This is a genomic window from Bradyrhizobium sp. CCBAU 45389, from assembly GCF_028128625.1.
Taxonomy (GTDB): Bacteria; Pseudomonadota; Alphaproteobacteria; order Rhizobiales; family Xanthobacteraceae; genus Bradyrhizobium; species Bradyrhizobium liaoningense_B.
In genome coordinates this window covers 279,815-324,351 of the sequence record NZ_LBIY01000094.1, presented here as the reverse complement: position 1 = coordinate 324,351, position 44,537 = coordinate 279,815, and the positions used below count along the sequence as shown (strand labels likewise).

Sequence of the window (44,537 nt, the reverse complement as noted above, 5' to 3'; positions counted from 1 at the left end):
GCGAGGACTCATCAAGCGAAGCTTGAATCACAGGCGTCTGGCCGGATGCAGCGTGTCCGGCAAGCGCCGATGAATGTTCAAGGGGTAGCAGCGGACATCAGCCAGCCGACAATCTCCGCTGAATCCTCGAAACTGACCCAAAGGCGACGTCATTGCTCCGGTGGGCACTGCGTTGTGCAAAGACACGGCGGGCGATGGTCCCCGCCGGTGCCCAATTGGTCTGCTCGACTCACCATTGATCTGAGTCAATCTCGTCAGAGTCCTGCCGGTGAAATGATTTCGGCTGCAGCATGCAAGTAATCGGACGGCTCCGGCGCAATCCTGCCGAAACTTTCCCGCGAGGGAGGAGGCCTCCATGGCTGACCATTCCACCGTTCCAACTGAATCCTGCCTGGCGTCGCCGGGCCCGTCGACCGCGATCACTCGCCGCTCGCTGCTTGGCGGGACCGGCATTGCGGTTGGCGCCGCCGTGCTTGCGTCGCCGCCGAGCCTGCCCGGGTTCGCCCCGGCGCTGGCGCAGCCTGTGAGCGCGGACCCGCGACCGCTCGACGCAGCGTTCAAGAGTCGCGCCTTCGAGGTCCGCGGGGTCTGTGCGGGCAACAACGAGAAAATGCCCATCGCGCCCCACCCGGCGAATGGTGATGAGGCGCGCTACACAAACAAGATCGGTTCCGATTCACGGGGCCTGCCGCACGACAAACGCGGCGAAGTTGAACCAGAGGCATGGCAAACGCTTTATGCCGCTTGCCAGTCGGGCGAGCCCGCGGATTTCGAGAAAATCCGGCTCGGCGGCACTCGCAAGCTGGTCAATCCCTTGGGCACGCTGGCCGTCAGTCTCAGCGGCATAAACCCTACTCAGATTGGAATACCCCCGGCACCGGCTCTTGCAAGTGCGGAGCGCGGCGGCGAGGCGGTCGAGGTCTATTGGCAATCCCTGCTTCGTGATGTTCCGCTGACCGAGTTGCGCGACGACACCGCCAATCGGGACGTGCTTATGGCAACCGAGGAGATCAACAAGCTTGCCGATTTCCGAGGGCCGAAGTCTGGTGGGCGGGTCACGCCCGGCACACTGTTCCGCGCCAATGCGCTTTATTTCGACGCAGGCGACCCGAAGGGCCGGTCCGTCACGCCTCCAGGCGTTTTGGACGGTCCGCTGATCTCGCAGTTCCTGCTCAGGGACGCGCCCTATGCCGCGCAGTGGATCAGTGCCCAAGTTCGCACCGTGTCGCCCGCCAGCGAATTCCTGACCGACTACGAGGAGTGGCTGGCGATCCAGAACGGCGTCGCACCGAAACGCCAGTTGCAGTTCGAGGCGGCACCGCGATACATCACGACAGGGAGGGATCTCGCGGAGTATATCCATACGGGTCCTGCACTTGGGTGGGCGGCAGCATTGATCCTTGCGACACCCGGTGGCGGGGCGGACAAACGCTACTCCGGGATCTATCCACCGGCAGAGCCCGTGTCCTACCCCTCGAACCCGTATCGGAAATCGAAAACCCAGGTCCCTGCGGGTGCCACCTTCGGGTTGCAGTACGTGCAGGCTCTGCTCGCCACGGGGATCAGTAACTCCGTTCGCGCGTCCTATTGGCAGAAGTATTTCGTGCACAGGGCTGTGAGACCGGAAGCCTACGGCGCTCTGGCGCACCATCGCCTCGCCAATGGCGTGAGCGACTACCCGCTGCATGATGATTTCCTGAAATCGGAAGCCCTCGCTCGCAGCAAGGCCAAATACGGCACTTATCTGTTGTCGCAAACCTATCCGGAGGGCGCGCCCTTCCACTCCACCTATCCCGGTGGGGCCACGAGCGTTGGGGCCGTCACGGCTACGATATTGAAGGCGTTCTTCGACGAGAGCCGCGTCATCGCCAACCCGGTGCAGCCCGATCCGGCTGACCCGACAAGGCTTGTGCCCTATGACGGCCCACCGCTCACGGTCGGCGGAGAGTTGAACAAGCTCGCCGTGAATTTCGGTTTCGGACGGAATTGGGCGGGCATCCACTGGCGTTCCGACGCCTCCGCCTCGATGGCGATCGGTGAGGAAGTGGCTATCTGCATGTTGCGGGACGAGCGCGCTACCCTTCGCGAGCCGTTCGACGGCTTCTCCTTCACGCGCTTCGACGGAAGCCGCGTGACGATCTGACGGCAGACGAGCGGCGTGACCTGCCGTGAGGCTCGCGCGCGACACCGCGCAGCCGCATCGACGGCCACGCGCGCGCGATGAAGGATTCAGTCCTGCGAGCGCAGGGCCGCTTCGGCGCGCTGCATCATCCGCCGCCATCGCTCGCTTGTCGGCCCGCCCATAATCAGGAAGTAGCGGACGATCGCGATCGGCAACCAGGGCTCCATCGCCTGCCTCAGCGCCGCTACCGGCTTGCCGGACAGCCGCGCGTATTCGGATTGAGCGGCCGCATTGACCGCAGGCGGCCGCCGCGGATTGTCGGTGACGTCGAGGGCAAGCTCGGTCAGGCCGATGTGAGTGAGCCCATGATCGAGGGCCGCAGGCGCGCGGATCGCAAAGGTCCAGTCGATCAGCCGCGGACCGTCCGCCGTCATGATCACGTTGTTGGGATGGATGTCGCCATGGCACAGCCCGTCCCCCGGCTGCTGCAGGCGGTCGATCAGCGCGAGGATACCGGAGGCGATGTGCTCAGGCACGATGTCGCCGGAGCGCCTGAAGGCCCTGTCCATCCAGTCGCGCAGATGGAAGGCCTCCGGCGGTGGCGACATCCTGTGAACGCACAGGCCGAGGGACGCAAGGATCGCACCCGCCTGAGCGAACGTTACGGTGCCGTTGCGCGTTGCTTGCAGCAGTGTCGGTCCGTCCAGGCGGCCGAGCACGATGCCGAAGCGCCCGTCGAGCGTCACCTCGCCGAACACCTGCGGCGCAGGCATGCCGGCGGCAAAGACCGCCTGGGTCATCCGCGCCTCTCGCTGGCCGAGCCGCGGGGGGAAACCTTCCCTGAACAGTTTTACGACCTGACCTGGCGCCCAGGCGTGGATGTCCGCCGTGCCGCCCTGGTTGATCTTCTCCCCGAGGGCCCGCATCGCCCGTCCTCCCGCCGGCCGCAATCAAACACCGACGGCGGGCAAAAGAGAACGCTCCCGCAATCTCGGCTGCCAGCCACGATCGTGGCTTGTCCCCGGCCGCGGCGTTTGCCAGAATCGCGAAGCTATCCGCTTCCGCCGGATAGGACGCCTCACGGATCGCAATCTCGATACGAAGCGAGATGGTCGATTTCGCTGCGCGCAATACCGATATCCATTAGCTCCCTGTCACTTAGGTCGCGCAAGTTGGCCAGCAATCTCCGGCGTCTGCGCCACTCCTGAAATGCATCCCAATATATTTCGAGAGGGCTGTAGACCTGCCGCCTTGCGGTTGCCGGTCCCGGCTCGGTCGTCTCGCGGATCGTGCTCATTGGGGTGTGTCTTGTCTGGACTGTTGACTATGCAGAAGTTGCCGCAAGATGCGCGGGCGCGCTTAACTGGTGTCTTACATTTCTCTTACCGGCGGCATATTCTTGATGCGCTGGTACAGAGACGCCCCCGAGAAGGAATGGCAGCTTGCGCTATCTTTTCGAGGAATTCGCATTCGACACCGACCGGCGCGAGCTGCATCGGGGGACCGATGCGGTGTCGATCACACCGCAGGTTTTTGACCTGCTCGATTACCTGATCCGCAACAGGGAGCGGGTTGTCAACAAGGACGACCTCATCAAAGCCATTTGGAATGGGCGCAGCGTATCCGACGCGGCGCTGACAACCCGCCTGAATGCCGCCCGCGGTGCAATCGGCGATTCCGGCGAGCAACAGCGCTTCATCAAAACACTGCCGCGCAAGGGCTTCCGCTTCGTCGGACAGGTGCGGGAGGCGCGAGGAGTTGCGAGCCCAAATCCGGGCGATGCGCTGGAGAGCGCTCCTGCAGTTCCCGACAAGCCCTCCATCGCCGTGCTGCCGTTCGCGAATATGTCCGGCGATCCCGAGCAGGAGTACTTCGCGGACGGGATGGTCGAGGAGATAACGACCGCGCTTTCGCGGTTCAGATGGTTGTTCGTGATCGCTCGAAATTCGAGTTTCACCTTCAAGGGCAAAACCGTCGACATCAAGGAAGTCGGGCGCAGGCTTGGAGTCCGCTATGTCCTCGAGGGAGCCGTGCGCAAGGCGTCGGGGAAAGTTCGCATCACCTGCCAGTTGATTGAAGCGGCCACGGGCGCACACATTTGGGCGGATAGGTTCGAGCGTGACCTGACGGATATTTTCGCGTTGCAGGACGACGTCACGGTCGCGGTTGTCTCAGCTATTCAGCCAAAGCTGTTTCAAACAGAAATTGCGATGGCAACGCGGCGGCGACCGGAAGACCTCACCGCGTATGATCTTTTTCTCCGGGCTATCCAGCAAGCCGTCCGATCGACCCGCGAAAGTTTGGCAGAGGCACTCCGACTGGTCCAGCGCGCCCTGGAGCTTGATCCTGGGTTTGCTGCTGCGGCAGCTTTGGCAGGCGACTGTCATATGGAGAACGTGTTTAGGAGCTATGCGATCGACCCACAATTCGAACGCAGGGAAGCCGTTCGGCTTATGCGCCTGGCATTGAGCCTCGACCGTCATGATCCAGACACGTTAGCAACTGCTGCATCAATCTCGGCCTTGTTGGTCGGCGATTGTGAGGCTGAGATTGAGATGGCCGATCGGGCGGTCGCGCTCAACCCAAATTCATATCACATATGGAACCGCAGAGGCTGGGTCTGTAAGATCGCGGGGCAGCCGGACGAAGCGATCCGGAGTTTTGAACATGCCATGCGCATGAGTCCGGTAGACCCGCAACTATACTCAACGTTTACTGGGATGGGATTTGCCTTTATCGAGCTTCGTCGCTTTGACGAGGCCATCGTTGCGGCGAAGAAAGCCCTGCGTCAGAACCCTTCCTATCCAGGACCATACCGCTGCCTCGCGTCCGCTTTTGCCCATCTCGGACACGAGGCTGAGGCCCGTGAGGCGGCGGCTCGTGTGCTTGAGCTCGACCCCGCTTTCACGATATCGGCCTGGATCGCTCGAAGCCAGGTATCAAAGAATGCGAAGCTGATGATTGAGGGCTTTCGCAAAGCGGGGTTGCCCGAGTAGCTCTCCGATGTCCACAAGGCCTAGTCCGGGTAGGGCGTGCCGTCCTTGTGCACGAACCGGCCGTCGGAATTGGCGCTCATCATGTCGATGTCGGAGCATGTCGTGAGATCGTCAGGCGAGCGCGAGCCGACTTCGAGATAGACCGCGGTCACATCCGAGCGGTTGACCATATGATGGCCGTTGCCGCTTGCCTTCGGGAAGGCGGCGCAGTCGCCTGCGCGCAGCACGGTTTCGCCCTCGTCCTCGATAAGCACCACTTCGCCCTCGAGCACGTAGACGAACTCGTCCTCGTGCGAATGCCAGTGCCGTTGGCTCGACCAGTTGCCCGGCGGCAGGCGCATCAGATTGACGCCGAAATCGGCAAGACCGCCGGCATTGCCGAGGCGCTTGCGGATGCGCTCGGCGCACGGGGCGGCAAAGGGCGCCGGATAGCCCGAGCCCTTGCGGGCAGGGACGGTGGCGATGTCGATCTTGGGCATGGGAACGTTCCGTTCAAGATCAGCACGTTGAAGCGCACCGGGTCGGCGACCGTGCGCCATGATCGGCGAGCGTCCGAACGTGCTGCGACTATGCTGGCGGGAGGATGACATCATGCCAGTGTTTTGCCCGACGGGTCAAATCGCTTCCGGTCATCGCAAGCGACTTGCCTCGTAAGTCATTGATCCCGCTATAGCCGGCTACTGTGCATGGGGTTGTTTTCGCACTTTTTGCTGGCGGCTCACAAAAGCGTGCGGCAAAAATGACATGCCGCTGTCGGCGAGCGTGGTTCCCATTCGTCTTCCACCCAGACAGATCTGACGGGAGACCAAAAGATGCTTCGTTCCCACTATCGCTGGGTGATCGTTGCCGCCGGCGGCCTGCTGGGCTGCGTCGCGATCGGCGGCATGTTTTCGTTGCCGGTGTTCCTGCAGCCGATTGCCAAGGACACCGGCTGGTCGGTGACCGGCATCTCCAGCGCGATGACGATCGGCTTCCTGGCGATGGCCTTCACCAGCATGGCCTGGGGCACGGCGACGGACAGGTTCGGGCCGCTGCCGGTGGTGCTGACGGGATCGACCGTGCTGGCGCTGAGCCTGTTCGCCGCGAGCCATGCGACCTCGCTGATCGTGTTCCAGTTCGTGTTCGGCCTTCTGGTCGGCGCGTCCTGCGCGGCGATCTTCGCGCCGATGATGGCGACCGTCACCGGTTGGTTCGACACAAACCGCAGCCTCGCGGTGTCGCTCGTCTCGGCTGGCATGGGCATGGCGCCGATGACGATGTCGCCGCTCGCGGCCTGGCTGGTCTCAGGCCATGACTGGCGCACCTCGATGCAGATCATCGCGCTGGTGGTTGCCGCCATCATGATCCCGGTCTCTTTGCTAGTGCGCCGTCCGCCCGCGCTCGCGGAGGCCGCGGCCGCACCAATGGCGGAGGGGGCGGCGCAAAACGAGATGTCGATGGGCGAGGCGCTGCGCTCGCCGCAATTCTTCATCCTGCTTGCCACCAACTTCTTCTGCTGCGCCACCCATTCCGGCCCGATCATCCACACCGTCTCCTATGCCGTGAGCTGCGGCATCCCGCTGGTCGCGGCGGTGACGATCTACAGCATCGAGGGTTTTGCGGGCCTCGGCGGGCGCATTGCCTTCGGCCTGATGGGCGACCGCTTCGGCGCCAAGCGCGTGCTGGTCTCGGGCCTGCTGCTGCAGGCATTCGGCGCGCTGGCCTACGTCTTCGCGCAGCAGCTCGCGACCTTCTACGCGGTCGGCGCCGTGTTCGGCTTCATCTATGCCGGCACCATGCCGCTCTATGCCGTGCTGATCCGCGAGAACTTTCCGCTGCGGATGATGGGCACGGTGATCGGCGGCACGGCGATGGCCGGCAGTCTCGGCATGGCGACGGGCCCGCTCGCCGGCGGGCTGATCTATGACGCGTTCTCGAGCTACGCCTGGCTCTACATCGCCTCCTGGGCGATGGGCTTGGGCGCCTTCCTGATGGCGATGACGTTCCGGCCGTTCGCGAAGCCGCAAGGCGAGGTGGCGCCGGCGGCGGCATGAACGTGAGATCGAGGCGCGGCGTCAGAGCTGCGTCTCGATCGCTGTCTTGTCGATGATCGACCACACCTGCCGGATCCTTCCCTCGCGGAATTCGTAGAACACGTTTTCGCAGAAGGACACGCGCCGCCCGTTGACGGCAAGTCCAAGGAAGGTCCCCACCGGCGTGCAATCGAACCTCAGCCGCGCCGCGATCGCGGGTGGGGCCGACACCAGCAGTTCGACGTTGAAGTGCAGGTCCGGAATCTCGCGAAAATCCTGCTCCAGCATCGCGCGATAACCGGTGAGCCCGAGCGGCCGCGCGTTGTGCACGACGTCGTCGTGCACAAACTGTCCGAGCGCCGGCCAATCCTGCCGGTTCAGGCAGGCGATGTAGTCGTGATAAATGGCGGCAAGCTCGTCCCTGGTCACGGCGGGTTCCTTCGGCTCATGCGCGCCGCTGCACGTGCTCGATCAGCGCGCGCAGTTTCGGCGCGACGTTGCGGCGGCTCGGATAGTAGAGATAGAAGCCGGCGAAGGAGGGGCAGTAGTCCTCCAGGATCGGCAGCAGCTCGCCGCGCGCGATCGCAGGCCGGAAGCTCGCCTCCATGCCGAAAGTGATGCCGGCGCCGGCGACCGCGAGCTTGATCATCAAGGCCATGTCGTTGGTCGTGATCTCAGGGGCGACCGCGACGCTGTACTCCTTGCCGCCTTCGGCAAACTCCCAGCGATAGGGCGTGACGTTCGGAGCCGGACGCCAGCCGATGCAGCGAAAGGACGGTAGCTCGGACGGGTGCGCGGGCACACCGAAGCGATCACGAAAGGCCGGCGCGCAGACCGCGAGCTGGCGTTCGTCGCCGGCGATCGGCAGCGCGATCATGTCCTGCTCGATCACCTCGCCGAGCCGCACCCCGGCATCATAGCCGGCCGCGACGATGTCGAACTCCGCGTCGGTCACGGTGATGTCGAGCTGCACTTGCGGATTGGCTTCGGCAAAGGCGGCGAGGAACGGACCGGACAGGAAGTGCTCGGCGATCGAAGAGACCGCGAGCCGCAACAGTCCGCGCGGCCGCCCGCCCAACGCCACGGTGTTGCCGAGTGCGGCGCGCATGTCCGCGATGGCGGGGGCGATCTCCGCATGCAGCCGCTCGCCGGCTTCGGTCAGGCTGACGCTGCGCGTGGTGCGCTGGATCAGCGCGATGCCGAGCGTTTCCTCCAGGCGTCGGATGGTCTGGCTCACGGCCGAGCGGGTCACGCCGAGACGTTCGGCGGCGGCACGAAAATTCCGCTCTTCGGCGACCAGTGCAAAGACGGAGAGGGCGTTGAGGTCGGTTTCCATCGGTTAGCGCAGCTTGCCAGCGTGGTTAGATATGATCGTCTTATCACAGCAAAGGCGTCGGTCCATCTTCCCGCAATCATTCCGAACGAACGGGAAGTCTCATGGCAATCGACAAAGTCATTCTCATCACCGGCGCCTCCAGCGGCATCGGTGTAGGCATCGCGCGCGAGCTGGCCGCGGCCGGCGCCAGGGTCTTGTTAGGCGCGCGGCGCACCGACCGCCTGAAGGATCTCGCGTCCGAGCTGAACGCGGCCGGCGGAACGGCGCTCGCCCATCCGCTCGACGTCACCGACCGCGCCAGCGTCGCCGCCTTCGCCGATGCCGCGCGCGGCGTCTGGGGCCGGGTCGACGTCATCGTCAACAATGCCGGCGTGATGCCGCTGTCGCTGATGGCCTCGCTCAAGGTCGAGGAGTGGGACCGGATGGTCGACGTCAACATGAAGGGCGTGCTCTACGGCATCGCCGCGGTGCTGCCGGAGATGGCGGCGCGCGGCTCCGGCCATGTGATCAACATCGCCTCGATCGGCGCCTTGGGCGTGTCGCCGACGGCGGCTGTCTACTGCGCGACCAAATATGCGGTGCGGGCGATCTCCGACGGCCTGCGCCAGGAGCATGACAATATCCGCGTCACCTGCATCCATCCCGGGGTGGTCGAGAGCGAGCTCGCCGATACCATCACCGACCCCGTGGCCGCAGCGGCGATGAAGACCTATCGCGCCATCGCGCTCCAGCCCGACGCGATCGCGCGGGCCGTGCGCTTCGCCATCGCGCAGCCCGACGATGTCGATGTCAACGAGATCGTCGTGCGTCCGACGCGGACGCGATGACGATAGCCCGCCGCATCAGATGCGTTTCTCGAAGAACAGGTCCGGGTAGGGATCGTCATTGAAGCGCGGAATCTCGCGCCAGCCGGTGGTGCGGTAGAGCTGGGCGGCCTCGGGCAGTGCGCTGTTGGTGTCGAGCCGCAACAGCGTGATGCCGAGCTCGCGCGCTGCAGCTTCAGTCGCGTCCATCAGGCGCCGGCCGAGCCGCAGCCCGCGCGCGGCGGGGGCGACCCAGAGCCGCTTGATCTCGGCGTAGCCGTGGTCGGTTCCCTTCAAGCCCACGCACCCGATCGGCAGCGTGTCCGACATCGCGACGATGAAGCTGCCACGCGGCCGGCGCATATCCTTGGCATCGGGGTCGCGCGACAGCGAGACGTCAAAACCCTGTTTGAAGCGGCGGCCGAGCTCGGCATAGTACTCAGCGAGGCAATAGCGTGCCTGTTCGGATTGAGGATCGATCTCATCCAGCGAAACGCGCTCTCGCGTCAATGCCGAGGCGATCAAGTCCATCGCCGCCAGCAAGGCCTCGGCTTGCGAATTCTGCGCGAGGAAGCCCTCGGCCTGCGCGTTCGACAGCGCCTCATAGGCCGCGAACTCGCGCCGGCCCGAACGCGTCAACGTCGCGACGCGCCGGCGGGCGTCGTCCGCATGCGCGGTGGTCTCGACCAGTCCCTCGTCCTCGAGACTGCGGAGCAACCGGCTCATCAGCCCGGAATCGAGACCGAGATAGTCGCGGATCTCGGCGACGTCCGAACGCCCGTGCCCGATCGCGTTGAGCACGCGCGCGGCCCCCAGTGGCCGCCCGCGCCCAAGAAACGAGGTATCGAGCGCGCCGACGGCGGAGGTGACGGCGCGGTTGAAGCGGCGGACGCGGGAGACGGGGTCGAGCATGATGTCTGACTTTAGTCAGATATCATGCGCGGGTCAATCGGAACGGCCGGCCTCACTGCACCAGCGTCAAGAGCGGCTTGTCCTTGGCGACGATATAGGTCGCAAGCTCGCTCGCGGTCTCGGCGCCGACATTCGTCGCCGCATGCACCGTGCCGGCGGGGATGAACAGCACGTCGCCGGCTTTCAGCGTCACCGGCGGCTTGCCCTCGACGTCGTATTCGATGGCGCCCGTGAGCACGTAGACGATCTCTTCGCCAGGATGAGTGTGCCGGCCGAACGCCACACCGGGAGCGAGGTCGACGCGCACCTGCACTGCCTCGCGCCCCGGCGTGCTGAGATCGTGGCGCTGGAGGTCGGTGCGCGTGACGCCGGCCTGCGCCGCCGCGGCCGGCAGTGTGAACAGGTTAGCCGCGAGCAGGACCGCGCTCGACAGCACGCGCAGGGTTCGCAGATGACGATGGCTCATGGTCGGCTCCTCGTGGTCATTGGCTCGTCGGCGCCGCGCGAGCCCGGCCGATGCCGGCCGGTCCGCGCCGTGCGGTTTCAGACGAGAGTGGTGGTCACCTCGATGTTGCCGTGCACCGCCTTGGAGTAGGGGCAGATGCCGTGCGCGGCCTCGATCAGTTCCTGCGCGACCGCGCGATCGACGCCGGGGACGCTGACGTCGAGACGGGCACGCAGGAAGAAGGCGCCGCCAGCGTTGTTCAGGTCGATCGCGGTGTCGACCGACGGCTCGCTCGGCAGCTTGACCTTGCGCTGCGCAGCGGCGAGCCCGAGCGCGCCGAGATAGCAGGCGGACCATGCGGCGGCGAACAGGTTTTCGGCGGCCGGGTGCGGCTGGGCCAGCTTGACGTTCAGGAAGCCGTCGCTGGAGTGCGCAGCGCCATCGGCGCCCGAGGTGACGTGGGTCTTGCCGGTAAAGAGAACCTTTGCAGCGGAGGTCATGGTCATATCCTTCGGATTATTAATCGTATCCGATTTAATCGGATGCGCGTGGAAATAATCCCGCTGAAGGCCGCGGTCAAGCTCTTCCGATTTAATCGGATGCGATTTATATGGGACGGCAGATCACGAATTGCGGAGGTTCCCGTGGCCCGTTCCCCCAAAGCCGCCGGCAAAGGCCGGAAACTGTCGAATTTCCTCTGCTTTGCGATCTATTCGGCCAATCTCGCCTTCGGCCGGGCCTATAAGCCCCTGCTGGACAAGGTCGGCCTCACCTATACCCAGTACATCGCCCTGGTGGCGCTGTCGGACGAGGACGAACAGACCGTCAGCACGCTGGGCGAGAAGCTGTTCCTGGAATCCAACACGCTGACGCCGATCCTGAAGAAGCTCGAGCAGATGGGGCTGATCAAGCGGCACCGCGATCCCGCCGACGAGCGGCAGGTGCGCCTCAGCCTGACGCCTGCGGGGCGCAAGCTGATCGAGCAGGATCTCGGCGGGTCGCTGATCGAGGCGACAGGTCTTGGCGACGATTTTCCGGTGGTGCAGAAGACGGTGAGCAGATTGCGTGACAATCTGCTGCGTGCGACCAAGGCCGATGACTAGCGCATCGAGACATTAGATAGTGCAACAGTCGGCGGGTGCTTTCGCTCAGACATCAGCTGTGGAGCGATGACAGGAATTGCCGAAGCTCGGGAGTCCCGGGATTGGCAAAGAGCTCCTCGGGCGGCCCCATCTCGTGAACCTTGCCCTCATGCATGAAGATGAGGCGATCGGCGATCTTGCGCGCGAAGCCGATCTCATGTGTCACCATCATCAGTGTCATGCCATCCCTGGCGAGACTTTCAACGACGCGCAGCACTTCGCCGACGAGTTCCGGATCGAGCGCGCTGGTGATCTCGTCGCACAGGAGCACGGCCGGCTCCATCGCAAGCGCACGCGCGATGGCGACGCGCTGTTGCTGGCCCCCCGACAGGCGGTCGGGCATTGCGTCGAATTTCTCCTCCAGGCCGACGCGGGCGAGCAGGGCGCGCGCCTGCTCTTCGCCTTGCCGCTCCGTGCGCTTCTTGACGAGCTTCGGGGCGAGCATGATGTTGCGCCCGACATTCAAATGGGGAAACAGGTTGAAGCTCTGAAAGATCATGCCGACCTGCTGACGCAGCTCACGCATCGCAGCCGCACTGTCATGATCGATCTGCCTGTTCTTGATCAGGATCGCGCCGCTGTCGAAGCGCTCCAGCCCGTTGATGCAGCGCAGGAGGGTCGATTTGCCCGAGCCGCTCCTGCCGATGATCGCGATCACTTCTCCGGGCTCCACGTTCAGGTCAACGCCCCTGAGGACCTGTGTGTCCCCAAAGGACTTGTAGAGCGCGGCGATCTCAACGATGGGCGGCATGGAGCGTCCTTTCGAGCGCGCGGGCGGTGAGGCTGATCGGATAGCACAGGGCGAAATAGATCAGGGCGACTGCGGCATAGACCGTGAAAGGCCGGAAGGTCGCATTGGTGATCATGCCTCCGGCCTTGGTCAGCTCGACGAAGCCGATGACGGAGGCGAGCGCCGTGCCCTTGATGACCTGGACCAGGAAGCCGACGGTTGGCGGAATCGCGATGGTCAGCGCCTGAGGGAGGATGACGTGACGCAACTGCTCCCCAAACGTGAGAGCCAGGCTCCGCGCTGCCTCCCATTGACCGCGCGGAACGGAGGCGACGCAGCCGAACCAGATCTCGCTCAGAAAGGCACTCGTATAGGCGGTCAGCGCCAGCGCCGCGGCGGTCCACGCCGAGGTCTGGACGCCAAACAGCGCCAAGCCGAAATAGGCGAGAAAGAGCTGGATCAGGAGCGGCGTGCCCTGGAACAACTGGACATAGAGGGAGACGAGACGGCGGGCGCCGTTCGAAGGCGTCAGGCGGGCAATCAGGAGAGCAAAACCGACCAGGCCCCCGCCAATGAAAGCCATCAGCGACAAGCCCACCGTCCAACGCGCGGCGAGCAGTAGGTTGCGCAGAATGTCCCACAGCGTGAATTCGACCATGCCCTCAATCTCCAAACAGGAAGCGTGGGCCGAGCCAATTGAGCAGTCGCCGCAGAGCGATCGACAGAGCGAGATAGATCAGAGCGGCGACGATGAAGGCCTCGAAGGCCCGGAAGTTGCGGCTCTGGATCAGATTGGCGGCGAAGCTCAGCTCCTCGGTGGATATCTGCCCGCACACCGACGAGCCAAGCATGACGATGATGATCTGGCTGACGAGCGCAGGCCAGATCTTGCGCAGGGCCGGCGGCAGCACGACGTGAAAGAAGGTTTGCATCGGTGACAGCGCCAGGCTCAGCGCAGCCTCGACTTGGCCGCGCGGCGTCGCCTCGATGCCGGCGCGGACGATCTCGGTCGCGTAAGCGCCGAGATTGACCACCATCGCGAGGACGGACGCGGCTTCCGGCGATAACCGGAAGCCCGCCGCCGGCAGGCCGAAGAAAATGAAGAAGAGCTGCACGATGAACGGCGTGTTGCGGAACAGTTCGACATAGGCGCCCGTCACGGCCTTCAACCAGACAGGTCCGTGGATGCGGGCCCAGGCGCATCCGATGCCGAGCGCAAGCCCCAGGGTTGCGGAAACTGCGGTCAATCCAAGCGTCCATGCGACGCCCTTGGCGAGCATGCGCCAGTCAACAAGGATGGCCCCGAAATCGAGATTGACCACGGCCCGGCTTACTCCGGAAGGTCGCCGGTGGACCTGCCGAGCCATTTCCGCGAGAGCGCCTCGAGGGTGCCGTCGGCCTTGGCTGCGAGGATGATCTCGTTGAGCTTGGCGCGCAGCGCGTCCTCGCCCTTGCCGACGCCGATGAAGTTCGGGCTGTCCTTGAGCAGGAATTTGTATTCGGCGCCGAGTTGCGGGTTCTTGGTGATCATCGCCGCGGCGACCTGCGCGCTGGTGGCGACCGCCTGGGTCTGACCGGCGACGAAAGCGGAAATCGTGGCGTTGTTGTCCTCGAACCGGCGGATCTCGGCGGCGGCAGGTGCGACCTTTGTCAGCTCCGTGTCATCCACCGAGCCACGTGTCACGGCGATCGATTTCCCGGCCAGCGCGTCGGGTGCCTTCAGCTCCATCGTCTTGGAAGCGAACACGCCGATGAAGAACGGCGAGTAGGCGACGGTGAAGTCGATGACCTTCTCGCGATCGGGATTCTTGCCGAGGGTCGAGATGACGAGATCGGCCTTCTTGGTCTGAAGATAGGGAATACGGTTGGCGGTCGTGACCGGGATCAGTTCAACCGTTGCGCCAAGCTTCCCTGCGATCAGCCGCGCCATGTCGATATCGAGGCCTTGCGGCTGCATGTCGGAGCCGACGAAGCCATAGGGCGGGAAGTCCGTCGGAATGGCGATGCGGACTGCCTTGCTGCGGGTGATGCCGTCGAGCGCCGTCTGTGCCGAGGTCTCCGCGGCGGCAAATACCGAGAGAAGGATGACGAAGCCGATCGAAAGACTGCGCCTTGAAACTTGCATCACGATTTCTCCTGACTGACTGGACGAGGCCTGGCGGGGCGGCGAATGGATCGCGTTTCCTTGCTCGATCTTGTATGCAAGCTTTGTTCCACAGTGGCGATCGGCGACAGGGCCTGCCGCAACGTCGCCAGCGGATCGCTGCCGGAGGCGAGGCGGAGCTTTTCCTTCCAGGTGCGCAGATGGACGCCCATGCGCCGTTCCGCGAGCGGCATGTCCTCTGCTTCCAGGGCCGCAACGATCCCGACATGCTCCTCGAAAGATCGCCTGGCTTCGCTTTGCGTCTGGTGGTGCGTGGCGATCAGCGCGGTGCGAACGGTGAGGTCGCGCAGAGTCTGGGCAAGAAGCTCGTTTCCGAGGCAGCGAGCGAGGCAAACATGGAAATCGCCGAGGATGAAGCTTCGCAGTCCGACGTCGGTGCCCTTGATTGCCTTTGATTGACGGCGCAAATGATCCCTCAGCAAGCGAAGCTCAGCAGCACCGAGCGGGCGGGCGCCGCGCAGCAACCCGGTCTCGATCACGAGCCGCGCCTCAAACGCTTCCCGGGCCTGTCTTTCCGTCGGCTCCAGCAGGTACCATCCGCGGCGAGCGCTGACCGAGACGAGGCCTCGGGTTTCGAGCCGCACCAGTGCTTCGCGTACGATGGTGCGGCTGCAGTCGAACAATTCGGCCAGTTGCTGCTCGCCAAGACGGCTTCCAGGCTCCAGCTTCTTCGCCAGGATGGCGTCCAGCAGGCGATCGCTGATCTGCAGGGCTGAGGTCATCGCTTGTCTCGAATTGGAGCCTTATCCTTGCACGAATGCAGTATGCTTGTATACAAGATTGGCTGGATATGCTATCGCCCGTGCAGCCCCTGGAACGATAATCCCGCATGACCCATTTCTGGCATCTCGACGTTGCGCAACTGATCCAGGGCTATGCGAAGCAGGCCTTCACGCCGGTCGATGTCATTGAAGACTGTCTGGCTCGCGCACGGATTTGCGATCGATCGCTTAACGCCTTCTTGCACTTCAGTGAGGCCGACGCGCTGCAGGGGGGCGAGGCGAGCCGCAGGCGGTGGGCCGAGGCAAGGCCACTTGGCGTACTTGATGGGGTCCCGGTCTCGGTGAAGGACAACCTGCATGTGGCCGGCATGCCGACCACATGGGGCAGCCCGCTGATGCGCGGCTTCGTCGCGACTGAGGACGAGGCGCCGGTGGCGAGGATACGGGCGGCGGGCGCGGTGCTTTTCGCAAAGACCAGCCTGCCGGAGTTTGCGATGCAGGGCTATACCGCAAACGCCCTGAAAGGCACGACCTATAATCCCTTCGATGTGTCGCTGACGCCCGGCGGTTCGTCGGGCGGCGCGGCAGCCGCTGTTGCCGCGTTCTGCGGACCGCTGGCGCTGGCGACCGACGGTGGCGGTTCAATACGCCGGCCGGCCTCGCATTGTGGCCTCGTCGGCTTCAAGCCGTCCGCCGGGCTCGTGAAGCGGCACGGTGGTCTGCCCGAGATATTTCTGAGTCACGAGGTGGCGGGCGGAATTGGACGAAACGTCGCGGATGTTGCCGGCTTCACGGAGATATTGGCCGGGCAGCAGCTCGCCGCCGCTTCGAACAAGGTCAGGATCCTGTACGTGTCCAGCTTTTCGGATGCGCCCGTCGATCCCGGCATCGCCGACGCCGTCGCGCGCGCTGCGCAACGCTTCGAGACAATGGGACATATCGTCGAGACTCGGGCGTCGTTCGATCTCTCGGACGAGATCAACGGCTTGTGGCCGCAGCTCTCCGCGATCGGTCTGGCCTGGCTGTTTGAAGATGGCGCACGCTGGCCGGAACTCGGACTTCGCGGCGGGGCGCAACCAGACCCGATGATGTGCGGCGAGGCGGCCCGCGCTGCTCTGCAGGAGGGCCGCTCGGCCGCAGCGACCGTGCTGTTCGATCTTGTCGGTGCGATCGAGCGTCTCAAACGACGGTTGGATACGCTCTTCGCTTCCTATGACGCGATCCTGACGCCCGCCACCGCGGCTTTGCCCTGGCCCGCCGATCGAGCCTATCCCGAAACGATCGCCGGTCAGGCGGCCGGGCCGCGAGGGCATGCCGTCTTCACGGGCATCGCCAATGCCGCCGGCTTGCCAGCGCTTGCGCTGCCTTGCGGATGGGTGTCGAAACTGCCCACCGGATTCCAGTTGCTCGGCCCGAAGCGGGCCGACGCCGCCGTGCTGGCATTGGGTCGGGAATACGAGCAAAGCTTTCCGCTTGAGGCGCCTGTCGCCGAGGCCGGACCACACTCTGGGAGGACATCGTGAGCAATGCGAGTGAAGCGGCGGACCGGTTGATCGCAGCAAGAAGCAGCGGACAGGCGGTCGACTGGCGCGACGTTCTCCCGTCGGATCGTGCCGGCGCCTACGCGATCCAGGATGCCACGCTTGCCCGGCTCGGTCCGTCCGGCGGCTGGAAGGTCGGCGCGTCGGGCCCGGATGCCGAGCCCGTCTGCGCGCCGCTGCCGGCGTCTGGCCTGCTTGCCTCCGGTGCGCGGCTCGGTTCGGAATTCCGCCTGCGCGGTGTCGAAGTGGAAGTCGCGCTCCGGGTCGGGCGAGCGCTCGCGGCTGACGATGCCGCGTTGCCCGATCGCGAACTGGCACGTGCCTTCGACGCCGTCTACCCCGCCATCGAGGTGGTCGAGACGCGCCTCGAGGATTGGAAGAACAGCGCCGCCCTGGCCCAGCTTGCGGATTTGCAGAGCCACGGCGCGTTGGTGCTCGGAGCAGCCGCGACGGTCAGTCCTGCTTCCATCGATCTCGGGAGCGTCGAGGCGGATCTCTCCATCGGCGAAGACATCAGCCGTCGAACCAGTGGAGGCAATCCCGCAGGCGACATCTGGCGTCCGCTGCGCTGGCTCGTCCGCCATTGTGCGGACCGGGGTGCGCCTCTTTTGCCGGGCCAGATCGTCACGACCGGCTCGTGTACCGGCATGGTCTTCACGGAAGCGGGGACCAGCGCCCGTGCTCGCCTTGCGGGTTTCGGCGAGGTTGCCGTCGACTTCTGAGGCGGGAAGAATGAAGGTCAGCGTCGCCGCGAGCGCGGGGATGGTCATGCCGGCGGGGCGAGCCCCAGCGTCTTGCGGGCCTTGCGCGTCAGCTTGGCCACGATCAGCGCATGGGCCTGCACCAGATAGGCCGTGAGCTCGGCATCGGGCAGGGCGTTGTTGCTGACGAGCTGGACCCATTTGGCGCGGGCGAGATACGGCGCCGGTCGCGCCAGGCCGTGCTCGATCAGCATCCCATAGGCCATGTCCGAGACCTTGAACATGTAGCCGCCGGAGCCTGCGGCAAAGCCGCCGCCGAGCGCGAACATCTTGCCGCCGACCTTGAACACGGAGGTGCCCTCCCATTGCACTACCTTGGTGGCGGCGGGCAGGCGCAGGCAGCGTGCTTCGAAGGTTTTCGGCGTCATGGCGCGAGCGATAGCACGCCAAACGCGGCTTGCAAGGCCGCGAGCTAGCGGGCGAGCGCCGCGAAGACGGCGATGGTGCGGTCGACTGCGCCCTCGTCGATGTGGCGATGGGTGACGAGCCGGAGCTGCGAAGGACCGCTCTCCTGCACCAGGATGCCGTGCGCTTTCACGCCTTCGGCCCATGCCGCGGCCTCGCGTCCGCTTGCTGAGACATCGACGCGCAGGATGTTGGTCTGCACGTGGTCGGGATCGGCGAGCGCCGGGTCGAGCCAACTCAAGGCCGCGGCGAGCCGCTTCGCGGCCGCATGATCCTCGGAGAGGCGGTCGATCATCGTCTCCAGCGCCACGAGACCGGCGGCTGCAACGACGCCGGACTGGCGCATGGTGCCGCCGACGAGTTTTCGCAAGGCTCTTGCCCTTGTGATGACATCGTTGGAGCCGCATAGCAGGCTGCCGACCGGCGCGCTCAGTCCCTTGGAGAGGCAGACCATCACGCTGTCGGCGTGCGCGGTGATGTGCGCGGCCGGGACGCCGAGCGCGACCGACGCATTGAACAGGCGGGCGCCGTCCAGATGCACGGGAATTCTGTGGCTTTGCCCAAGCGCATGAATTCGCGTCATGTGCGCCAGGGGCAGCACGGCGCCTCCGGCGCCATTATGCGTCGTCTCCATCGCGATCAGGCCGGGGCGCTCCGACGCGCCGATCGCGTCCGCGAGCGCCGTCTCATCCATTGCGCCGCGGCGGCCCGGCATCGGTTTGGGCAGGAGTCCCGCGATCGTCGCGACGCTGCCGAGCTCGGAGTTGAGCAGATGCGCACCGCCATCTGCGAATATGTCCGCGCCGCGCTTGGCATGGGCGAGCATCGCCAGCAGATTGCCCATCGTACCGCTCGGCACGAACAGCGCGGCCTCCTTGCCGGTCAAGGCGGCGCCGTGGGCTTCGAGCGCGCGGACGGTCGGATCGCCTTCGCGGCCGTCGTCGCCGAGTGGGGCGCGCTGCATGCGCTCCAGCATCGCCGCGGTCGGCAGCGTGACGGTGTCGCTGCGCAGATCGACGATGCCGTCGCTGCCGCTCTGTTGCGTCGTCATCAGGCGTCCTGCACCTGCAGGCCAGCCGGCGCCGGCTGCGTTTCGTCGGCCGCCACGTCGCCGGCAAAGCGCTCCACCAGCTTCACCGCAACCGTGTTGCCGAACACGTTGATCGCGGTGCGGCCCATGTCGAGGAAGGCGTCGACACCGGCGATGATCGCCAGCGCCTCGATCGGCAGCCCGATCGCCGACAGCACCATGGCAATCGCAACGAGCCCGCCGGAGGGAACGTTGGCGCTGCCCTTGCTCGCGATGGTCGTGACCATCACGATGGTGAACAGCGTCGACCAGGTCAGCGTCACGCCATAGGCTTCCGCGAGGAAGGTGACGGCGAGGGCGAAATACATGATGGCGCCGTCGCGGTTGAAGGCGTAGCCGAGCGGCAGCACCACCGAGACGATGCGCTCGGAGGCGCCCATCGCCCGCAGCTTCTCCATGTGCAGCGGCAGTGTCACTTCCGAGGAACGGGTGGAGAAGGCGAGGATCATCGGCTCCATCACCGCTTTGGTGACGGCAATCGGCTTCTCGCCGATCGCAAGCAGCATCAGCCAGAAGATCAGAACCATGATGGCGAGGCCGAGATACATCACGCCGACGAGCTTGGCGAGCGCGACCACGGTGGCGAGACCTTGCGTCGCGAACAGCCAGGCCATCACCGCGAAGATGGCGATCGGGGCGAGCGAGGTGATCCATTTCGTGATCTTGAACATCGCCGCCATCACCGCTTCGAGCACGGCGACCATGGGCTCGCCGACCTTGCCGACGGAGGCGAGGGCGAGGCCGAACAGGATCGCAAAGACCAGCGTCGGCAGGATCCTCTGCTCGGCCATCGCAGCGACGATGTTGGAGGGGATCATGTCCATGAAGAACTTGATCCAGTCTACTGACACCGCAAGGTTTTGCGGCACCTTGCCCGTTGCGGCCAGCGGCGCGCCGGCACCCGGATGGAAGGCGGCGTTGAGCAGGAGGCCGATCAGGATCGAGATCAATGTGGCGAGGTAGAAATAGCCGAGGCTGATCGCGGCAACCCGGCCCAGGACTTTCAGCTCGCTGCCCATGCGGTAGAGGCCGAGCGTGACCGCCGCAAACACCACGGGAATGACGATCATCTTCACAGCCTCGACGAAGGCGGTGCCGATCGGCCGCAGGCTTGCGCCGACATCCGGCCAGAGCAGGCCGACGCATAGACCCAGCACCAGGCCGAGCAGCATCTGGACCACGAGCGGCAATCTGAGCAGCGGCCGGATCATGCGTGATGGTCTCCTTGTCCTGGATATTGCGTGCGGATGGCGCCGAGCGCGGTGAGGCGCGCTTCGAAGGCTGACGACAGATGCCGCCACATGCGTTGCTGCGCGGCGTCGGGGTCGTGCGCTTCGATGGCTGCGTAGATATCGAGGTGCTCGCTGACGGCCTGGCGCGTACGCTCGACGCTGTATCGCCGCATCTTCTGTAGGGCGAGGCCGCTCTGCGCGCGCAGATTGTCGTAGGACTGCGCCAGCCGGCCGTTGCCGGTGGCGCGAAACAGCTCGTCGTGGAATGCCCAGCCGACCTGCTGCGCTTCCTCCACATCGAGATTGTCGCGCGCCTGAATGCTGCGCAGCTCCTCGGCGCATTGGCGCAGCGGCTCCGTCGGCCCGCGCGTCGCGGCGAGATAGGCGGCCATGCCTTCGAGCGCGAGCCGCAATTCGTGGATCTCGCGGAGATCATCGAACGACATCTGGCGTACGAAGGTGCCGCGCATCGGATGGATGGTGAGAAGGCCGTCCTTGGCGAGCGCCTTCAGCGCCTCGCGGATCGGTGTGCGGCCGAGCGCCAGCCTGCTCGACAGGCTGCGCTCGGAAAGAGGTTCGTCGGGCCCGAACTCGCCTGACGTGACGAGGTCGCGGAGCAGCGAATAGGCGCGATCGCGCTCGAGGGAGGTTATGGGCATAACTGACATACCAGCGGTATGTCATCGATATGTCAAGCTTGGCGACTGATTTTGCTGGTGAAACCGAGCCGGAAACAAGATCACGGGCTTGTGCCTTGCGCCGGACATCTCAAAACATATCTTACGATATATCTAACAATGGAGATGCAAGATATGTTTCGAGACAAGCACCACAACAGGCACGGCCGAGAGGAGCACGAGTTTCGGTTCGCCTTCGCCATGGGCCGGCACGGCGGCGGACGTCATCGCTTCGGCCGCGGCGGCCACGGTTTCTTCGGGCGCGGCGGCGACGATTTCCCGGGCGCGCGGCGCCTGTCGTCGCAGGATCTCCAACTGGTGATCCTGGCGCTGCTCGCCGAAAAGCCCGCCCATGGCTATGAGCTGATCAAGATCATCGAGGAGCGTTCCGACGGTTTCTACACGCCGAGCCCCGGGGTGATCTATCCGGCGCTGACCTATCTCGAAGAGGTCGGCCACAGCAGCGTCCAGCAGGACGGCGGGCGCAAGCTCTACAGCATCACGCCGCAGGGCGAGGCGCATCTTGCCGAGAACCGTTCGACCGCCGATGCGATCCTGCAGGCATTGTCGCGGATCGGACGCCGCATGGACGAGGTGCGCGAAGCCTTCGCCGGCGTCAGCGATCTCGACGCTGGTGCCTCCGATGAGTTGCACCGGGCACGCCACAATCTCAAGCGCGCGCTGCGCTCCAAGCACGGCAGCGACTCCGCCGAGGCGCGCCGCATCGCCGCGATCCTGGAACGCGCTGCCGCGGAAATTCTCGGAAAGTGATGGAGGACGCTACGCATGAATGATCGGCCCCACAGTCCGATTCAAGATCCGCGCGTCAACGCCGTGATCGCGCGTCTGCAAGGCGCGCGGCAGCGTCCATCAGGCGGCGGGCCGCGCGGCTCCTCTGGCAGCCGCGATCCCCACGCCTATGCCGAGCAGGGATTTTCGATCCATCCCGAGCAGGGCGAATTGATCTATCTGCTCTGCCGCGGCCTGGGCGCGACGCGCGTCGCCGAGTTTGCGACCTCGGTCGGCATGTCCACGCTCTATTTCGCGGCGGCACTGCGCGACAATGGCGGCGGCACCGTGATCGGCTCGGAGATCGTGCCGGCCAAGGTCGAGACCGCCAGGCGCAACCTCGCGGAGGCGGGCCTTGCCGACTACGCCCAGATCCGCGAGGGCGATGCGCGAAAGACGTTGCGCGATCTCGACGGCCCCGTCGATTTCGTCCTGATCGACGGCTGGCCGGGCGAGGGAGGTCCTTCGCTGGCGCGGGAGGTGATCGAGATCGTCGCCCCGCAACTGCGGGTCGGCGGGTACGTCATGAACGACAATGCCGAGCCCGACTATCTCGACTTCATCCGCGATCCCCAAAACGGCTTCGTCTCGATGACGCTGCCGCTCAAGGGTGGCACCGAGCTCAGCCTGAAGCTGACGTGACGGAATCGCTGGCGCGATAAGCGTCGGGAACGATGAACACCTCGTCGGCGCGGCCGTAGCCGCCGTCGCCGACTTCCTCGATCAGCACCATCGTGTGCAGCCGCGCCGCTTCGCCGAAATAGTGGACGAACAGTGCGGTGAGGTTATGCACGATCTCCGCCTTCTGCGCCCGCGACAATGCGGCCTGGGGGATCTTGATATTGGCGAATGGCATGATGAATCTCTCCGCGTGAAATTTGTGCCGGCTATCAGACCACGCCGCCATTGGCGCGGATGATCTGGCCGTTGACCCAGCCGCCGTCGCTCCCGGTGAGGAAGGCGACGACGCCGGCGATGTCGTCGGGCTGGCCGAGGCGGCTGAACGGGTTCATGGCGGCAACGGCGCGCACCTGCTGCTCGCTCTTGCCCTCGAGGAACAGCCGCGTCTCGACCGGCCCGGGCGCGACCGCGTTGACGGCGATGCGGCGGCCGCCGAGCTCCTTGGCGAGGATGTGCGTCATGGCTTCGACCGCGGCCTTGGTCGCGGCATAGACGGCGTAGCCGGGCTGATAGAGACCAACGACGCTGGACGAGAAGCTGACGATGCGGCCGCCGTCGCGCAGGCGCCGCGCCGCTTCGCGCAGGGACCGGAACACGCTGTCGAGGTTGATCGAGATCTGCCGCGCGAACGCTTCATCGGTCACCTCCGCGAGCGGCCCGAGCTCCATCACGCCGGCATTGTTGACGAGGATGTCGACCCCGCCAAAGGCGCGCTCGGCTGCATCGAACAACCGCGCAGGGGTTGCCGGATCGGCGAGGTCGGCCTGCACGGCGATGGCACGTCCGCCGGCGGATTCGATCTCGGCAACGAGTTCGTCGGCTGCCGTCTTGCCGCTCGCATAGTTGATCGCGACCGCGATCCCGTCCTGCGCCAGCCGGCGGGCGATGGCTGCGCCGATGCCGCGGGAACCGCCGGTCACGATGGCGGCGCGCTGGGATTGATGGGTCATGGCGGGTCTCCTCGATGTTGCTAGGCCAAGAGATACCTGATCACTACGGCCGGATAATCGCCGAGGACTTGCCATCACTTGTCGGCTGTGGTGAACAATTCGCCATGGACCGCTTTGACGCCATGCGACTGTTCGTCCGCCTCGTCGAACGGCAGAGTTTTACGGCCGCGGCAGCCGATCTCGGCATTCCTCGCTCGACGGCGAGCGAGGTCTTGCGCGGTCTCGAGGCGCACCTGGGGACGCGGCTGCTCGAGCGAACGACGCGTCATGTCACCCCGACGCTCGACGGCGAGGACTATTACCGCCGCTGCGTCGCCATCCTGGCCGAGGTCGAGGAAGCGGAAACCGCGATGCGCGACGCGCGGCCGCGCGGCCTGCTTCGAATCGATGCGCATCCCTTGCTGACCCGCACCTTCATCCTGCCGCATCTGCCGGCATTCCTCGCGCGCTATCCGGAGCTCGATTTGCAGATCGGGCAAGGCGATCGCCTGGTCGATCTCGTGCGCGAGGGCATCGATTGCGTGATCCGGTCGGGCGAGCCCGAGGACAGTGGCATGATCCTGCGCCGGCTCGGCACGATTGCCGAGATCACGGTGGCGAGCCCGGCCTATCTCGCCAAGCACGGCATGCCGATGGCGCCTGATGCGCTCGACGGCCACCAGATGGTGGCCTTCGTCTCCTCGCGCACCGGCGATGTGCTGCCGCTGGAGTTCTCCGTTGCCGGCGTGCTGCGTCACGTCGTGCTGCCGAGCCGCCTGCGCGTCAACAATTCAGACGCCATGGCCGATCTCGCCCGGCTCGGTTTCGGTCTCGTGCAGGCGCCGCGCTATCGCTTCGCGGATGATCTCGCCAGCGGTGCGCTGGTCGAGGTCCTTGCCGACTATCCGCCGTCGCCGACGCCGCTCTCCGCGCTCTATCCGCAAAACCGTCAGCTCGCGCTGCGCCTGCGCGTCTTTCTCGACTGGATCTCGGGCATCTTTGCGGAAGCGAAGCTGTGAGGGGCTACGAAGCGAGTTGGTGAGAAGGGCGTTTCCACTCGCTCGCAATGACGATTTTGATGCAATTGCGCGCCTCTTTGTGAGTTGTGCCGGGGCTGCAGACCGCTACCATGCGCCCGCTTCAGCAAAATGCGGGGCCAGCACGGCGAGGGAGGCGACATGAGCGGGCAGGACCACAAGGTGAAGGGATCGGACCTCTTTGTCGCGGCGCTGGAGAATGAAGGCGTCGATCGCATTTTTGGTGTGCCCGGCGAAGAAAACCTCGATCTGGTCGAATCGCTGCGCAACTCCCGGATCGAGCTGGTGCTGACCCGCCACGAGCAGGCCGCCGCCTTCATGGCGGCGACACATGGGCGGCTGACCGGCAAGCCCGGTGTTTGTCTCTCGACGCTCGGCCCCGGTGCGCTCAATTTGTCCACGGGCGCTGCCTATGCGCATCTCGGCGCGATGCCGATGATCCTGATCACCGGGCAGAAGGCGATCATGAGCAGCCGGCAGGCGCGCTTTCAGATCGTGGACGTGGTCGCGACCATGAAGCCGCTGACAAAACTGTCGCGGCAGATCGTCAGCGCCTCCAGCATTCCCACCGTGGTGCGCGACGCCTTCCGCGTGGCGATGGAGGAGCGGCCGGGCCCGGTGCATCTCGAGCTGCCCGAGGACATCGCGGGCGATGAGGTGCCCGCCATCCCCGTGATCCCGATCCATCCGATCGAGATCCCCGTCGCCCATCGCGCCGCGCTCGACCGCGCCGCCGAGATGATTTTGGCCGCGAAGCGCCCGCTGGTGATGATGGGCGCGGCAACGAGCCGGCCGCGCTCGACGCACGGCATCGCGAGCTTCGTGCGGCGGACCGGCATTCCGTTCTTCACCACGCAGATGGGCAAGGGCACCGTGCCCGGCGGCACCAATCTCTATATGGGCACCGCCGCGCTGTCAGAGCGCGACTATGTCCACGATGCCATCGACGCCGCCGATCTGATCGTGGCGATCGGTCACGACCCGATCGAGAAGCCGCCCTTCATCATGGGGCCGTCGGGGCCGAAGGTCATCCACGTCAGCTACACCTCGGCCAGCGTCGAGCAGGTCTATTTCCCCGATGCCGAGGTCGTCGGCGATGTCGGCCCGAGCCTGGAACTGCTCGCCGATCGACTCGAAGGCAAGCTGCCGCAGGCCGCGGCGCTGTTGCCGCTGCGCGAGGAAATTCTCCGCCATATCGCTGATCGGGCCACCGAGGCGCGTTGGCCGCCGACGCCGCAGCGCATCGTGCACGACATCCGCCAGGTCATCCCGGAGAACGGCATCGTCGCGCTCGACAACGGCATGTACAAGATCTGGTTCGCGCGCAACTACCGGACCCGCGTTGCCAACACGCTGCTGCTCGACAATGCGCTGGCGACGATGGGCGCGGGCCTGCCGTCGGCGATGATGGCCGCGATGCTCTATCCCGATCGCCGCGTGCTCGCGGTCGCCGGCGACGGCGGCTTCATGATGAACAGCCAGGAGATGGAAACCGCGGTCCGCCTCAAGCTCAACCTGGTCGTGCTGGTGCTGGAGGATAACGCCTACGGCATGATCCGCTGGAAGCAGGCCGTCGATCATTTTGCCGATTACGGCATGACCTTTGGCAATCCCGATTTTGCCATGTACGCGAATTCCTACGGAGCCAAGGGGCACCGCATCGCGAGCATCGACAGCTTCGGCCCGACGCTCGAGGCGGCTTTTAGGGAGGGCGGCGTGCACCTGGTCTCGATCCCGATCGACTATTCGGAGAACGTGCGGGTGCTGGTCGACGAGCTCCGCGCGCATGAGAAGTCGAAGGCGTGATGGACAATGGTCTCGTGCCCCGGACGCAGCGCAGCGCTCCTTCAGCGGTGCGCTGCAGAGCCGGGGCCCATGCATCAGCGAGCCCTGTCGCCTCCTGGGTCCCGGCTCTGCGCAGCAACGCCAAGAGCGTTGCAGCGCGTCCGGGACACGAGAGGTGCACTTGTCTCGCGATCCCATATCATCGACACTCCCAATCATCCGATCACTCCACCAACCACAGGACTATGAAATGACTCGCGTTCGTTGTGTCACCGAGATGGGCATGGGCGTCGACGTCCACGGCAGGGACGCCACCAAGGCGGCAAAGCGGGCGGTGTCGGATGCCATCAGGCATTCGAGCCTCGGCTTCTTCCGCATGATCGGCAAGACCGCGAACGACATGTTCGTCGATGTCACGATCGGCGTGCCCAACCCCGAGGCGGTGGACAAGGAAGCCGTTGCCAAGGAGCTTCCTTACGGCACCGTGACCGTGACTGCGGTCAAGGGCGGTCTGGAGATTCCCTCGGCCACGGAAGTCGCCAACGACCCCATCCTCATCGCGAATGCGGCTGTCATCGTCAGCTTCGACAAGGACTAGGCTGGTGTCCGACAGTGATGTGGCGCTGCTGGATCGCCCGATCTGGAGCGCGTTGACGACGAGCCAGAAACACCTGGCCGAGGGTGGCCCGCAAGCGCTGCGCTATCCCGTCGACATGACGCCCTTTGCCGACATGGTCGACATGTCCGCGGCAAGCTTTGCCGCGCTCGGTGATCTCATATCGGGCTCGCAGGTCGCCGCGCTGTTCACACCGGAGCCGGTTGACGTTCCCGCCGGCTTCAAGGTGGTGCTCGCCGAGACCGGCGAGCAGATGATCGGCTCGCCTGCCGACAGTGCGCTTCGCGACGCCGAGATCGTCACGCTGGGAGCGGCCGACGTGCCCGCGATGATGGCGCTGACGGAGCTGACCAAGCCCGGGCCGTTTGCCGCGCGGACGCATCAGCTCGGCACCTTCCTCGGTATCCGGGCCGGCGGGGAACTGGTCGCGATGACGGGCGAGCGGATGAAGCCGGGAAAGTTCGTCGAGATGACGGCGGTCTGCGTGCATCCGGACTATCGTGGGCGTGGCTTTGCGCAGGCGCTGCTCGCGGCGGTCGCGCGCCGGATCGAGGCGCGCGGCGAAATTCCGTTCCTGCACGTGTTTTCGGACAACACGTCGGCGATCGCGCTGTATCAGCGGCAGGGCATGCGGATTCGCCGCCGCCTGCACGTCACTGCGCTGATGAAGCAGGGATGAGCGTTGCTCGGCGGGGCTTCATATCCGCCGAATTCGCGCTATATCGATCCCAACCATAATTGGGGGAAACAGATGGACGCCAGAACGACAGATTGTTCCGCCGTGCGGACGGCGATGCAGCGCTACGTCGATCAGGAGATCATTCCGGGCGTATCCTGGGCGGTGCTGCGCGGGCGCGAGGTCGTCGATCAGCAATGCGTGGGCTTCGCCGACCGCGAGACGAAGACGGCGCTCCGGCCCGACCACATCTTCCGTGCGTTTTCCAACACCAAGATCTTCGTCACCTGCGCGGTCATGCTGCTGATGGAAGAGGGGCGCATCGGGCTCGATGACCCCGTCGAGAGGATCCTGCCGCAGCTCGGCAATCGCAAGGTCCTGAAGCAGGGCGCGACCAGCCTTGCCGATGTCGAGCCGGCGAGGGGGCCGATGACGATCCGCCAGCTCCTGACCCACACCTCGGGCCTCAGCTACGGCATCTTCGATCCCGGCACGGTGCTGTTCAAAGGCTACAACGAGGCGCGCGTGCTCAATCCGCTGACGCCGCTCTCCGACATGATCGACAGGCTCGCCGATCTGCCGCTGTCCTATCATCCCGGCGCCGGCTGGGAGTATTCGGTGGCGACCGACGTGCTCGGCCGCATCGTGGAAGTCGTCTCGGGCAAGTCGCTCGATGCCTTCCTCAAGGCGCGCATCTTCGATTCTCTCGGCATGACCGACACCGGCTTCTACGTCCCGGAAGCGCAGCAGGGCAGGCTGGTCGCGCTCTACAATGGTGCCGACGTGCTCGATCCCATGAAGCCGGGCCTCACGCGCGCGGACAATCTGCCCTTTCCGCAGGCCTATCGGCGGCCGTTCCCGCGGCTGTCGGGCGGCGGCGGTCTGGTCTCGACCCTGCCTGATATGCTCGCGCTGGTGCGCGCGCTGCTGCCCGGCTCGGATGCGCTGCTGAAGCCGGAGACGCTGCGGCAGATGATGACGAACCAGCTGCCTGCAGGCCAGACCATCCGCTTCGCCACTCTCGGCCCGATCCCCGGCAAGGGGTTTGGTCTCGGCGGTGCCGTCACCTTCGCGCCGACGCCGTTCGATCCGCCGAACTCCACCGGCGAATTCCAGTGGGGCGGGCTTGCCGGCACCCATTGGTGGATCTGCCCGGAGGCCAATACCGCCGGCGTGCTGATGGCCCAGCGCTACATGGGCTTCTGGAATCCGTTCTTCTTCGAGTTCAAGCGCCTAGCCTATCAGGCCGTCCAAAGCTGACCTCGAAAAGAGGCTGACCGCGGAAAAATTCCCCGCGCCCGCGAATCCTTTTCGGCCGGCGCGCCCTCTTGATGGTCGAGGCATTCAGCCTCGGCTCATCTCGGAGGATGCGATGGCATTTTACAGGAAGAACATCGGCAGCCTGCACCAGGCGGTGCGGATTGCCGCGGGGGGCGCGGTCGCGGGGGCGGCATTGGTCTATCTGGCGGGCGCGACGGCGTGGCTGGTTGCGCTCGGCGGCGCCGGCTTCGCACTGACGGGCCTTGTGGGCTATTGCCCAATGTGCGCGGTGGCGGGGATCGGGCGAGGAGACGTGTCGTGAGTGCGGCTGCGATCTCGCCGAACCTGTTCGAGGCGGCACGGCTCGGCGATCCCCATGCGATCGCCTCACTGCTCGAGACGGCACAGCCGGACATCCGCCGCTATGCGCGCGCGACCTGCCGCAGTTCGGCGGATGCCGAGGATGCGACGCAGGAGGCGCTGTGGATCCTGTTCCGCCATATCGGCACGATCCGTTCGCTGCTGGCGTTTTCGGCCTGGCTGTTCAGCGTCGTCCGCCGCGAATGCCTGCGGCTCGCGCGCCGGGCCGGCCTTGTACCGGCTGTCGATGAGAGCGAGGCGGAAGCCGCACTGCTGTTGCGGCCTGAGGCCGATCTGCGGCTTGACGTGGCCGCGGCCTTCGAGGCGCTGCCGCCGCACTATCGCGATGTCGCGCTGATGCGCGACGTCAAGGAGATGACGATCGACGAGATTGCCGCCGCGCTCGGCGCGACCAGGCAGACCGTGAAGGCGCGGCTGCATCGCGCCCGCGCCTTGATGCGCGAATATCTGACGAGATGAGAGACGATCGAATATCAGAGAGGAGCATGAGAAAGTGCGGACGGGAGGCCAAGCCTCCCGTCCGTTGCTTGCGTTAGTCCTTCCACGGATCGAACTCGCCTTCGCCGGCCATGGCGACGGCGAACGGACGCAGCGTGTGCAGCACCCGTACCGTGCCGGCGTGCTGGGCGAGCACGTCGGGCAGGCGGCGATAGGCCATCGGGCTCTCGTCGAGGTCGGCACCGATCAAGGTGACGCCACGCTCGTTGAGCCAGCGGTCCATCTCCGCGCGCGAGAAGCGCCGCTTTGCTTCCCGTCGTCCGAACATGCGGCCGGCGCCGTGCACGGTCGAGTAGAGCGAAGCCTTGGCTTCCGGACTGTCGACGCCTTCGAGAATGACGGCATCGTCGCCCATCGAGCCGCCGACGAATCCCTTCTGGCCGGGAAACGCCGGGGTCGCGCCCTTGCGCACCACCCACAGATCCTTGCCGCCGTGGGTCTCACGCCAGGCATAGTTGTGGTGGTTGTGCACGCTCTCGGTCACGCTGCCGCCGATGATCTGGCGGACGCGTTCGACCACCCACTCGCGGCCGGCATAGGCATAACGCCCGGCGAGCTGCATCGCCGCGATGTAGCGGCGGCCGAGCTCGGAGTCCTCGTCGACCACGGCGGGCGGGACGTTCATGCCGTCCTTGCCGCCGGCGGCCTTGAGGTAGCGCGTCGCGGAGGTGTGCCCGAGACCGCGGCTTCCGAAGTGGACGCCGATCCAGACAAAGCCTTCCTCGTCGCGCATGAGGTCGACATAGTGGTTGCCCGAGCCGACCGTGCCGAGCTGGCTCACCGCCTTCTGGCGATAGGCCTCCATGTCGCTCTCGCGCCAGGCGTCGCCGTCGTCGAACAGTGCGTGCTCGGCCCGTTCGGCGTTGGCACGGCCGACGCCGAACGAGATCACCTTGGCGACGTCGCTGATGATCGTGGGTGCGATCTCCGCAATGTCGTCGAAGCGGGTGTCGAGCCGGGCCGCCATGTTGCCGCAGCCGATGTCGAAGCCGACGCCGGAGATGCTGATCTGCTTTTCATAGGCGATGACCCCGCCGACCGGCTGGGCATAGCCGAGATGGCCGTCGGCACAGATCACGCCGGAGACGACGTTGCCGATCGCCATGCAGTTGCGCATCTGCGCGATCGTCGCTTCCTCGTGCGGGCCGAAGACTTTCAGCGGCGCATTCTGGAAGCGGGCATCCTGCGTTCGGAACTCGGCGATCGAGCTCGCGGTCGCATTGGCCTCGCGGGCAAGATGCTCCTTGCGCGCGGCATCCCGGTACGAGCACCAGGCCGGCTGGCCGCGTCCTTCGCCGACGCGCGAGTCGGGATCGACGCCGGCGGCGAGGCAAAGCTCGCGGGCGCGTTCCATGTAGGGATCGGGTCGTCGCATTGTCGTATGTCCTGCATTGCATTCCGCACGCACCATAGCGGGGCGTGTGGATCATTTCAGATATTTCACTGGCCCCGGGCGCGCGTTTCGCGTCCGGGGCCGTTGTCGTTGCGCATCAGTTCAACGCCGTCTCTGACGCTGCGATCCACGCGACCACGGCCTCGGAGAAGCCGTTAACGCGGGTCCAGTCGCCGTGGCCGACACCGTGCTGATACGAGGCCACGTTCACCATGGTGCCGCGCGCCTTGGGCGCGGGCACGGCGTCGTGGCTCTGCTCATCGGTGAAGACGATCAGGCGATCGCCCTTGCGGTCGATCTCCGTCACAGCCTTGCCGAGATACGTCCCGCCATGGGCTTGCGAGTTGATGATCGCATCCCGCAGCGCGAAGCTGCGGCGGGGCGGGACCTTCACGACTTCATTGCTGAAGGTGAAGATCTCGACCTCGTCGCAGATCTCGCGGGCGAGAATGGCAAGGCCACACGCCGCCTCCGCGCGCGTCATTTCCGACTGCGCGGAGAGGGTTGCGAACATCGAGCCCGACACGTCGATCAGAAGCCGGGTGCGGCCCGGGAGCCGCACATGGTCCTTGACCGACTTGAGCATCGCAGCCTCGAGCTCGGGCTCGAAGTCCGGCGCATAGCGCGCCGCCGTGATGAAGCGATAGGGAAGGATACGATCCGTCCGCATCGCCTCGATCGCGCCTGCGATGGTCTCGCGCGGGACCTGTGCAGTCTGCATCAGCCGCAGATTGCGCAGGAGTGCCAGGCCGCCGAGCTTCTTCTCGGCGATCAGCCGCTCGAAGGTCTCGCGCTTGCTTTTGCCGGCCGAGAGCGAAACCTCCCAGGTGTCGGGGGAGGCGAGCTCGCCATCGACGAGCTGCTTCCACACCTTGGCCTGGTCGGTGTCCTTCGGCTTGGCGTGCACCAGGAACAGCACGTCCCTGATCCGCACCGCGCCGTCGCGGTCCCACTTGGCGAGCTGATAGGCGTCAAACTTGGTCAGCGCGCGGGCAAGGCCTTTCTTGACCTGCGCGGAGACCGGCTGACGCTTGCGCTGCTGCATCGGCCCCAGCGCATCAGCCCAGTAGATCGCGAGCAGCTCCGTCATCTCGTCGGGACGCTGGATCACCTGGTAGAGCGTGTCGGCAACGAGGGCGCGATGCTTCTCGCTCCGCGCCATCTCGCGGATGACGAGCAGCGGAGCGTGCCGCAGCTTCATCACCTCGCGCGCCTCGATCGCAAGCTGCGCCACGCGCTCCGGCGCGACCTGGGGCACGAGCGCCTTGATGCGGTCGGCGATGGAGACGCCGTCCTCGTAGAACTGGTTCTCCCACAGGAGGCAGTTCATCAGCGCGCGCTTCAGCTCCATCTCGGGCGTGAAGCGGGTTGCGCGCGCACCCTCACGCGTGAAGGCACGCGCGATCTTGTTGAGCCTGACCATGACGGCCTCCTCTTGCGTGATGGGACAAAGAAAATGGATGCCGGGGAACAGCCGAGACTGTACTGCCCCTCTCGGAGCTTCGCAGAGCGGACTCGATCTCCGGAGAGATTCGAGGCGGTGCCGCTGCGATCACGAAGTAACAGCGCTCTTCACCACCAGCGGTGGGGACGAGAAAGTCACGATCCGGGAACAGGCGATTGCTGAGATCCGGCGGGCAAAAGCCTGCCGGAAAGCACTCTGGCCACTGAGCTACCGGTGCACAATACACCGGGCGGGATTCGAACCCGCGACCTCTCGCGTGATAGGCGAAGTAACAGCGATCTTCACCACGGACCGTGATGGGGTTGGCGGGGAACGGACGATGCTGTCGCCGCCCTTTGGGCGAATTGAGCTACGGCATTGCAGCCGGCGGGATTCGAGCCCGCAACCTCCGTTCTGGAAAGCCAGGACGGTGCTCTACCGAAGTAACAGTCATCTTCACCACCGCCAGGCCGATGCTTTCACACCGGCCGTTGATGGGTACGCTGGGGAACAGTCGATGTCGGCGTCAGTGACGACAACACAGGCGCCGTTCTTGCGAACGGATCCTGCGCCGGGCCGCGTGCGGGCCCTCTCGAGGCCCGCATCCCGGTGCGTGTGTCAAGGGCGGGATTCGAACCCGCTTTACCGTGAGAAGTATCCGACATCTTCACCACCAGCGTCGGTTGAGCCGCGATCTTCGCGGCAAACCAACTTCAAGAAAATTCTATCGCGGCGCTGTCGACGCGCCGCTGTTTGCGAACCTACTGGGTTCGCTCTGCCATCGGTGTCCGGCTCATCGCCTCGTTCCCTCCGGCAGGCCCCGCGCGCTTGGGCACGCGCCTCTCCAGCGCGAGCCCCGAGATCCGGGTCTCTCGTTCCGGCGATTGCCGGGATGTTCGATGGGGCCGCGCGGAAGGCAACAAAAAACCCTCCGGAGCGGTAGGCTCGGGAGGGTCCGTGAGAAGCGGACTGTCGATCTTGCGGTCAGGCAAGATCGCTCCCATGAGCCGGGCATGCGACATCGATTGGCCGTAGGCCATTCGACAGTTGCGCAAATATTTCGTAGCGGTGCTTCATCACTGGGTTCATGGTTTTCGCAAACAGAAGTGCTCGCGAGGCGGCGGGACATACGCCTGCAACTTGCGGATGTCAAGCGAGGCGCGTGTGAAAATCGGAGAGGGAAAGGCGAGCGACGTGCCAAACTATCTCGGCCTCGATGGATTCCGCTTCGGCTGGGTTGCAGCCTGGATCGACGAGCGCGGCGATCACGGCTTCGATTATTCGCCGGGCTTGACGCGCCTGCTGGCGATCCCGCACGCACGCGCGATGATCGACATGCCGATCGGCTTGAAGGCGGGCGGCTATCGCGAATGCGATCTGCGTGCGCGCGAAATAATCGGGCCTGCCGTGTTTCTCGGTGCGCGCCGGGACCTCTGGACGTTTTCCGATATGGCGGAAGCCAATCGCTACTACTGGAAGCACGAGGGCAAGGGCAGGGGCGTGTCGGCGCAACTCTGGAACATCAGGGAGAAGATGAGAGAGGTCGACGAGATCATGACGCCAGCGCAGCAGGCGGTGATCGGCGAAGCGCACCCGGAGTTGATCTTCTGGAATCTGGCAGGGCGCGTCCGTCTCGCCAGGAAGACGTCGGCGCTCGGTCGCGAACAGCGCATCGCGTTGCTGGCGCAACGCGGCTTCAGGCGTCTGCCGAAATGGTTGACGCTGCGTCACGGCACAGGCATCGGCCGCGACGATCTCATCGATGCCTGTGCCTGCGCGGTTGCGGCGCGCGACAGTACGCAGCGTGTCGGCGGGGAGGAGGTCGATCCGCGCGGATTGCGGATGGAGATCAATTTCTGAGGCTGATCAGCCCTCCCGATTGCCTTGTCGATTACCTTGGCCTTCGAGGTAGCAACGACTATTGCGGCCCGGAGTCGAGGAGACGCTCTCGTCCAGTCTCGTTGCTCGCGCTTCATACTCGTCGGCCATCGCCCGCAACCGTTGCGCGGCTTCGCGATGAGCGAGCTCGTTCGCGACGCGGCGACAGCGTTCAGCGTGGTCGAGCAGGGCGCGCTTCTCGATGTTCATCCAGCGACAACGCGCGAAGGCGCCATTGGTCCCTGCGCGGGCCGCCGGAACAGCGCGATGGCTCCGCTGCGGAGTCTCGGGAAAAAATAGCAATATTTTCACGTCGCCTCGGAACGTGGGGCCCGAGCCGACGTTTACGCCAAGGCTGTCGAGGGACAAAATACCATGAACGACGTGTGCCAATTGGCGACTGCGATGCTTGCGATTGCGTTTACGGGCCTGCTGTTGATCACGGGTCAGCGGTTCATCGAGTATCGACTGCAGCATGAAGCCATGATCCCGATCGTGGCGATGGCAACGCTGCCGCGATAAGCGCGGGGTTCGCCGGGACGAATAGTGACTTGCGCGGTGCGGCGTCTTGCCTAGATTGAGCACGCCTCAGTCCATGCACCAAAGGTCCCGATGTCCGATCTCTCCGTCTTCCCCATTACCAAGCGTTGGCCGGCCAAGAATCCCGAACTCCTCCAGCTCTATTCGTTGCCGACGCCGAACGGCGTCAAGGTCTCGATCATGCTGGAGGAGATCGGACTTCCTTACGAAGTCCATCTCGTCGATTTCGGCAAGGACGACCAGAAGACGCCGGAATTCCTCTCGCTCAATCCGAACGGCAAGATCCCGGCGATCCTCGATCCCAACGGTCCCGGGGGCAGGCCGCTGCCGCTGTTCGAGTCCGGAGCAATCCTGCAGTATCTCGCGGAGAAGACCGGCAAGCTGCTGCCGCAGCATGCTGCGCGCCGCTACCAGACCATCCAGTGGCTGCATTTCCAGATGGGCGGCATCGGGCCGATGTTCGGCCAGGTCGGCTTCTTCCACAAATTCGCCGGCAAGGACTTTGAGGACAAGCGGCCGCGCGACCGCTACGTCGGCGAGTCCAAGCGACTGCTCGGCGTGATGGAGACGCATCTTTCCGGCCGGCAATGGTTCATGGATGACGACTACACCATCGCCGACATCTCCATGCTGGGCTGGGTGCGCAATCTCATCGGCTTCTACGGCGCGGGCGATCTCGTCGCGTTCAGCCAGTTCAAGTCGGTCGGTGCCTGGCTCGAGCGGGGACTTGCGCGTCCGGCGGTGCAGCGCGGGTTGAACATTCCGAAGCGGCCGTAAGCTCAGCTCAACGCCTTGTAGGTCATGTAGAGCGCCATCAGCGAGACGAGGGCGATCACGGCCCGGCGCAGCACCGATTTGCTGACGCCATTGGCCGCGCGCGCGCCGAGGTCGGTGCCGACCCAGAGGCCGGCCAAAATGCCTGTTATGGCCGGCCAGCCGACCACCAGCCCCTTGCTCCAGTAGATCGAGGCGGCCGGAATGCTGGTCGGGATCACCGAGAAGATCAGGCTGACGAGTTGCGCCTGATGCTGCGGCACGCGCAGGCCGGCGGCGAGGCCGACGGTGATCGCGAGGCCGCCGCCAATGCCCATGAAGCCGGAGGAAAATCCGGCCAGCGTGCCGATGAGAAATAGGGGGAGCCACGGCAATTCGGCGGGACCGTCGGCCTTGCTGCCGTCGTCCTTGCGGTCGCGGCGCAGCAGCAACATTGCGATCAGCGCGACGAGATAGACGACATAAGTCCATTGCAGAAACGCGTCGGAAACCGCGGCTGCGGCATAGCCGCCACCGGCGCCGCCGATGAGAAACCCGATGCCGATCCAGACGATCCACGGCAAGGGGCTGCGGTTGCCGCTCTGCCAGTAGCGGCGCGCGCCGGCGAGCCCGGTCGGGGGAATCTGCGTGATCAGGGACGTCCCCTGTGCGACGTGTTGTTCTGCCCCGAGCAGCAGCACGGAGAAGATGACGAGGCCGCCACCCGGGCTCGTGCCCGTGAAGCCCGATGCCAATCCTGCGACAAGACCGACGCCGGCGCCGGCGAGGAGTTCATATATCCAGGTCATCGTTCATGTTCTGGTTCGTCGCCTGGCGTCCGCCTTCGACGTGCGCAGGCCATCGATCACGCCTTCGACGGCCGCCATGCAGGCAGCGACGTCAAAATCCTCGCCCCAGCATTTCTGCAGCACAAAGCCCTGGAAGATCGCGATCAGCACGCGCGCGATGGCCTCGGCAGCGATGTTGCGCCTGATGAGCCCGTCGTGCTGGGCTCGCTCGACCAGCGCCACAATCAACGCGCGCGGCATGTCGATGCCTTCGACGACGCTGCTGCGTACGCGGCGGTTGCGCAAGGCCTCGGCCCAGCCATGGATGCCGACACGGCGGCGGGCTTCCCCGGCGGGATCGGTGAGCCATTGCGCGTAGACGCGAACCAGCGCGTGAAGCCCTTCAATCGGATCGCCCGATCCCTGCGCGACCGAGTTGAGCACGGCCTCGCGGCGATGCCGGTCGTCGGCCAGCGCTTCGATCAGATCGTCCTTGCTCTGGAAGTAGAGATAGACCGCGCCGTGGCTGAGCCCCGATCGTTTCACGATGTCGGCCATGCCGGTCTGGTGAAAACCGTCTTCCGCGAAGCAGGCGAGGGCGGCCTCGAGGATCTGCTGCCGCCGGCCTTCGCGCTGCTTGTCGCTGATCTTGGGCATCGGCTGTCCCTAAATAGCTGACCGGTCGATCGTTTTAGTTGTTGGCAAGTAGTGGCTGCCTTCTCGGCCATTAAAATAAAAAACGATCAGTCAGTCATTTTTATTGCCAAAGTGGATTTTGGTCAAGTCCTGGCCGTCCGAGACCAGAAACAGGCTGGGATTATGCCGTTGCGACCGCGCCGGGCCGGAGCGGGGCCACGGTCCGTGATCGCATTGCGGCTAGAACAGCCGTCCGCCGTTCGGCACGGGCTTGCTCGGCTGCACCAGCACGACCTTGCCGTCGGCATCGGGGAAGCCGAGCGTCAGCACCTCCGAGACGACAGGTCCGATCTGGCGCGGCGGAAAATTGACGACCGCCGCGACCTGTTGTCCCACAAGCGTCTCGAGCGGATGGTTCTCGGTGATCTGCGCCGAGCTCTTGCGTACGCCGATCGCAGGTCCGAAGTCGATCCAGAGACGCCAGGCCGGCTTGCGCGCCTCCGGGAACGGTTTGGCGTCGACGATGGTGCCGACGCGGATATCGACCGCGAGGAAGCTGTTGAAGTCAATGGTCGGCGAGGCGGCGGCCGCGGGATCATGGGTGACGTGCATAATGTGTCCGTTCTGCAGAGCAGGCTTCGTTTGCAATATTGTCGCGCGAAGCGGAGTTTCGTACAACGCCGCAGCCGAAGCATCACGCATGCGCAAGGAGTGGTCTTGCCCAACATCATCTACGGCATCAAGAACTGCGACACCATGAAGAAGGCGCGCACCTGGCTCGACGGTCATGGCGTGGCCTACGCGTTTCACGACTACAAGGCCGCCGGCGTCGAGAAGGACAAGCTCAAGCAGTGGAGCGACAAGGTCGGCTGGGAGACGCTGCTCAATCGCGCCGGCACGACCTTCAAGAAGCTCCCCGATCCCGACAAGGAAGGCCTCACCGAGAAGAAGGCGCTGGCGTTGATGCTGGCGCAGCCGTCGATGATCAAGCGGCCGGTGCTGGAAGTCGGCGGCAAGCTGCTGGTCGGCTTCAAGCCCGACATCTATGCCAAGGAAGTCAAGGCCAAGTAAGTCAGGCCAAGTAAGTCGGGCCAAGCAGGTCGGCTCTAGTTCAGCTCGACGATCTCGGTGGCCTCGCCCGGCTGATCGGCGAACTCGACGACGTCCGCGGCCGCGATGCGGCCGGGAACGCGATGAAAGAGTTCGCGGTCGATCACGGCTGACAGTTTGGGACGCGGCAGCGCGTCATTTCCGCGCATCAGATTTCTGATCTCGAAGCCGCCGTCCTCGCAGAAGGTCTTGAGCGAGGCGATGATGTGACAGACCTTGCCGTCGGTCAGGAACGGCAGCAGCAGGCGTTCGTAGGCGACGACGCGCCCATAGATGTCGTCGACGTCGGCCACGCTGTAGACCGGAAGCCCGCGCGCGACGCATTCATGGTAGACGGGCATCACCAATGGCACGAGCCGCGGTCCGATATATTCATCGAGCGGCACGCCCTTGCCGGTGTGCCCGTAGGCGTGCGAAATGCGCGTGCCTTCGCTCTGGATGATGAGGCGCGGGAGGGCAGCCGAATTGTCCACGGTATAATAGATGAGATCGGACAGCTCTTCCTCGAGCCGTGCCGGCTGGTACTCCCAGATCGCCGGTGCGAGCTGCTGCCGCGCATAAAGTCGCAGCCACGTGTTCAGCAGATCTCGCTGCCTGATCGACTTGACGATTGAGGGAGCGGCGCTTGCAAAATCCAAGACAATATTCCCGGCAGACATACCCGCAGCATGATGTCGTTTGCGGGGAAATTTTTGATGAAGGCTGGCGCGCGGGGCGAAAGACCGTTAACGACGACTTGATGGCCGGTGCTTTTGCGAACCGGGAGGCCGGGCAGGCACGACATCAAACGTCTCCGACTAAGGGAGCATTTGTATCCCAGCCGGAGGCCTGATCTGCTCAGCTTTCCGCCTTGCCTAACCCCCGTCACCTCCGGCATATTCCGCGCCCGGAGGCGGCGTTCCGGATGGGCTCCAAGACCTCCGGAATGCCGAAGCAACAAGGACAGCCACGCGCGACGGCGCGTTGCGCGGGCAGGGGGAAATCTGTTTGGCCGATGAGTTCATTCTCGAAACGGAAGGCTTGACCAAGGAGTTCGCGGGATTCTTCGCCGTCCGCGACGTTGCGCTCAAGGTTCGCCGTGGGAGCATTCATGCGTTGATCGGCCCGAACGGCGCCGGCAAGACGACCTGCTTCAATCTTCTGACCAAGTTCCTCAAACCGTCTGCCGGAAAGATCCTGTACAAGGGGCAGGATATCACCGCGATGGCGCCGGCCGACGTGGCGCGCATGGGACTGGTCCGTTCGTTCCAGATCTCGGCGGTATTTCCGCATCTCACCGCGCTTGAAAACGTCCGTGTCGCGCTTCAGCGCCAGCACGGCAGTTCCTTCGATTTCTGGCGCTCGAAATCGGTGCTCAACCGCTTCAACGATCGCGCGCGCGAGCTGCTGAACGATGTCGGCCTCAGCGAGTTTGCCAGCACGCCCGCGGTCGAGATGCCCTATGGGCGCAAGCGTGCACTTGAGATCGCAACCACGCTCGCGCTCGACCCCGAGATGATGCTGCTGGACGAGCCGATGGCCGGCATGGGCCATGAGGACATCGACAAGATCGCGGCGCTGATCAAGCGCATCTCCGCGAAATACACCATCCTGATGGTCGAGCATAATTTGAGCGTCGTGGCCAATCTCTCCGACATCATCACCGTGCTGACGCGCGGGCAGGTGCTCGCGCAAGGTCATTACAGCGAGCTCACCAAGGACGAGCGCGTCAAGGAAGCTTATCTGGGAGCCGGTCATGCCTGACACTGCGATCGCCGAGGCTCCGGCAAGGGCTGCGACCGGCGGAAACATCCTCCAGGTCCGCAACCTCGAAGCATGGTACGGCGAGTCTCACATCCTGCACGGGATCAACTTCGACGTGAATGCGGGCGAGGTCGTCACCCTGCTCGGGCGTAACGGCGCCGGCAAGACCACCACGCTGAAGTCGATCATGGGCATCATCGGCAAGCGTGCCGGCTCGGTGAAGTTCAACAACCAGGAGATCATTCGCGCCACCTCCGACAAGATCGCGCGGATGGGCATCGCGTTCTGCCCGGAAGAGCGGGGGATATTCGCCAGCCTCGACGTCCGCGAGAATTTGATGCTGCCGCCGGTCGTGCGCGAAGGCGGATTGCCGCTGGACCAGATCTTCGATCTGTTTCCGAACCTGAAGGAACGGCTCAACAGCCAGGGCACGAAGCTGTCCGGCGGCGAGCAGCAGATGCTCGCGATCGCACGCATCCTGCGCACCGGCGCGAGCTTCCTGATGCTGGACGAGCCGACCGAGGGCCTGGCGCCCGTCATCATCCAGCAGATCGGCCATACCATTGCGCGGCTGAAGAAGGAGGGCTTTACGATCCTCCTCGTCGAGCAGAACTTCCGCTTCGCATCCACCGTCGCCGATCGTTATTATGTGGTCGAGCACGGCAAGATCATTGACGGATTTTCCAATTCGGAGCTTGCCGCCAACATGGACAAGCTCCACGCCTATCTTGGCGTCTAGAACTGCCACAGAGAAGACTTCAAAAAAGGAAAGTTGCATGAAGACCAGGTCGATCGCGTCATTGCTGCTGACCACCGCGCTCACCTTCGCCGCAGCAGGCGTCGCGTCCGCGCAGGACAAGACCGTGAAGATCGGCGCGTTGTCGGATCAATCCGGCCTGTACGCCGACCTCGGCGGCCCCGGCTCGACGCTCGCGGCGCAGATGGCGGTTGAGGATTCCGGCCTTGTCGCGAAGGGCTGGAAGATCGACATCATCTCCGGCGATCACCAGAACAAGCCGGACATCGGCACCGCGATCGCGCGGCAGTGGTTCGACGTCGACAAGGTCGACGTCATCGTCGACGTGCCGAATTCCGGCGTGGCGCTCGCCGTCAACAACGTCATCAAGGAAAAGAACGGCGTCTACATCAATTCGGGTGCTGCGACCTCGGACCTCACCAACGCGCAGTGCTCGCCCAACACCGTGCACTGGACCTACGACACCTACATGCTGGCCCACACCACGGGCCAGGCGCTGGTGAAGGCCGGCGGCGACAGCTGGTTCTTCCTGACCGCGGACTACGCCTTCGGTGCGGCGCTCGAGCGCGACACCACGGCCGTCGTCACCGCCAACGGCGGCAAGATCGTCGGCGGCGTCAAGCATCCGCTGAACACGCCGGACTTCTCGTCCTTCCTGCTTCAGGCGCAGGCCTCCAAGGCCAAGATCATCGGCCTCGCCAATGCCGGCGGCGATACCACCAACACGATCAAGCAGGCGGCCGAGTTCGGTATCGTCAAGGGCGGCCAGAAGCTTGCGGCGCTGCTGCTGTTCCTCACCGACGTCAAGGCGATCGGTCTGGAGACGGCGCAGGGCCTCAACTTCACCGAGACCTTCTACTGGGACATGGACGACAAGACCCGCGCCTTCTCCAAGCGGTTCTCCGCGAAGATGAAGAACAGCGCTCCGCCGACCATGGTGCAGGCGGGCGTCTATGCGGGCGTGCGCCACTATCTCAAGGCGCTGGAAGCCCTCGGCGGCAATCCTCATGACGGCGTCAAGATCGTCGAGAAGATGAAGTCGATGCCGACCGATGACGATCTGTTCGGCAAGGGCGAGATCCAGCCCAACGGCCGCACCATCCACAACGCCTACCTGTTCGAGGTGAAGAAGCCCTCGGAGTCGAAGGGGCCGTGGGATTTCTACAAGCTGGTCGGCACGGTGCCGGGCGATCAGGCCTTCACGCCGCTGTCCGAAAGCAAGTGCGCGCTGTTGAAGAAGTAAGATAACCGCCCGCAGGCCAACGTGCCTGCGGGCGACTTTCAGGGAACGCCGAAGGGACCGGGTGCGGGATCGATGCAGGCTCTTTACGCTCAGCTACTGGTGGGACTGATCAACGGCTCGTTCTACGCGCTGCTCAGTCTCGGGCTTGCCGTCATCTTCGGCATGCTCAACATCATCAACTTCGCCCATGGCGCGCTCTATATGATGGGCGCCTTCGTCGCCTATTTCCTGCTGAACCTCGGCGGCATCAATTACTGGTGGGCGTTGCTGCTGGCGCCGATCATCGTCGGCATCTTCGGCATGATCCTGGAACGGACCATGCTGCAATGGCTGACCGGGCTCGACCATCTCTACGGCCTGCTCCTGACCTTCGGCATCGCGCTGATCGTGCAGGGCCTGTTCCAGAACTATTTCGGCTCCTCGGGCCTGCCTTACGCCATTCCGGATCAGCTCAAGGGCGGCATGAATCTCGGCTTCATGTTCCTGCCGATCTATCGCGGCTGGGTCGTCGTGTTCTCGCTGGTGGTGTGTCTTGCCACCTGGTTCCTGATCGAGAAGACGCAGTTAGGTGCTTACCTGCGCGCCGCCACCGAAAACCCGACGCTGGTGCGTGCCTTCGGCATCAACGTGCCGCGCATGATCACGCTGACCTACGGGCTCGGCGTCGGCCTTGCCGCGCTGGCCGGCGTGCTCTCGGCGCCGATCAACCAGGTGCGCCCGCTGATGGGCGCCGACCTCATCATCGTCGTGTTCGCCGTGGTGGTGATCGGCGGCATGGGATCGATCATGGGCTCCATCATCACGGGCTTCGCGCTCGGGGTGATCGAGGGCCTGACCAAGTATTTCTACCCCGAGGCCTCCAACACCGTCGTGTTCGTGCTGATGGTGCTGGTGCTGCTGGTGAAGCCAACGGGATTGACGGGAAGGGCGGCCTGATATGACAACCCTGACGGACGATACGCTGCCTGCAAGCCCGCGTGCGGTGCGTGACGAGATGATCGTATTCGTGGTGATGGCGCTGCTGCTGGCGGCGGTGCCATTCACGGGGGTCTATCCGTTCTTCGTGATGCAGGCGCTGTGCTTTGCGCTGCTCGCCTGCGCCTTCAATCTTCTGATCGGCTATGGCGGCCTCCTGTCGTTCGGCCACGCGATGTTCTTGGGGACCGCGGGCTATTGCAGCGCGCACGCGCTGAAGGTGTGGGCGCTGCCGCCGGAACTCGGCATCCTCGTCGGTATCGCCGCGGCCTTCGTGCTCTCGATCATCACCGGCTACATCTCGATCCGCCGCCAGGGCATCTATTTCTCGATGATCACGCTGGCGCTGTCGCAGCTGCTGTACTTCATCTACCTGCAGGCACCGTTCACCCATGGTGAGGACGGTATTCAGGGCATTCCGCAGGGACGCATGTTCGGCGTCCTCGATCTCTCCAAGCCGACGGTTCTGTATTACGTCGTGCTGGTCGGATTCCTGGCCGGCTTCCTGCTGATCTTCCGCATCATCAATTCGCCGTTCGGTGAAGTGCTGAAGTCGATCCGCGAGAACGAGCAGCGCGCCATCTCGCTGGGCTACCGGACCGACCAGTACAAGTTCCTGGCCTTCGTCCTGTCGGGCACGCTTGCCGGCTTCGCGGGCGCGCTGAAGGTGTTCGTGGCCCAGAATGCCTCGCTCACCGACGTGCACTGGTCGATGTCGGGCGAGGTCGTGCTGATGACGCTGGTCGGCGGTCTCGGCACCATCTTCGGCCCCGTGGTCGGCGCCTTCGCGATCATCGCCATGCAGCAATATCTGGCGAGCTTCGGCCAGTGGGTGACGGTGATCCAGGGCTCGATCTTCGTGATCTGCGTGCTCACCTTCCGCCGCGGCGTCATCGGTGAAATCGCGCATTACTTCAGGCGCTCGCTCTAAGCGATTGATTTGACGTAAGATTAGCCGCCTCCCGAAAGCGGTGGATGATCCGGCTCCGCGGGCGTGAGATGACACGCGCGCGGATCGGAAATGGTCTATGACAGTTTCATGACGGCCCATCCGGGCCGGGCCATTTCCAACCGGTAGCCTATCCCCATGATGCGATGGTTTCGCGCGTTCCTGCCCAAGGAAGAACGGTTCTTCGACCTGTTCGACCGCCATGCCCAGACTGTGATCCAGGGCGCGATCGCGCTTCAGGGCGTGCTCAACGGGGGCGAGGAGACGCCGGTCTACTGCCAGCGCGTCAACCAGTTCGAGAACGATGCCGACAACATCACCCGCGAGGTGCTGACGGCGGTGCGCCGCACTTTCATCACCCCGTTCGATCGCGGCGACATCAAGAACCTCATCACCTCGATGGACGATGCCATCGACCAGATGCAGCAGACGGCCAAGGCCGTGATGCTGTTCGAGGTCCGCACTTTCGAGCCGCCGATGCGGGAGATCGGCGCCCTTCTGATCGAATGCGCCAATCTGGTCGGCCGCGCGCTGCCGCTGATGCAGTCGATCGGCCCGAACGTCGCCATGCTGACCGCGATCACGG

51 protein-coding genes (1 of these 51 cut by a window edge) are annotated in these 44,537 nt (G+C 64.7%); 25 read left to right on the top strand and 26 right to left on the bottom strand.

Features of this window, described 5'->3' with window-relative positions; translation table 11 throughout:
* The first annotated feature begins 355 nt into the window (after nucleotides 1–355).
* Nucleotides 356–2,143 carry a vanadium-dependent haloperoxidase gene (locus XH79_RS26965; protein WP_212337438.1) on the top strand — a complete coding sequence of 596 codons (1,788 nt, stop codon included), beginning with the start codon at nucleotides 356–358 and terminating at the stop codon, nucleotides 2,141–2,143.
* A gap of 86 nt (nucleotides 2,144–2,229) precedes the next feature.
* Here XH79_RS26965 and XH79_RS26960 read toward each other — a convergent pair whose 3' ends face one another.
* Nucleotides 2,230–3,048, bottom strand: a complete 819-nt coding sequence (locus tag XH79_RS26960) for a phosphotransferase (RefSeq protein WP_271583545.1) — start codon at nucleotides 3,046–3,048, stop codon at nucleotides 2,230–2,232.
* A gap of 152 nt (nucleotides 3,049–3,200) precedes the next feature.
* Complete coding sequence (locus tag XH79_RS26955) at nucleotides 3,201–3,419, bottom strand: DUF1127 domain-containing protein (protein ID WP_271583544.1); 219 nt, start codon at nucleotides 3,417–3,419, stop codon at nucleotides 3,201–3,203.
* 145 nt (nucleotides 3,420–3,564) lie between these two features.
* Here XH79_RS26955 and XH79_RS26950 point away from each other — a divergent pair, with 145 nt between their 5' ends.
* A complete protein-coding gene (locus XH79_RS26950) occupies nucleotides 3,565–5,118 on the top strand; it encodes a winged helix-turn-helix domain-containing tetratricopeptide repeat protein (RefSeq protein ID WP_271583543.1) in 1,554 nt (517 codons plus the stop codon).
* Nucleotides 5,119–5,138: 20 nt separating this feature from the next.
* Here XH79_RS26950 and XH79_RS26945 read toward each other — a convergent pair whose 3' ends face one another.
* Nucleotides 5,139–5,597, bottom strand: coding sequence for a cupin domain-containing protein (locus XH79_RS26945; RefSeq protein WP_271583542.1), 459 nt, complete (start codon nucleotides 5,595–5,597; stop codon nucleotides 5,139–5,141).
* A 333-nt stretch (nucleotides 5,598–5,930) separates the two neighbouring features.
* Between XH79_RS26945 and XH79_RS26940 the strand changes: the two genes are divergently transcribed.
* The gene (locus XH79_RS26940; protein ID WP_271583541.1) at nucleotides 5,931–7,151 is read left to right on the top strand and encodes an MFS transporter; all 1,221 of its coding nucleotides are present in this window, start codon (nucleotides 5,931–5,933) and stop codon (nucleotides 7,149–7,151) included.
* Nucleotides 7,152–7,172: 21 nt separating this feature from the next.
* Here XH79_RS26940 and XH79_RS26935 read toward each other — a convergent pair whose 3' ends face one another.
* Together XH79_RS26935 and XH79_RS26930 are read right to left on the bottom strand one after the other, a co-directional pair.
* Entirely contained in the window at nucleotides 7,173–7,559 is a 387-nt protein-coding gene (locus XH79_RS26935) for an ester cyclase (RefSeq protein ID WP_271583540.1), read from the bottom strand.
* 16 nt (nucleotides 7,560–7,575) lie between these two features.
* On the bottom strand, nucleotides 7,576–8,466 hold the full coding sequence (locus XH79_RS26930) for a LysR family transcriptional regulator (RefSeq protein WP_271583539.1): 891 nt from the start codon (nucleotides 8,464–8,466) through the stop codon (nucleotides 7,576–7,578).
* Nucleotides 8,467–8,567: 101 nt separating this feature from the next.
* Between XH79_RS26930 and XH79_RS26925 the strand changes: the two genes are divergently transcribed.
* Nucleotides 8,568–9,293 (top strand): SDR family oxidoreductase, encoded by a 726-nt coding sequence (locus tag XH79_RS26925; protein ID WP_271583538.1) that lies wholly within the window; start codon nucleotides 8,568–8,570, stop codon nucleotides 9,291–9,293.
* A gap of 15 nt (nucleotides 9,294–9,308) precedes the next feature.
* On the opposite strand, the gene XH79_RS26920 is transcribed toward XH79_RS26925, so the two are convergent.
* From XH79_RS26920 to XH79_RS26910, 3 genes are all read right to left on the bottom strand, one after another.
* Nucleotides 9,309–10,181 (bottom strand): bifunctional helix-turn-helix transcriptional regulator/GNAT family N-acetyltransferase, encoded by an 873-nt coding sequence (locus XH79_RS26920; protein WP_271583537.1) that lies wholly within the window; start codon nucleotides 10,179–10,181, stop codon nucleotides 9,309–9,311.
* A 52-nt stretch (nucleotides 10,182–10,233) separates the two neighbouring features.
* Complete coding sequence (locus tag XH79_RS26915) at nucleotides 10,234–10,647, bottom strand: cupin domain-containing protein (protein WP_271583536.1); 414 nt, start codon at nucleotides 10,645–10,647, stop codon at nucleotides 10,234–10,236.
* A gap of 77 nt (nucleotides 10,648–10,724) precedes the next feature.
* Nucleotides 10,725–11,126 (bottom strand): Ohr family peroxiredoxin, encoded by a 402-nt coding sequence (locus XH79_RS26910; RefSeq protein WP_211403111.1) that lies wholly within the window; start codon nucleotides 11,124–11,126, stop codon nucleotides 10,725–10,727.
* A 99-nt stretch (nucleotides 11,127–11,225) separates the two neighbouring features.
* Between XH79_RS26910 and XH79_RS26905 the strand changes: the two genes are divergently transcribed.
* The gene (locus XH79_RS26905; protein ID WP_433996623.1) at nucleotides 11,226–11,729 is read left to right on the top strand and encodes a MarR family winged helix-turn-helix transcriptional regulator; all 504 of its coding nucleotides are present in this window, start codon (nucleotides 11,226–11,228) and stop codon (nucleotides 11,727–11,729) included.
* A 52-nt stretch (nucleotides 11,730–11,781) separates the two neighbouring features.
* Here the strand turns inward: XH79_RS26905 and XH79_RS26900 are convergent, their stop codons facing one another.
* Genes XH79_RS26900 through XH79_RS26880 form a run of 5 tightly spaced genes read right to left on the bottom strand, consistent with a single transcriptional unit; the run spans nucleotide 11,782 to nucleotide 15,384 of the window.
* Nucleotides 11,782–12,519 carry an amino acid ABC transporter ATP-binding protein gene (locus XH79_RS26900; protein WP_271583535.1) on the bottom strand — a complete coding sequence of 246 codons (738 nt, stop codon included), beginning with the start codon at nucleotides 12,517–12,519 and terminating at the stop codon, nucleotides 11,782–11,784.
* Complete coding sequence (locus XH79_RS26895) at nucleotides 12,503–13,156, bottom strand: amino acid ABC transporter permease (protein WP_271583534.1); 654 nt, start codon at nucleotides 13,154–13,156, stop codon at nucleotides 12,503–12,505. Before XH79_RS26895 ends, XH79_RS26900 begins: the two co-directional genes overlap by 17 nt.
* 4 nt (nucleotides 13,157–13,160) lie before the next feature.
* Nucleotides 13,161–13,778 carry an amino acid ABC transporter permease gene (locus XH79_RS26890; protein WP_245003486.1) on the bottom strand — a complete coding sequence of 206 codons (618 nt, stop codon included), beginning with the start codon at nucleotides 13,776–13,778 and terminating at the stop codon, nucleotides 13,161–13,163.
* Between the two features lie 50 nt (nucleotides 13,779–13,828).
* Nucleotides 13,829–14,623: a transporter substrate-binding domain-containing protein gene (locus tag XH79_RS26885; RefSeq protein WP_271583533.1), complete on the bottom strand. Its 795-nt coding sequence runs from the start codon at nucleotides 14,621–14,623 to the stop codon at nucleotides 13,829–13,831.
* Nucleotides 14,623–15,384, bottom strand: a complete 762-nt coding sequence (locus XH79_RS26880; protein ID WP_271583532.1) for a GntR family transcriptional regulator — start codon at nucleotides 15,382–15,384, stop codon at nucleotides 14,623–14,625. The genes XH79_RS26885 and XH79_RS26880 overlap by 1 nt, the downstream gene beginning before the upstream one ends.
* A gap of 107 nt (nucleotides 15,385–15,491) precedes the next feature.
* Between XH79_RS26880 and XH79_RS26875 the strand changes: the two genes are divergently transcribed.
* Nucleotides 15,492–16,907 (top strand): amidase, encoded by a 1,416-nt coding sequence (locus tag XH79_RS26875; RefSeq protein ID WP_271583531.1) that lies wholly within the window; start codon nucleotides 15,492–15,494, stop codon nucleotides 16,905–16,907.
* Nucleotides 16,904–17,647 carry a 2-keto-4-pentenoate hydratase gene (locus XH79_RS26870; RefSeq protein WP_271583530.1) on the top strand — a complete coding sequence of 248 codons (744 nt, stop codon included), beginning with the start codon at nucleotides 16,904–16,906 and terminating at the stop codon, nucleotides 17,645–17,647. The genes XH79_RS26875 and XH79_RS26870 overlap by 4 nt, the downstream gene beginning before the upstream one ends.
* Before the next feature lie 44 nt (nucleotides 17,648–17,691).
* Here the strand turns inward: XH79_RS26870 and XH79_RS26865 are convergent, their stop codons facing one another.
* The 4 genes from XH79_RS26865 to XH79_RS26850 are packed head-to-tail and all read right to left on the bottom strand — an operon-like array spanning nucleotide 17,692 to nucleotide 21,072.
* Nucleotides 17,692–18,054, bottom strand: a complete 363-nt coding sequence (locus tag XH79_RS26865) for an MmcQ/YjbR family DNA-binding protein (RefSeq protein WP_271583529.1) — start codon at nucleotides 18,052–18,054, stop codon at nucleotides 17,692–17,694.
* A 44-nt stretch (nucleotides 18,055–18,098) separates the two neighbouring features.
* A complete protein-coding gene (locus tag XH79_RS26860) occupies nucleotides 18,099–19,142 on the bottom strand; it encodes a threonine aldolase family protein (RefSeq protein WP_271583528.1) in 1,044 nt (347 codons plus the stop codon).
* Nucleotides 19,142–20,392 carry a dicarboxylate/amino acid:cation symporter gene (locus tag XH79_RS26855; RefSeq protein WP_271583527.1) on the bottom strand — a complete coding sequence of 417 codons (1,251 nt, stop codon included), beginning with the start codon at nucleotides 20,390–20,392 and terminating at the stop codon, nucleotides 19,142–19,144. Before XH79_RS26855 ends, XH79_RS26860 begins: the two co-directional genes overlap by 1 nt.
* Complete coding sequence (locus tag XH79_RS26850) at nucleotides 20,389–21,072, bottom strand: GntR family transcriptional regulator (protein WP_271583526.1); 684 nt, start codon at nucleotides 21,070–21,072, stop codon at nucleotides 20,389–20,391. The genes XH79_RS26855 and XH79_RS26850 overlap by 4 nt, the downstream gene beginning before the upstream one ends.
* A gap of 153 nt (nucleotides 21,073–21,225) precedes the next feature.
* On the opposite strand from XH79_RS26850, the gene XH79_RS26845 reads away from it, so the two are divergent.
* Nucleotides 21,226–21,861 carry a PadR family transcriptional regulator gene (locus XH79_RS26845; RefSeq protein WP_271583525.1) on the top strand — a complete coding sequence of 212 codons (636 nt, stop codon included), beginning with the start codon at nucleotides 21,226–21,228 and terminating at the stop codon, nucleotides 21,859–21,861.
* Between the two features lie 15 nt (nucleotides 21,862–21,876).
* A complete protein-coding gene (locus XH79_RS26840) occupies nucleotides 21,877–22,521 on the top strand; it encodes an O-methyltransferase (RefSeq protein WP_271583524.1) in 645 nt (214 codons plus the stop codon).
* Here the strand turns inward: XH79_RS26840 and XH79_RS26835 are convergent.
* A complete protein-coding gene (locus XH79_RS26835) occupies nucleotides 22,502–22,735 on the bottom strand; it encodes a tautomerase family protein (protein ID WP_212337394.1) in 234 nt (77 codons plus the stop codon). The genes XH79_RS26840 and XH79_RS26835 overlap by 20 nt on opposite strands.
* Nucleotides 22,736–22,769: 34 nt before the next feature.
* Entirely contained in the window at nucleotides 22,770–23,510 is a 741-nt protein-coding gene (locus tag XH79_RS26830) for an SDR family oxidoreductase (protein ID WP_271583523.1), read from the bottom strand.
* A 104-nt stretch (nucleotides 23,511–23,614) separates the two neighbouring features.
* Between XH79_RS26830 and XH79_RS26825 the strand changes: the two genes are divergently transcribed.
* From XH79_RS26825 to XH79_RS26795, 7 genes are all read left to right on the top strand, one after another.
* Nucleotides 23,615–24,508 (top strand): LysR family transcriptional regulator, encoded by an 894-nt coding sequence (locus XH79_RS26825; RefSeq protein WP_271583522.1) that lies wholly within the window; start codon nucleotides 23,615–23,617, stop codon nucleotides 24,506–24,508.
* A gap of 159 nt (nucleotides 24,509–24,667) precedes the next feature.
* Nucleotides 24,668–26,332, top strand: a complete 1,665-nt coding sequence (locus tag XH79_RS26820) for an acetolactate synthase large subunit (RefSeq protein ID WP_271583521.1) — start codon at nucleotides 24,668–24,670, stop codon at nucleotides 26,330–26,332.
* A 229-nt stretch (nucleotides 26,333–26,561) separates the two neighbouring features.
* Nucleotides 26,562–26,909, top strand: coding sequence for a Lin0512 family protein (locus XH79_RS26815; protein WP_018646107.1), 348 nt, complete (start codon nucleotides 26,562–26,564; stop codon nucleotides 26,907–26,909).
* A 4-nt stretch (nucleotides 26,910–26,913) separates the two neighbouring features.
* Nucleotides 26,914–27,606, top strand: coding sequence for a GNAT family N-acetyltransferase (locus tag XH79_RS26810; RefSeq protein WP_271583520.1), 693 nt, complete (start codon nucleotides 26,914–26,916; stop codon nucleotides 27,604–27,606).
* Between the two features lie 72 nt (nucleotides 27,607–27,678).
* Nucleotides 27,679–28,863 (top strand): serine hydrolase domain-containing protein, encoded by a 1,185-nt coding sequence (locus XH79_RS26805; protein WP_271583519.1) that lies wholly within the window; start codon nucleotides 27,679–27,681, stop codon nucleotides 28,861–28,863.
* Nucleotides 28,864–28,975: 112 nt separating this feature from the next.
* Nucleotides 28,976–29,185 (top strand): YgaP family membrane protein, encoded by a 210-nt coding sequence (locus tag XH79_RS26800; RefSeq protein ID WP_271583518.1) that lies wholly within the window; start codon nucleotides 28,976–28,978, stop codon nucleotides 29,183–29,185.
* Nucleotides 29,182–29,703 (top strand): RNA polymerase sigma factor, encoded by a 522-nt coding sequence (locus tag XH79_RS26795; RefSeq protein ID WP_271583517.1) that lies wholly within the window; start codon nucleotides 29,182–29,184, stop codon nucleotides 29,701–29,703. The genes XH79_RS26800 and XH79_RS26795 overlap by 4 nt, the downstream gene beginning before the upstream one ends.
* A 73-nt stretch (nucleotides 29,704–29,776) precedes the next feature.
* Here XH79_RS26795 and XH79_RS26790 read toward each other — a convergent pair whose 3' ends face one another.
* Complete coding sequence (locus XH79_RS26790; protein WP_271583516.1) at nucleotides 29,777–31,117, bottom strand: RtcB family protein; 1,341 nt, start codon at nucleotides 31,115–31,117, stop codon at nucleotides 29,777–29,779.
* A gap of 115 nt (nucleotides 31,118–31,232) precedes the next feature.
* The gene (locus XH79_RS26785; protein ID WP_271583515.1) at nucleotides 31,233–32,558 is read right to left on the bottom strand and encodes a TROVE domain-containing protein; all 1,326 of its coding nucleotides are present in this window, start codon (nucleotides 32,556–32,558) and stop codon (nucleotides 31,233–31,235) included.
* Between the two features lie 1,215 nt (nucleotides 32,559–33,773).
* Between XH79_RS26785 and XH79_RS26780 the strand changes: the two genes are divergently transcribed.
* Nucleotides 33,774–34,439, top strand: coding sequence for a DUF429 domain-containing protein (locus XH79_RS26780; protein ID WP_271583514.1), 666 nt, complete (start codon nucleotides 33,774–33,776; stop codon nucleotides 34,437–34,439).
* 6 nt (nucleotides 34,440–34,445) lie between these two features.
* Here XH79_RS26780 and XH79_RS26775 read toward each other — a convergent pair whose 3' ends face one another.
* Nucleotides 34,446–34,934: a hypothetical protein gene (locus XH79_RS26775; protein WP_212337373.1), complete on the bottom strand. Its 489-nt coding sequence runs from the start codon at nucleotides 34,932–34,934 to the stop codon at nucleotides 34,446–34,448.
* 135 nt (nucleotides 34,935–35,069) lie between these two features.
* On the opposite strand from XH79_RS26775, the gene XH79_RS26770 reads away from it, so the two are divergent.
* Nucleotides 35,070–35,774, top strand: a complete 705-nt coding sequence (locus tag XH79_RS26770) for a glutathione S-transferase family protein (RefSeq protein ID WP_212337371.1) — start codon at nucleotides 35,070–35,072, stop codon at nucleotides 35,772–35,774.
* A gap of 2 nt (nucleotides 35,775–35,776) precedes the next feature.
* On the opposite strand, the gene XH79_RS26765 is transcribed toward XH79_RS26770, so the two are convergent.
* The 3 genes from XH79_RS26765 to XH79_RS26755 form a co-directional block, all read right to left on the bottom strand.
* Nucleotides 35,777–36,559, bottom strand: a complete 783-nt coding sequence (locus tag XH79_RS26765; RefSeq protein ID WP_271583513.1) for a sulfite exporter TauE/SafE family protein — start codon at nucleotides 36,557–36,559, stop codon at nucleotides 35,777–35,779.
* 3 nt (nucleotides 36,560–36,562) lie between these two features.
* Entirely contained in the window at nucleotides 36,563–37,195 is a 633-nt protein-coding gene (locus XH79_RS26760) for a TetR/AcrR family transcriptional regulator (RefSeq protein WP_271583512.1), read from the bottom strand.
* 219 nt (nucleotides 37,196–37,414) lie between these two features.
* Entirely contained in the window at nucleotides 37,415–37,786 is a 372-nt protein-coding gene (locus tag XH79_RS26755; protein WP_026312471.1) for a tRNA-binding protein, read from the bottom strand.
* A gap of 105 nt (nucleotides 37,787–37,891) precedes the next feature.
* Between XH79_RS26755 and XH79_RS26750 the strand changes: the two genes are divergently transcribed.
* Complete coding sequence (locus tag XH79_RS26750; RefSeq protein ID WP_212337363.1) at nucleotides 37,892–38,245, top strand: ArsC family reductase; 354 nt, start codon at nucleotides 37,892–37,894, stop codon at nucleotides 38,243–38,245.
* 35 nt (nucleotides 38,246–38,280) lie between these two features.
* Here the strand turns inward: XH79_RS26750 and XH79_RS26745 are convergent, their stop codons facing one another.
* Nucleotides 38,281–38,943, bottom strand: a complete 663-nt coding sequence (locus XH79_RS26745) for a hypothetical protein (RefSeq protein ID WP_271583511.1) — start codon at nucleotides 38,941–38,943, stop codon at nucleotides 38,281–38,283.
* A 328-nt stretch (nucleotides 38,944–39,271) separates the two neighbouring features.
* Here XH79_RS26745 and XH79_RS26740 point away from each other — a divergent pair, with 328 nt between their 5' ends.
* From XH79_RS26740 to XH79_RS26715, 6 genes are all read left to right on the top strand, one after another.
* On the top strand, nucleotides 39,272–40,027 hold the full coding sequence (locus XH79_RS26740; RefSeq protein WP_027574222.1) for an ABC transporter ATP-binding protein: 756 nt from the start codon (nucleotides 39,272–39,274) through the stop codon (nucleotides 40,025–40,027).
* Entirely contained in the window at nucleotides 40,020–40,766 is a 747-nt protein-coding gene (locus XH79_RS26735; RefSeq protein WP_271583510.1) for an ABC transporter ATP-binding protein, read from the top strand. Before XH79_RS26740 ends, XH79_RS26735 begins: the two co-directional genes overlap by 8 nt.
* Before the next feature lie 37 nt (nucleotides 40,767–40,803).
* Nucleotides 40,804–42,027, top strand: a complete 1,224-nt coding sequence (locus tag XH79_RS26730; RefSeq protein ID WP_271583509.1) for an ABC transporter substrate-binding protein — start codon at nucleotides 40,804–40,806, stop codon at nucleotides 42,025–42,027.
* 72 nt (nucleotides 42,028–42,099) lie between these two features.
* Nucleotides 42,100–42,963, top strand: coding sequence for a branched-chain amino acid ABC transporter permease (locus XH79_RS26725; RefSeq protein WP_271583508.1), 864 nt, complete (start codon nucleotides 42,100–42,102; stop codon nucleotides 42,961–42,963).
* A gap of 1 nt (nucleotide 42,964) precedes the next feature.
* Nucleotides 42,965–43,933 carry a branched-chain amino acid ABC transporter permease gene (locus XH79_RS26720; RefSeq protein ID WP_212337356.1) on the top strand — a complete coding sequence of 323 codons (969 nt, stop codon included), beginning with the start codon at nucleotides 42,965–42,967 and terminating at the stop codon, nucleotides 43,931–43,933.
* 156 nt (nucleotides 43,934–44,089) lie between these two features.
* Nucleotides 44,090–44,537: the 5' portion of a DUF47 domain-containing protein gene (locus XH79_RS26715; protein ID WP_212337354.1), read on the top strand. It continues 197 nt past the right edge of the window; only the first 448 of its 645 coding nucleotides appear in the window; its start codon is at nucleotides 44,090–44,092; its stop codon lies off the right edge, out of view.

Bases quoted from the DNA above. Each gene is read 5' to 3' on its own strand.
- XH79_RS26965 (WP_212337438.1), top strand. From the start codon at position 356: ATGGCTGACCATTCCACCGTTCCAACTGAATCCTGCCTGGCGTCGCCG.
- XH79_RS26960 (WP_271583545.1), bottom strand. From the start codon at position 3,048: ATGCGGGCCCTCGGGGAGAAGATCAACCAGGGCGGCACGGCGGACATC.
- XH79_RS26955 (WP_271583544.1), bottom strand. From the start codon at position 3,419: ATGAGCACGATCCGCGAGACGACCGAGCCGGGACCGGCAACCGCAAGG.
- XH79_RS26945 (WP_271583542.1), bottom strand. From the start codon at position 5,597: ATGCCCAAGATCGACATCGCCACCGTCCCTGCCCGCAAGGGCTCGGGC.
- XH79_RS26940 (WP_271583541.1), top strand. From the start codon at position 5,931: ATGCTTCGTTCCCACTATCGCTGGGTGATCGTTGCCGCCGGCGGCCTG.
- XH79_RS26930 (WP_271583539.1), bottom strand. From the start codon at position 8,466: ATGGAAACCGACCTCAACGCCCTCTCCGTCTTTGCACTGGTCGCCGAA.
- XH79_RS26925 (WP_271583538.1), top strand. From the start codon at position 8,568: ATGGCAATCGACAAAGTCATTCTCATCACCGGCGCCTCCAGCGGCATC.
- XH79_RS26920 (WP_271583537.1), bottom strand. From the start codon at position 10,181: ATGCTCGACCCCGTCTCCCGCGTCCGCCGCTTCAACCGCGCCGTCACC.
- XH79_RS26915 (WP_271583536.1), bottom strand. From the start codon at position 10,647: ATGAGCCATCGTCATCTGCGAACCCTGCGCGTGCTGTCGAGCGCGGTC.
- XH79_RS26910 (WP_211403111.1), bottom strand. From the start codon at position 11,126: ATGACCTCCGCTGCAAAGGTTCTCTTTACCGGCAAGACCCACGTCACC.
- XH79_RS26905 (WP_433996623.1), top strand. From the start codon at position 11,226: ATGCGATTTATATGGGACGGCAGATCACGAATTGCGGAGGTTCCCGTG.
- XH79_RS26900 (WP_271583535.1), bottom strand. From the start codon at position 12,519: ATGCCGCCCATCGTTGAGATCGCCGCGCTCTACAAGTCCTTTGGGGAC.
- XH79_RS26895 (WP_271583534.1), bottom strand. From the start codon at position 13,156: ATGGTCGAATTCACGCTGTGGGACATTCTGCGCAACCTACTGCTCGCC.
- XH79_RS26890 (WP_245003486.1), bottom strand. From the start codon at position 13,778: ATGCTCGCCAAGGGCGTCGCATGGACGCTTGGATTGACCGCAGTTTCC.
- XH79_RS26885 (WP_271583533.1), bottom strand. From the start codon at position 14,623: ATGCAAGTTTCAAGGCGCAGTCTTTCGATCGGCTTCGTCATCCTTCTC.
- XH79_RS26880 (WP_271583532.1), bottom strand. From the start codon at position 15,384: ATGACCTCAGCCCTGCAGATCAGCGATCGCCTGCTGGACGCCATCCTG.
- XH79_RS26875 (WP_271583531.1), top strand. From the start codon at position 15,492: ATGACCCATTTCTGGCATCTCGACGTTGCGCAACTGATCCAGGGCTAT.
- XH79_RS26865 (WP_271583529.1), bottom strand. From the start codon at position 18,054: ATGACGCCGAAAACCTTCGAAGCACGCTGCCTGCGCCTGCCCGCCGCC.
- XH79_RS26860 (WP_271583528.1), bottom strand. From the start codon at position 19,142: ATGACGACGCAACAGAGCGGCAGCGACGGCATCGTCGATCTGCGCAGC.
- XH79_RS26855 (WP_271583527.1), bottom strand. From the start codon at position 20,392: ATGATCCGGCCGCTGCTCAGATTGCCGCTCGTGGTCCAGATGCTGCTC.
- XH79_RS26850 (WP_271583526.1), bottom strand. From the start codon at position 21,072: ATGCCCATAACCTCCCTCGAGCGCGATCGCGCCTATTCGCTGCTCCGC.
- XH79_RS26845 (WP_271583525.1), top strand. From the start codon at position 21,226: ATGTTTCGAGACAAGCACCACAACAGGCACGGCCGAGAGGAGCACGAG.
- XH79_RS26840 (WP_271583524.1), top strand. From the start codon at position 21,877: ATGAATGATCGGCCCCACAGTCCGATTCAAGATCCGCGCGTCAACGCC.
- XH79_RS26835 (WP_212337394.1), bottom strand. From the start codon at position 22,735: ATGCCATTCGCCAATATCAAGATCCCCCAGGCCGCATTGTCGCGGGCG.
- XH79_RS26830 (WP_271583523.1), bottom strand. From the start codon at position 23,510: ATGACCCATCAATCCCAGCGCGCCGCCATCGTGACCGGCGGTTCCCGC.
- XH79_RS26825 (WP_271583522.1), top strand. From the start codon at position 23,615: ATGGACCGCTTTGACGCCATGCGACTGTTCGTCCGCCTCGTCGAACGG.
- XH79_RS26820 (WP_271583521.1), top strand. From the start codon at position 24,668: ATGAGCGGGCAGGACCACAAGGTGAAGGGATCGGACCTCTTTGTCGCG.
- XH79_RS26815 (WP_018646107.1), top strand. From the start codon at position 26,562: ATGACTCGCGTTCGTTGTGTCACCGAGATGGGCATGGGCGTCGACGTC.
- XH79_RS26805 (WP_271583519.1), top strand. From the start codon at position 27,679: ATGGACGCCAGAACGACAGATTGTTCCGCCGTGCGGACGGCGATGCAG.
- XH79_RS26800 (WP_271583518.1), top strand. From the start codon at position 28,976: ATGGCATTTTACAGGAAGAACATCGGCAGCCTGCACCAGGCGGTGCGG.
- XH79_RS26790 (WP_271583516.1), bottom strand. From the start codon at position 31,117: ATGCGACGACCCGATCCCTACATGGAACGCGCCCGCGAGCTTTGCCTC.
- XH79_RS26785 (WP_271583515.1), bottom strand. From the start codon at position 32,558: ATGGTCAGGCTCAACAAGATCGCGCGTGCCTTCACGCGTGAGGGTGCG.
- XH79_RS26775 (WP_212337373.1), bottom strand. From the start codon at position 34,934: ATGCTGCAGTCGATACTCGATGAACCGCTGACCCGTGATCAACAGCAG.
- XH79_RS26770 (WP_212337371.1), top strand. From the start codon at position 35,070: ATGTCCGATCTCTCCGTCTTCCCCATTACCAAGCGTTGGCCGGCCAAG.
- XH79_RS26765 (WP_271583513.1), bottom strand. From the start codon at position 36,559: ATGACCTGGATATATGAACTCCTCGCCGGCGCCGGCGTCGGTCTTGTC.
- XH79_RS26760 (WP_271583512.1), bottom strand. From the start codon at position 37,195: ATGCCCAAGATCAGCGACAAGCAGCGCGAAGGCCGGCGGCAGCAGATC.
- XH79_RS26755 (WP_026312471.1), bottom strand. From the start codon at position 37,786: ATGCACGTCACCCATGATCCCGCGGCCGCCGCCTCGCCGACCATTGAC.
- XH79_RS26745 (WP_271583511.1), bottom strand. From the start codon at position 38,943: ATGTCTGCCGGGAATATTGTCTTGGATTTTGCAAGCGCCGCTCCCTCA.
- XH79_RS26735 (WP_271583510.1), top strand. From the start codon at position 40,020: ATGCCTGACACTGCGATCGCCGAGGCTCCGGCAAGGGCTGCGACCGGC.
- XH79_RS26730 (WP_271583509.1), top strand. From the start codon at position 40,804: ATGAAGACCAGGTCGATCGCGTCATTGCTGCTGACCACCGCGCTCACC.
- XH79_RS26725 (WP_271583508.1), top strand. From the start codon at position 42,100: ATGCAGGCTCTTTACGCTCAGCTACTGGTGGGACTGATCAACGGCTCG.
- XH79_RS26720 (WP_212337356.1), top strand. From the start codon at position 42,965: ATGACAACCCTGACGGACGATACGCTGCCTGCAAGCCCGCGTGCGGTG.